Origin of the sequence: Caballeronia hypogeia (assembly GCF_001544875.2) — a bacterium.
GTDB classification, from domain to species: domain Bacteria; phylum Pseudomonadota; class Gammaproteobacteria; order Burkholderiales; family Burkholderiaceae; genus Caballeronia; species Caballeronia hypogeia.
In genome coordinates this window covers 1-57,671 of sequence record NZ_FCOA02000011.1, presented here as the reverse complement: position 1 = coordinate 57,671, position 57,671 = coordinate 1, and the positions used below count along the sequence as shown (strand labels likewise).

49 protein-coding genes are annotated in these 57,671 nt (G+C 63.3%); 34 read left to right on the top strand and 15 right to left on the bottom strand.

Annotation, left to right across the window (positions count from 1 at the left end; genetic code table 11):
* The first annotated feature begins 172 nt into the window (after positions 1-172).
* On the top strand, positions 173-937 hold the full coding sequence (locus AWB79_RS17790; protein ID WP_157695800.1) for a glycosyltransferase family 2 protein: 765 nt from the start codon (positions 173-175) through the stop codon (positions 935-937).
* 21 nt (positions 938-958) lie between these two features.
* Here AWB79_RS17790 and AWB79_RS17785 read toward each other — a convergent pair whose 3' ends face one another.
* Complete coding sequence (locus AWB79_RS17785) at positions 959-2,074, bottom strand: AGE family epimerase/isomerase (protein ID WP_061168751.1); 1,116 nt, start codon at positions 2,072-2,074, stop codon at positions 959-961.
* Positions 2,075-2,210: 136 nt separating this feature from the next.
* Between AWB79_RS17785 and AWB79_RS17780 the strand changes: the two genes are divergently transcribed.
* The 7 genes from AWB79_RS17780 to AWB79_RS17755 all read left to right on the top strand — a co-directional run bounded on the left by AWB79_RS17780 (position 2,211) and on the right by AWB79_RS17755 (position 9,100).
* The gene (locus AWB79_RS17780) at positions 2,211-2,894 is read left to right on the top strand and encodes an MgtC/SapB family protein (protein ID WP_061168750.1); all 684 of its coding nucleotides are present in this window, start codon (positions 2,211-2,213) and stop codon (positions 2,892-2,894) included.
* A gap of 321 nt (positions 2,895-3,215) precedes the next feature.
* Entirely contained in the window at positions 3,216-4,118 is a 903-nt protein-coding gene (locus tag AWB79_RS17775; protein WP_232470924.1) for a hypothetical protein, read from the top strand.
* Between the two features lie 254 nt (positions 4,119-4,372).
* Complete coding sequence (locus AWB79_RS40100) at positions 4,373-4,525, top strand: hypothetical protein (protein ID WP_198399048.1); 153 nt, start codon at positions 4,373-4,375, stop codon at positions 4,523-4,525.
* 457 nt (positions 4,526-4,982) lie between these two features.
* Entirely contained in the window at positions 4,983-6,161 is a 1,179-nt protein-coding gene (locus AWB79_RS17770) for a quaternary amine ABC transporter ATP-binding protein (RefSeq protein WP_061168749.1), read from the top strand.
* Positions 6,154-7,056, top strand: coding sequence for a choline ABC transporter permease subunit (gene choW / locus AWB79_RS17765; protein WP_061168748.1), 903 nt, complete (start codon positions 6,154-6,156; stop codon positions 7,054-7,056). Before AWB79_RS17770 ends, choW begins: the two co-directional genes overlap by 8 nt.
* Before the next feature lie 15 nt (positions 7,057-7,071).
* Entirely contained in the window at positions 7,072-8,064 is a 993-nt protein-coding gene (locus tag AWB79_RS17760; RefSeq protein ID WP_061168747.1) for a GlxA family transcriptional regulator, read from the top strand.
* Positions 8,065-8,155: 91 nt separating this feature from the next.
* Positions 8,156-9,100 (top strand): choline ABC transporter substrate-binding protein, encoded by a 945-nt coding sequence (locus AWB79_RS17755; RefSeq protein WP_061168746.1) that lies wholly within the window; start codon positions 8,156-8,158, stop codon positions 9,098-9,100.
* A 27-nt stretch (positions 9,101-9,127) separates the two neighbouring features.
* Here AWB79_RS17755 and AWB79_RS17750 read toward each other — a convergent pair whose 3' ends face one another.
* From AWB79_RS17750 to AWB79_RS17740, 3 genes are all read right to left on the bottom strand, one after another.
* The gene (locus AWB79_RS17750; RefSeq protein ID WP_061168745.1) at positions 9,128-9,892 is read right to left on the bottom strand and encodes a class II aldolase/adducin family protein; all 765 of its coding nucleotides are present in this window, start codon (positions 9,890-9,892) and stop codon (positions 9,128-9,130) included.
* 52 nt (positions 9,893-9,944) lie between these two features.
* The gene (locus AWB79_RS17745) at positions 9,945-11,033 is read right to left on the bottom strand and encodes a GlxA family transcriptional regulator (protein WP_061168744.1); all 1,089 of its coding nucleotides are present in this window, start codon (positions 11,031-11,033) and stop codon (positions 9,945-9,947) included.
* Between the two features lie 136 nt (positions 11,034-11,169).
* Entirely contained in the window at positions 11,170-11,484 is a 315-nt protein-coding gene (locus AWB79_RS17740) for a hypothetical protein (protein WP_061168743.1), read from the bottom strand.
* A 394-nt stretch (positions 11,485-11,878) separates the two neighbouring features.
* On the opposite strand from AWB79_RS17740, the gene AWB79_RS17735 reads away from it, so the two are divergent.
* Genes AWB79_RS17735 through AWB79_RS17705 form a run of 7 tightly spaced genes read left to right on the top strand, consistent with a single transcriptional unit; the run spans position 11,879 to position 19,218 of the window.
* Positions 11,879-13,273, top strand: coding sequence for an L-serine ammonia-lyase (locus AWB79_RS17735; RefSeq protein ID WP_061168742.1), 1,395 nt, complete (start codon positions 11,879-11,881; stop codon positions 13,271-13,273).
* Positions 13,274-13,313: 40 nt separating this feature from the next.
* Positions 13,314-14,558 carry a sarcosine oxidase subunit beta family protein gene (locus tag AWB79_RS17730; protein ID WP_061168741.1) on the top strand — a complete coding sequence of 415 codons (1,245 nt, stop codon included), beginning with the start codon at positions 13,314-13,316 and terminating at the stop codon, positions 14,556-14,558.
* A gap of 24 nt (positions 14,559-14,582) precedes the next feature.
* Entirely contained in the window at positions 14,583-14,882 is a 300-nt protein-coding gene (locus tag AWB79_RS17725; protein ID WP_061168740.1) for a sarcosine oxidase subunit delta, read from the top strand.
* Complete coding sequence (locus tag AWB79_RS17720; protein ID WP_061168739.1) at positions 14,879-17,881, top strand: sarcosine oxidase subunit alpha family protein; 3,003 nt, start codon at positions 14,879-14,881, stop codon at positions 17,879-17,881. Before AWB79_RS17725 ends, AWB79_RS17720 begins: the two co-directional genes overlap by 4 nt.
* On the top strand, positions 17,871-18,524 hold the full coding sequence (locus AWB79_RS17715) for a sarcosine oxidase subunit gamma (RefSeq protein WP_061168738.1): 654 nt from the start codon (positions 17,871-17,873) through the stop codon (positions 18,522-18,524). Before AWB79_RS17720 ends, AWB79_RS17715 begins: the two co-directional genes overlap by 11 nt.
* Positions 18,521-18,958 carry a dihydroneopterin aldolase gene (locus AWB79_RS17710; protein ID WP_061168737.1) on the top strand — a complete coding sequence of 146 codons (438 nt, stop codon included), beginning with the start codon at positions 18,521-18,523 and terminating at the stop codon, positions 18,956-18,958. The genes AWB79_RS17715 and AWB79_RS17710 overlap by 4 nt, the downstream gene beginning before the upstream one ends.
* Complete coding sequence (locus tag AWB79_RS17705) at positions 18,955-19,218, top strand: hypothetical protein (RefSeq protein WP_061168736.1); 264 nt, start codon at positions 18,955-18,957, stop codon at positions 19,216-19,218. Before AWB79_RS17710 ends, AWB79_RS17705 begins: the two co-directional genes overlap by 4 nt.
* A 76-nt stretch (positions 19,219-19,294) precedes the next feature.
* Here the strand turns inward: AWB79_RS17705 and betA are convergent, their stop codons facing one another.
* From betA to betI, 3 genes are read right to left on the bottom strand one after another with little or no spacing between them, the layout of a single operon-like run.
* Positions 19,295-21,019 (bottom strand): choline dehydrogenase, encoded by a 1,725-nt coding sequence (betA, locus tag AWB79_RS17700; RefSeq protein ID WP_061168735.1) that lies wholly within the window; start codon positions 21,017-21,019, stop codon positions 19,295-19,297.
* Positions 21,020-21,029: 10 nt separating this feature from the next.
* Positions 21,030-22,499 (bottom strand): betaine-aldehyde dehydrogenase, encoded by a 1,470-nt coding sequence (gene betB, locus AWB79_RS17695; RefSeq protein WP_061168734.1) that lies wholly within the window; start codon positions 22,497-22,499, stop codon positions 21,030-21,032.
* A 25-nt stretch (positions 22,500-22,524) separates the two neighbouring features.
* Positions 22,525-23,112, bottom strand: coding sequence for a transcriptional regulator BetI (gene betI / locus AWB79_RS17690; protein WP_061168733.1), 588 nt, complete (start codon positions 23,110-23,112; stop codon positions 22,525-22,527).
* A 228-nt stretch (positions 23,113-23,340) separates the two neighbouring features.
* Here betI and fdhA point away from each other — a divergent pair, with 228 nt between their 5' ends.
* Positions 23,341-24,537, top strand: coding sequence for a formaldehyde dehydrogenase, glutathione-independent (gene fdhA, locus AWB79_RS17685; RefSeq protein ID WP_061168732.1), 1,197 nt, complete (start codon positions 23,341-23,343; stop codon positions 24,535-24,537).
* Positions 24,538-24,576: 39 nt separating this feature from the next.
* On the top strand, positions 24,577-25,107 hold the full coding sequence (locus AWB79_RS17680) for a GNAT family N-acetyltransferase (RefSeq protein ID WP_061168731.1): 531 nt from the start codon (positions 24,577-24,579) through the stop codon (positions 25,105-25,107).
* A 21-nt stretch (positions 25,108-25,128) separates the two neighbouring features.
* On the opposite strand, the gene AWB79_RS17675 is transcribed toward AWB79_RS17680, so the two are convergent.
* Positions 25,129-26,124, bottom strand: a complete 996-nt coding sequence (locus AWB79_RS17675; RefSeq protein ID WP_061168730.1) for a GlxA family transcriptional regulator — start codon at positions 26,122-26,124, stop codon at positions 25,129-25,131.
* Between the two features lie 435 nt (positions 26,125-26,559).
* Here AWB79_RS17675 and AWB79_RS17670 point away from each other — a divergent pair, with 435 nt between their 5' ends.
* The 10 genes from AWB79_RS17670 to AWB79_RS17625 all read left to right on the top strand — a co-directional run bounded on the left by AWB79_RS17670 (position 26,560) and on the right by AWB79_RS17625 (position 39,036).
* On the top strand, positions 26,560-27,834 hold the full coding sequence (locus tag AWB79_RS17670; RefSeq protein ID WP_061168729.1) for a serine hydroxymethyltransferase: 1,275 nt from the start codon (positions 26,560-26,562) through the stop codon (positions 27,832-27,834).
* A gap of 17 nt (positions 27,835-27,851) precedes the next feature.
* Positions 27,852-28,823 (top strand): dipeptidase, encoded by a 972-nt coding sequence (locus tag AWB79_RS17665; protein WP_061168728.1) that lies wholly within the window; start codon positions 27,852-27,854, stop codon positions 28,821-28,823.
* A gap of 47 nt (positions 28,824-28,870) precedes the next feature.
* The gene (locus AWB79_RS17660; protein ID WP_061168727.1) at positions 28,871-29,404 is read left to right on the top strand and encodes a DUF5943 domain-containing protein; all 534 of its coding nucleotides are present in this window, start codon (positions 28,871-28,873) and stop codon (positions 29,402-29,404) included.
* A 65-nt stretch (positions 29,405-29,469) separates the two neighbouring features.
* The gene (locus tag AWB79_RS17655) at positions 29,470-31,533 is read left to right on the top strand and encodes an NADH:flavin oxidoreductase (protein ID WP_061168726.1); all 2,064 of its coding nucleotides are present in this window, start codon (positions 29,470-29,472) and stop codon (positions 31,531-31,533) included.
* Between the two features lie 14 nt (positions 31,534-31,547).
* On the top strand, positions 31,548-33,458 hold the full coding sequence (locus tag AWB79_RS17650) for a (Fe-S)-binding protein (RefSeq protein ID WP_061168725.1): 1,911 nt from the start codon (positions 31,548-31,550) through the stop codon (positions 33,456-33,458).
* Positions 33,459-33,462: 4 nt separating this feature from the next.
* Positions 33,463-34,623, top strand: coding sequence for an electron transfer flavoprotein subunit alpha/FixB family protein (locus AWB79_RS17645; RefSeq protein ID WP_061168724.1), 1,161 nt, complete (start codon positions 33,463-33,465; stop codon positions 34,621-34,623).
* Entirely contained in the window at positions 34,620-35,378 is a 759-nt protein-coding gene (locus tag AWB79_RS17640) for a drug:proton antiporter (protein WP_061168723.1), read from the top strand. Before AWB79_RS17645 ends, AWB79_RS17640 begins: the two co-directional genes overlap by 4 nt.
* Positions 35,379-35,474: 96 nt before the next feature.
* Entirely contained in the window at positions 35,475-36,773 is a 1,299-nt protein-coding gene (locus AWB79_RS17635; protein WP_061168722.1) for an aromatic ring-hydroxylating oxygenase subunit alpha, read from the top strand.
* Positions 36,774-36,799: 26 nt separating this feature from the next.
* Positions 36,800-38,050, top strand: coding sequence for an FAD-binding oxidoreductase (locus AWB79_RS17630; RefSeq protein WP_074169392.1), 1,251 nt, complete (start codon positions 36,800-36,802; stop codon positions 38,048-38,050).
* A gap of 131 nt (positions 38,051-38,181) precedes the next feature.
* Entirely contained in the window at positions 38,182-39,036 is an 855-nt protein-coding gene (locus AWB79_RS17625) for a glycine betaine ABC transporter substrate-binding protein (RefSeq protein WP_061168721.1), read from the top strand.
* A gap of 97 nt (positions 39,037-39,133) precedes the next feature.
* Here the strand turns inward: AWB79_RS17625 and purU are convergent, their stop codons facing one another.
* Positions 39,134-40,009, bottom strand: coding sequence for a formyltetrahydrofolate deformylase (gene purU / locus AWB79_RS17620; RefSeq protein WP_061168720.1), 876 nt, complete (start codon positions 40,007-40,009; stop codon positions 39,134-39,136).
* A gap of 119 nt (positions 40,010-40,128) precedes the next feature.
* The gene (locus tag AWB79_RS17615) at positions 40,129-41,040 is read right to left on the bottom strand and encodes a choline sulfate utilization transcriptional regulator (protein ID WP_061168719.1); all 912 of its coding nucleotides are present in this window, start codon (positions 41,038-41,040) and stop codon (positions 40,129-40,131) included.
* 107 nt (positions 41,041-41,147) lie between these two features.
* On the opposite strand from AWB79_RS17615, the gene betC reads away from it, so the two are divergent.
* Both betC and AWB79_RS17605 read left to right on the top strand, forming a co-directional pair.
* Positions 41,148-42,683 (top strand): choline-sulfatase, encoded by a 1,536-nt coding sequence (betC, locus tag AWB79_RS17610; protein WP_061168718.1) that lies wholly within the window; start codon positions 41,148-41,150, stop codon positions 42,681-42,683.
* A gap of 42 nt (positions 42,684-42,725) precedes the next feature.
* Complete coding sequence (locus AWB79_RS17605; RefSeq protein ID WP_061168717.1) at positions 42,726-43,673, top strand: choline ABC transporter substrate-binding protein; 948 nt, start codon at positions 42,726-42,728, stop codon at positions 43,671-43,673.
* 27 nt (positions 43,674-43,700) lie between these two features.
* On the opposite strand, the gene AWB79_RS17600 is transcribed toward AWB79_RS17605, so the two are convergent.
* Positions 43,701-45,017 (bottom strand): glycosyltransferase family protein, encoded by a 1,317-nt coding sequence (locus AWB79_RS17600; RefSeq protein ID WP_061168716.1) that lies wholly within the window; start codon positions 45,015-45,017, stop codon positions 43,701-43,703.
* A gap of 382 nt (positions 45,018-45,399) precedes the next feature.
* Between AWB79_RS17600 and AWB79_RS17595 the strand changes: the two genes are divergently transcribed.
* Positions 45,400-46,560, top strand: coding sequence for a porin (locus AWB79_RS17595; protein WP_061168715.1), 1,161 nt, complete (start codon positions 45,400-45,402; stop codon positions 46,558-46,560).
* A gap of 11 nt (positions 46,561-46,571) precedes the next feature.
* Here AWB79_RS17595 and AWB79_RS17590 read toward each other — a convergent pair whose 3' ends face one another.
* From AWB79_RS17590 to AWB79_RS17580, 3 genes are all read right to left on the bottom strand, one after another.
* The gene (locus AWB79_RS17590) at positions 46,572-47,549 is read right to left on the bottom strand and encodes a GlxA family transcriptional regulator (RefSeq protein ID WP_061168714.1); all 978 of its coding nucleotides are present in this window, start codon (positions 47,547-47,549) and stop codon (positions 46,572-46,574) included.
* A 118-nt stretch (positions 47,550-47,667) separates the two neighbouring features.
* Positions 47,668-50,736 carry an acetoacetate--CoA ligase gene (locus tag AWB79_RS17585; RefSeq protein WP_061168713.1) on the bottom strand — a complete coding sequence of 1,023 codons (3,069 nt, stop codon included), beginning with the start codon at positions 50,734-50,736 and terminating at the stop codon, positions 47,668-47,670.
* 316 nt (positions 50,737-51,052) lie between these two features.
* Entirely contained in the window at positions 51,053-52,306 is a 1,254-nt protein-coding gene (locus AWB79_RS17580; RefSeq protein ID WP_061168712.1) for a flippase, read from the bottom strand.
* A 295-nt stretch (positions 52,307-52,601) separates the two neighbouring features.
* On the opposite strand from AWB79_RS17580, the gene AWB79_RS17575 reads away from it, so the two are divergent.
* The 4 genes from AWB79_RS17575 to AWB79_RS17560 all read left to right on the top strand — a co-directional run bounded on the left by AWB79_RS17575 (position 52,602) and on the right by AWB79_RS17560 (position 56,069).
* Positions 52,602-53,555 carry a choline ABC transporter substrate-binding protein gene (locus AWB79_RS17575; RefSeq protein ID WP_061168711.1) on the top strand — a complete coding sequence of 318 codons (954 nt, stop codon included), beginning with the start codon at positions 52,602-52,604 and terminating at the stop codon, positions 53,553-53,555.
* Between the two features lie 84 nt (positions 53,556-53,639).
* A complete protein-coding gene (cdhC, locus tag AWB79_RS17570) occupies positions 53,640-54,569 on the top strand; it encodes a 3-dehydrocarnitine:acetyl-CoA trimethylamine transferase CdhC (RefSeq protein WP_061168710.1) in 930 nt (309 codons plus the stop codon).
* A 46-nt stretch (positions 54,570-54,615) separates the two neighbouring features.
* A complete protein-coding gene (locus tag AWB79_RS17565) occupies positions 54,616-55,563 on the top strand; it encodes an L-carnitine dehydrogenase (protein WP_061168709.1) in 948 nt (315 codons plus the stop codon).
* A gap of 20 nt (positions 55,564-55,583) precedes the next feature.
* Positions 55,584-56,069, top strand: a complete 486-nt coding sequence (locus tag AWB79_RS17560; RefSeq protein WP_061168708.1) for a thioesterase family protein — start codon at positions 55,584-55,586, stop codon at positions 56,067-56,069.
* On the opposite strand, the gene AWB79_RS17555 is transcribed toward AWB79_RS17560, so the two are convergent.
* Positions 56,012-57,671: copper-translocating P-type ATPase (locus AWB79_RS17555; protein ID WP_061168707.1), on the bottom strand; the 1,660-nt coding region annotated here is incomplete at its 5' end. The two genes, AWB79_RS17560 and AWB79_RS17555, sit on opposite strands and share 58 nt — an antisense overlap.

The window sequence follows — 57,671 nt, the reverse complement described above, 5'->3', positions numbered from 1 at the left end:
AGCGCATACCCGAATTCGAACCCGAGTGCATCGGTCATGATTCCGTGTAGTTAGCAGCGATTAAGTCGTGACTGCTGGTTCCGAACTGGCGGTCACTTCATTGCCTCTATTATCAAATAGACGAAAAATCGGACGAATTTGATTTGACGGTTCACGGCAATCAGATTCTCGATTGAAGAAAACAGGTTGCGCTGAAATGCCAAATGTCTGCATTATCATTCCATGTTTTAACGCTGCGCGCACATTGTCCCGCGCGCTAAATAGTTGTCTGGCACAGGAAGCGGCGCAAGTTATCGTTGTGGACGACAATTCGCAGGATAGTTCAGCTGCGATCGTTCAATATTACGCGCTCAAGGACCGACGAGTCGAACTGCTGAAGATGTGTGAAAATTGCGGGCCTGCAAAAGCAAGAAACTATGGCGCAAATCACGCGAAATATCCGGTCCTCGCATTTTTAGACGCAGATGACGAATATCTGCCTGGCGCTCTCGCAACAGCTACGACCTATCTCTCGCAGAACCCGTTGCGGCCGGCTGTTCGACTCGACGTCGACTTTTCCACCTTTCCGAGTGAAATTATCGCTGGACCGAATTTCGAGCAGCTTGCCCATGTCATGAGCGACAGCGTGGCGAGCAGCTTGGTCATCAAGCGCTCGGTGTTTCTCGCGCTGGGCGGCTTTCCTTTCGACGAAGTCTTTCGCCGATATGGCGGAGAAGACTCCGCATTATCGAATGCGGTAAATGACATCTACGGCTGTTTTCGGATTGGAGGCCGAAAGTGGGTGCGCATGCACTATCACCAAAACAGCCATGCCGCTCGATTCTTCCGACGCGCAATGGGCGAGCCGATGCATCCGCGTGAACATAGCGAAATCGTGGAGGCCATCGACCGATTCGTGCAACGTGCGCGCCAGGCGATTTATCCCGAAGCAGGGTAATCACGGCGCGCCAGATCAACATCAGCGTGTAGGCAAAGCCGCGTACGACGTCGCAAGATGGTACGGCGTCGTCGACGGCATTTCGGCGCGGGTGATCTCGCCCTGCGCCGAACGGCATTCCACCCAGCCGCGTTCGTGCAGGAAGCGCGCGGCGAAGCGCTCGATCGGTTGCGCCACCTGATCGCCGCGCGTGGCCAGTGCACGCAGATATTCGGTCTGCGCCCAGATGCGCTGCGTGCCGTCTATCACACGGCCGGTTTCATCGAGCGCGGCGCAGACGCCGCCTGTTTCCCGATCCACGCCGTGCCGCTGCGCGAAATCGAACGCGCGAGCGAGACCCGCATTCAGTCCCGCCGCCTCGAACGCGGCGTGTCCGCTTCCCATCGCCAGGAAATACCACTCGAATTGATGGCCCGGCTCCAGCCGGTTGCCCGGCGCGCCCATCGGCAATTCGGCGATCGAGCCGCTCGGCTCGTGCACGAACGCATCAGCGACGGAGCGCGCGAGTAGGGCGAGCCGCTTGTCGTAGGCGAACTCTCCGGTGGCTTCGCGCGCGGCGAGCCATGCTTCGGCGAGATGCATCAGCGGGTTCTGCAGCGGCGTCTCGAGCGTCGCGCCGAAGTCCTCCGCGAGCACGGCGTTCAGCAAATCACCGCCGCTGGAAAAGCGCGCTTCGATCAGCCGCGATGTCTCGTCGAGCAGCGCGAGCGCGTGCGCCGAGCCGCTGCGCTTGGCGTATGCCGCGCACGCGAAGATCACGAACGCATGCGTGTACAGATCCTTGTGACGCTCCAGCGGCGCGCCGGACGCGTCCACGCTGTAGAACCATCCGCCGTTTCGCTTGTCCTGAAAATAGTGCCGCAGCGATTCGAACAGCGTCGCGGCGTGCGTCAGGTCGCCGGCTTCCGAAAATACGAAGAGCTGGCGCGCGCAGGCCATCGCCCGATAGCGTTTCGGCGGCTGCGGCGCGTGGTCGTCCGGGGCGACCGCTTCATATGCGAGGCCGAGCGTCGCGTTGAAGCCTGGACCGCGCCAGACGGGCAGCACGACGTTCGCGTAGTGCTCGCGCAGGCGCGCCGGGGAATCCGGGCGCAACGATTGCAAGGGCGACGAAGCGTTTGGTTGCTGATCCTGCATAGAAAGGCTCTGATGGTTCCGGGGAGGCGCGCGGACTCGCCCGGCGCGCACAGCAGGAAAGGATAGCAAAACCGGACCGGCGCGAACCGCTCGAGGCGGACCGCGTACGGGCCATCGACGTGCGGAGGGTCAAAACATGTTGGGAAATATGGAAATCGTGTCGCGGCTGGTCATGGCTGCGGCGCTTGGCAGCGTGATCGGTTTCGAACGCGAGCGGCTGTCGTGGGCAGCGGGGCTGCGCACGCACATGCTGGTGTGCGTCGGCTCGGCGCTCATCATGATCGTGTCCGCGTATGGCTTCGAGGATGCGCTGAAGGCCGATCACGTCGTGCTCGATCCGTCGCGGGTGGCGGCACAGGTCGTATCGGGCATCGGCTTTCTGGGCGCGGGGTCGATTCTTCTGCGCGGCGAGATCGTGCGCGGGCTCACCACCGCTGCGAGTCTCTGGTCGGTCGCGGCGATCGGGCTCGCGGTGGGCGGCGGGCTCTACACGGCGTCGATCGCGGCGACCGCCATCATCCTGCTCATTCTCGCGGGGATCAAGCCGCTGGAGCGCCGCTTCATCAGCGTGAAGCAGCGCCGGCAACTGACGATGCTGGTCGAGCGCGGCTCGCTCTCCTTCCACGCGCTGCACGAGGCGCTCGGCCCCGGCAGCGTGCGCGTAAAGCAGTTCGTCGTGCAGCAGAGCGACGACTCGCCCGATCTGGACGAGGTTCGCGTCGAGCTGTCGCGGGCATCGACGCTCGAATATCAGGCGATTTGCGAACGTTTGCGGCAACTCGACGTCGTGCGTGAGTTCCGCGAGGACGACGCGGCCTGAAAATGACCGTGATGGTGCAGGATTGCACGCGCGGCCATGCGACAATGCGGCCCTCTCGAAAATAATCGCCGATACGCGGTGTGCGTCGCGCGCCGGCCGCCGTCTTTCGAACCTATGCCAGATGCCGCTGTAAATAGAGAATCCGAAACGCTCCAGGACGAGCCCGCGGCACGATCCCGCCGTCGACGCGCAACGGCCCCAGACGACCCGCCACTCCTGCAGGACAACGCCGACACCGAAAAGAAACTGGCGCGCGCGGCGCGCTCCGCGGAGCGCCTCGCGCAACTGAGCGAAGGCGCGCGCGGCGGCGAAACGCTCGACTTGTTCGCTGAAGATGCCGAACGCGCGCATCAGCAGGCGCTCAACACGGATATCCGCCAAGGTACGTTCGAGGGATTCGAGCTGCCCGATGTGTTTCTGGCAGCGGTGCAATCCACTTGCGGTACAGCTACGCCGGAATTGGCTGCGTCGAAGCGGCCTGCGCGCGGAAGCACGGCGGCGCTGACGCCCGTGGCGCCAATGCAGGGCCTTTTTCAGGATGAATTCCTCGAAACCCCCGACGCGCCACCCGCAGAGCCTGTGCTGAGGGAAAAAGCCATCGCGGCGATGCCTGCGGCCACGGCACGCCTGGCGAGCATCAGCACCTCCGCGGCGCCGGAAAGTCCCGCGCGTGCTTCGTTTGGCGTCGCTTCCGCGCGAGTCGAACACGACCGCGATGGCATGGAAGACACAAGCGGCCCAAGTGTCTCCCAGCGGGCCAGCCGAAACGCGGCGCCCGAACTCGACCGCGCCCGCGCCACGGCGTTCGCGGACACCATCGACGCGCTCTACGCCGTGATCGCCGAACAGCGCACGTCGACCGCCGCCCACGCGCGCCGCCTGAAAACGATGCTGACGATCATCGTCTGCGTGATGCTCGGCACGGTGGCGACGGGAATCGCGCAAACCGTCGTGCTGATGCACATGAGCCGCGACGGCAAGCTGCAGCAGGACCGCATGGAGCAACTGATGCTCAGCCAGCAGGCGACCCTCGCCTCGCTCTTCGATACCGATTCGGCGACCGTGAGCATGCGCCAGTCTCCCGACAGGCCGCGCGAAGCCGATGACGCCTCGCCGGTCCAGCCCGTCAGCGCCGCCGGAGCCGCACGGGTCACCAACGCCGATTCCGCGCCGAAAAAGCACACGCGTCAGCCGCACCATCGCGCCGGTTCTTCGGCGCACTGATCCCATGCGTCGGATTCCCGCGACACCCCGCGCTGCGGCGGCGTGTCGCGGTTTTCGCTCGTCTCGGCGCCGAGCGCCCGCCGCGCGGCCTCCTGCGCCCCGTCCCCGTTTATTTCGCGCATTTCGATCGGTAACTTTGTAGAAAAACTACCAAATTTTTATCCATGAAATGTTGCATTGCACTAGAAATCGATCAGGGCAAACCCTATAATTCTCTCTAAGGGAAAACCCTCTGTAACTAACCGGAGTCAATCATGAGCTACCTCTTCGCCCTGCTGCAAAAGTTTGCTTCGCTGTTCGAATCGCCGCACCTGCCGATGGACAAGGATTACTCGTATCAAGCGCGTTTCCGTGAATCGGAGCGTCAACGCAAGTCGCGCGGCACGGCATTCGGCTTCCGTCTGTAATGCGCGGCTGAAGGCGGCGCGGGAAACACAATACGAGCAACACACGACGGCAAGCGCCGTACGACCCGCCCGCTAGTTCTTCCTCAGCATGTAGTTTTTCTAGCAGATTTCTTGTTGGTCCAGCGTCGTTTCGAGACGCATCCCTTCCTTGGCGCCGCTCGCGCGCGATCAAAACACCACCTTTCGCCCGGCTGACGGTCGCTTCGCAAGATGCCTGCATCGCAAAAGGCATCGGGACTTGTCCTTACGCGACATCCCAAAAAACTCCCGTTTCTTCGCCGCGCCCGCCGCAAACCCTTGTCCAGCAAGGCTTCGATTCACCGTCGTCGCATCGGCCCTTATTCCAGTGTCGTATTTCCACATGTGTTTGTCGCAAATAGTCGGCAGACGCGACTTTTTTCTGGCAACTATGTATGAACAGCGCGGACACGCGTCCGCACTCGCCAGGAGATATTCGATGAATTCCCCCAAGGTAGTAGTCGAAGGGCTGTGCAAGGTGTTTGGCAACAGCCCCAAACAGGCGTTAGACATGCTGGCCGGCGGCGCAACGAAGGAAGAAGTCTTCAAGCGCACCGGACAGATCGTCGGCGTCCACAACGTCTCCTTCGACGTCAAGGAAGGCGAGATCTTCGTGCTCATGGGCCTTTCAGGCTCGGGCAAATCCACGCTGATCCGGCTGATCAACCGGCTGGTCGAACCGACCGCCGGCAAGGTGCTGATCGACGGCCGCGATGTGGCCGCCGTGGCCCGCTCGGAACTTACGGCGCTGCGCCGCAAGGACATGAGCATGGTGTTCCAGTCCTTCGCGCTGATGCCGCAGCGCACCGTTCTTTCCAACGCCGCATTCGGCCTCGAGGTCGCGGGCGTCGGCAAGAAGGAGCGCGAAGCGCGGGCGATGACCGTGCTCGAGCAAGTCGGCCTCGCACCATTCGCACAGAAGCTGCCAGCGCAGCTGTCGGGCGGCATGCAGCAGCGCGTGGGTCTCGCGCGTGCGCTCGCGGTGAATCCTTCGCTAATGATCATGGACGAGGCGTTTTCCGCACTCGACCCGCTGAAGCGCAAGGAAATGCAGAACGTGCTGCTCGATCTGCAACGCGAGCAGCGCCGCACGATCCTGTTCGTCTCGCACGATCTTGAAGAGGCGATGCGCATCGGCACGCGTATTGCGATCATGGAAGGCGGCCGCGTGGTGCAGATCGGCACGCCGCAGGAAATCATCACGAATCCGGCGGACGATTACGTGGAGGCCTTCTTCGAAGGCATCGACACGAGCCGCTACCTGACGGCCGGCGACCTGATGCAGACCGACGACGTGCCGCTCATCAAGCACTCGCCGCAGATCGATGCATCGAGCGTCGCCGCGACGCTCAACGGCAGCGCGGACTACGCCTTCGTGCTCGACGCGCAACGGCGCATTCGCGGCTTCGTCGGGCGCGATGCGAGCGGCAACGCGACGCCGCAGATCAAACCCATCGAATGCATCGAGCGCCACATGACGCTGGATGATGTCGTGAACCGTGTGGTCGCGAGTCCCGCGCCGCTGCCCGTCGTCGAGGCGGACGGTTCGTACTGCGGTTCGATCAACAAGACCAATGTCCTGAAGGTCCTTACGCACCATCGAGGTTCCCATGTCTGAAATCATTCCGCTTGGCAGTTGGGTGGACCACGGCGTCCACTATCTCCTCGATCACGACGCGAAGACCTTCGATTCCATCGGCAAGGTCATCGAAACCTTCGCCGCGGCGGTCGAGCATAGCCTGCAGGCCATTCCGATGTGGGCGCTCATGGCGATCTTCGTCGGCATCGGACTGTGGCGCGTCGGCTGGCGCTTCGCGGTGTTCGTCCTCGCCTCGCTGTTGCTGATCTACGCGACGAACTTCTGGGATCAGATGGTCATCACGCTGGGCCTCACGTTGTCGTCCACGTTCATCAGCCTGCTGCTCGGCATTCCGCTCGGCATCTGGACCTCGAAGAGCAAGTACATCGAAATGGGCGTGCGCCCCGTGCTCGACCTGATGCAGACGATGCCCGCCTTCGTCTACCTGATTCCGGCCGCGATGCTGTTCGGCCTGGGTCGCGTGCCTGGCATTCTGGCCACCGTCATCTTCGCGATGCCGCCCGCCGTGCGTCTCACCGCGCTCGGTATCAAGCAGGTGAATCGCGAGATCGTGGAAGCGGGTCAGGCGTTCGGCTGCACGCCGTTCCAGCTGCTCTACAAGGTGCAGATTCCGAACGCGCTGCCTTCGATCATGACCGGCGTGAACCAGACGATCATGATGGCCTTGTCGATGGTGATCATCGCGTCGATGGTCGGCGCGGGCGGTCTCGGCAACGACGTGCTGGCTTCGATTCAGCGTCTGGATATCGGGCTCGGCTTCGAGAGCGGCTTGTCGGTGGTGTTGCTGGCGATCATTCTCGACCGCATCACCGAGAGCTTCGGACGTTCGCCCGGCATGGCGCGCGCTCCGCTGTTCGCCGGACTGAAGAGCGTGATGAAGGTGCGCCGCACGCCGGCGACGCAACAAGGCTAACAAGGCACACGAGCTATGAAGCGCGACGCGATCGTCCCAGCGGTAACCGATTCACCGTTGTCCAATCTCGCGCACTTCGGCTTTCTCACGCTGCCGAACTTCTCGATGATCGCGTTCACGAGCGCGGTCGAGGTGCTGCGCATGGCCAATTACGTCGGCCGTGCGCAGCACTACACGTGGTCGATCATCACGCCCGACGGCGAACCGGCGCGGGCGAGCAACGGCATCACCGTGAAGCCGACGGTCACGCTCGATGAAGCGGGCATGCCCGACGTGCTGATCGTGTGCGCGGGCTGGCATGTCGCAGAGTATGTCGACGACAAGGTCATCGGGCTTTTACAGCGCGCGCATGAAGCGGGCATTCCGCTGGGCGGCATCTGCACCGGGCCGTACGCGCTGCTCGCGGCGAAGCTGCTGGACGGATATCGCTGCACGCTGCACTGGGAAGACATGTCGCCGGTCAACAAGCGCTTCCCGCATGTGCGTTTCGCGGACGAACTCTTCGTGATCGATCGCGACCGAATGACCTGCACCGGAGGCACCGCGCCGCTGGACCTGATGCTCAATCTCGTCGGCATGCGGCTCGGGCAGGCGCACGCGACCCAGGTGTCGGAGCAGTTCATCGTCGAACGGATTCGCGGATCGACGGATTACCAGCATATTCCGGTCGATGCGCGCGTCGGCTTTTCGCGCGCCGAGCTGGTCGAAGTGGTGCGGCTGATGGAAGCGAATATCGAGGAGCCGCTCTCGCTCGAAGAGCTCGCACGGCTCGTGCATCTGTCGCAGCGGCACTTGCAGCGAATGTTCAAGATGTTCCTCAACGTGTCGCCGACGCATTACTACCTGACCTTGCGGCTGCGGCGCGCGCGCGAACTTTTGCGCAACACCGACGCATCGATCGCGCGCGTGACCAGCATCTGCGGTTTTCATTCGCCTTGTCACTTCAGCAAGGCGTATCGTGCGCAGTTCGGCCATGCGCCGAGCGTCGAGCGTCGATTATCGGCCTGACGTTTTTTTCCTGATTTCAATGATCCGCGCCGGCGTTCGCAACGCCGCGCGCGGGCCGTGTTGCGCCTTCAAAAGACCTGGGAGAGAAGAGATGAAACGCTTGTGGATCGCGCCGCTGGCTGCGGCGATGCTGTCGGGTGTGTGCGCCGCCAGCGCGGCTGAACCGGCCGCGTGCAGGAACGTGCGTTTCGCCGATGTCGGCTGGACCGATATCGCCGCAACCACGGGCCTTGCATCGACGGTTCTGCAAGGCCTGGGCTACAACCCGACGAAGACGATCGCTTCGGTGCCGATCACGTTCGCGGGCGTGAAGAGCAAGCAGATCGATGTATTCCTCGGCTACTGGTCGCCGACCATGGACCCGATGATCGATTCGTTCAAGAAGGCGAATCAGGTGAAGATCCTGCCGACGCCGAATCTGGTCGGCGCGAAATACACGCTGGCGGTGCCGGACTATGCGTATCAGGCGGGCATCAAGAACTTCAACGACATCGCGAACAACTACGACAAGCTCGACGGCAAGATCTACGGCATCGAGCCGGGCAACGACGGCAACGCGCTCATCAAGAAGATGATCGACAACAACATGTACGGGCTCGGCAAGTTCAAGCTGGTCGAGTCGAGCGAGGCCGGCATGCTGGTGGAGGTGAATCGCGCGATTCGCGAGAAGAAGCCGATCGTGTTCCTCGGCTGGGAACCGCATCCGATGAACGTGCAGATGAAGATCGACTATCTCGCCGGCGGCGACGACGTGTTCGGTCCGAACTACGGCGAGGCGAAAGTGCTGACGGTCACGCCGACCGATTACGACACGCGTTGCCCGAATGTCGCGAAGCTGGTGTCGAATCTGCAATTCACGACGGACATCGAGAATCACGTGATGCTGCCGATCATGAACAAGACCGATGCGAACAAGGCGGCGAAGGAATGGCTGAAGCAGAATCCGGCCGTGCTCGACAAGTGGCTCGCGGGCGTGAAGACGTTCGACGGGAAGGATGGGTTGCCGGCGGTGAAGGCGTACGTCGCCGGCAACTGAGTGCAGTGATGCGCGTGCGAGGGCGCGTCAGGTCCGATAGTCGACCTTCGCGCCTTCGATCATCCGCAACGCCGCCTCCCACTGCAGCGCCATGATCCCCTCGGACTCATCGCGCCGATATTGCGCCGCCGTCACCTCGCACACCTTCTGCGACGGCAGATTCAATTCCGCATTGCCCGCCAGCGCGCGAATCTGGATCTCGCACGCCCGCTCCAGAAAATACATTTCCTGAAACGCCTCTGGAATCGACTTTCCGCACGTGAGCAATCCGTGATTCTTCAAAATCATCGCGTTGTGCAGACCGAGATCGTTCACGAGCCGGTCGCGCTCCGCGAGATCGAGCGCAATGCCTTCGTAGTCGTGATAGGCAATATGGCCGTAGTACTTCAACGCATGCTGACTGATCGGCAATAGACCTTGTTTCTGCGCCGACACCGCCGCGCCCGCCGCCGTATGCGTATGCACGACGCAAAACACATCGGGCCGCGCCATGTGAATCGCCGAGTGAATCGTGAAGCCGGCCGGGTTCACGCGATAGCGCTCGGGATCGTTGCCCGCGCCCGCTTCGACCGGACGTCCCTCCTGATCGATGCGCACCAGATCCGACGCGCGCATCTCGTCGAACAGCACGCCATAGCGATTGATCAGAAAGTGATGATCCGCTCCCGGCACGCGCGCGCTGATGTGCGTGAAGATCATGTCGGTCCAGCGGAAATGCCCAATCACACGATACAGCGCCGCGAGATCGCAACGCACCTTCCATTCTTCCTGCGAGTATCCGTGAGTCTCCATGCCGTTCCTCCTTGGTTTGATGAGCCGCGGAAAACGTACTGCGAAAGACCTTCTAGATTGCCTGGGCGCGGCCCGGAAAAACTTCGTCGTAGTCCATTGCCTGATTCGCATCCGTCGCGTCCTGCGCGCCGCCCTGTTCGCGATACGCCATGGGCGGCACACCGAACTGCTTGCGGAATTCGCGGCCGAGATGCGATGCATCAGAGAAACCGCAGCTCGATGCGATATCGGCCACGGTCTTGTCCGAACTCGTAAGCAGCCACGCGGCCGTGCGCAGCCGCACCTGCTTCGCGTAAGCCTGCGGCGCCTTGCCGGTTTCCGCCTTGAAGAGCCGCTCCAGTTGCCGCGTCGACAGATCGAGCTTGTGCGCGAGCTCGTCCAGCGTGAGCGAGCGTCCGACATGCTGCTCCATCAGCAGGATCGCACGTTTCACCTTCGGATGCGTGGCGGGCGCGAGGCCCGGCGGATGCGGCTGCGGCGCATTGCCTTTCTGCATGTCGTCGACGAGCAGGATGCGCAGCGCCTTTTGCACCGTCGCCGTTTCGAAGTGACGCAGCAGGATCGCGGCGGCCACGTCGATAGAAGCGCGCCCGCCCGAGCACGTGATGCGCCTTCTGTCGATGACAAAGAGCCGGTCCGCAACGAGCGCCTGTTCGTCCGCATGAGGAAAACGTTCGACGAAATCCCAGTAGTGGAACCAGCTCACGCAGATGCGATGCCCTTCGAGCACGCCCGCGCGCATCAGCGAGAACACGCCCGTGCACATGCCGACGAGCGTCGCGTTCGATGCCGCGGCGCGGCGGATGAACTGCAGCGTCGCATCGCTCGTGGCGGGGCCCGAATGCAGCAGGCCGCCGACCACGACGACGTAATCGAACGGCTCGGCCCGATCGTAGGTTTCCCACGGCGTGATCTGGATGCCGCAACTCGCGCGCACCGGCGCGAGCGTTTCACCGATCACGCTCCACGAGCAGCGCACGGGGCGGCTGAAATCGCCTTCGTCGGCGGACAGGCGCAACAGATCGACGAAACCGGCGAACGCGGTTAGCGTGAAGTTCGGCAACAGGATGATGCCGAAGCGGATGCGTGACTTCGACTGACCGTCGACGGAAAGCGGCGGAAGGGGCTCTGCGGGGTTCATGCGGGTGACATGCGGCTGGATGTTATCCGGCGAGCATAACACCCGGCCGCACGCTCCGCGCGTGCTTCGGAAAGAACACGGCCGGCGTCGTGAGAGGCCGGCCGGGGGAAACCGCTGATGAAATGAGGCGTGGCTTTCAGCCGCCGAGCACCGCGATGCCCCACGCGAACACGCTCCCGATGAGCGCGCCGCTGGCACGGCCGAGCACGCTGGCGATGGCGTAATCGCCCCAGCGCTGTTCGATCTCCGCCTTCAATACGCCGAAGTAGCGAAGCAGCGGGTCGATCGAGCAGAGCAGCGTGAGCGCGGCCCAGACCGGCGCCTGACGCGTGAGGACGCGATCGATCGCGAGAACGTCGATCGACTGAAGCGTGCCGACGACACCGAGACCGATAAGGAACGCGAGAGTCCAGGATTTGAAGAACTGGTCGGGTAAGGCGTGAGTTTCCATCGAATGCAAACCGGAGAAGCGAGAAAGGGCAAAAAACGGAGGGTGATGCGGAGTGCGGCTCGGCTCACCTGAGGACCTAGGGAATATACCGATGCCCGCTCGCCGATTGCCTCGGACCAGTCTCAAAAAGCTGCGAAGTGCAACGAAGATGCGCAAAAACGCGCGAAACCGGAAAGGCTCTGCTACGCGCGCCGGCGCCTCCCGGACTTGCCTTCGCGCGTCAGAAAGCTTGGGAAAAGCGCCACTGAATTCAGGTGGAAACAGACACTGACGCCGCGATCCCATTTCGATGGCGTTTTTGTTCTATCGGGTCTTTTTAGGGTTTGGTGCAATGAGCGCCATACCGAAACCACGTTTGCGCACTACGCGCCGCGCCAAGCCAAGGGACTCGCCCATGAACGTCAGCGTCTTCGATCTTTTCAAGATCGGCATCGGACCGTCCAGCTCGCATACCGTCGGGCCGATGATCGCGGCGTGCCGTTTCGCGTCGCATATCGAGGACGCGAATCTGCTCGCCTTCGTCACCCGCGTGCGCACCGAGCTGTTCGGTTCGCTCGGCGCCACCGGCAAGGGCCACGGCACCGACAAGGCCGTGTTGCTCGGCCTCGAAGGCAACCTGCCCGATCTGATCGACCCGGACATCATCGCGCCGCGACTCGCGGAGATTCGCAAGAGCAAGCGCCTCAAGCTGCTCGGCAAGCACGAAGTCGTGTTCGAGGAGCGCGAGCACATCGGCTTCTATCGCAAGCTGATGCCGGGCGCGCCCGGTTCCAGCATCGTGCATCCGAATGGCATGCGCTTCCAGGCGTTCGACGACAACGGCCAGTTGCTCGTCGAAAAAGAGTATTACTCGGTCGGCGGCGGCTTCGTCGTGAATCGCGAAGGCGATCGCGTGAACGGCCTGCGCGCCGGCAACATGGTGCCGCATCCGTTTCGCACCGGCGACGACCTGATGCGCGTCTGCCAGGAGACAGGCCTGTCTATCGCCGAAGTGACGATGCAGAACGAATGCGCGAATCGCAGCGAGGCGGAAGTGCGCGAAGGCTTGCTCGCCGTGTGGCGCGTGATGGCCGCGTGCGTCGAGCGCGGCTGCAAGGAGCGCGGCGAGTTGCCCGGCCCGATGCACGTCAAGCGCCGCGCCGCCGATCTTTCCGCGTCGCTGCGCTCGCGCTCGGAAGAGTCGCTGCGCGATCCGCTGTCGATGCTCGACTGGGTCAATCTCTACGCGATGGCCGTCAACGAGGAAAACGCCGCGGGCGGCCGCGTGGTCACCGCGCCGACCAACGGCGCGGCCGGCGTGATTCCCGCCGTGCTGCACTACTACGTGAAGTTCATGCACGGCTCGAACGATGACGGCATCGTGCGCTTCCTTCTGACGGCCGCGGCCATCGGCATCATCTACAAGGAAACGGCTTCGATCTCGGGCGCGGAAGTGGGCTGCCAGGGCGAAGTGGGCGTCGCGTGCTCGATGGCCGCGGCCGCGCTCGCCGCCGTCATGGGCGGCACGCCTGCGCAAGTCGAGAACGCCGCCGAAATCGGCATGGAGCACAACCTCGGCATGACCTGCGATCCGGTCGGCGGCCTCGTGCAGATTCCGTGCATCGAACGCAATGCAATGGGCGCGATCAAGGCGATCAACGCGGCGCGCATGGCGATGAAGGGCGACGGCAAGCACTACGTGTCGCTCGATTCGGTCATCAAGACCATGCGCGAAACCGGCGCCGACATGAAGACGAAATACAAGGAGACGTCGCGCGGTGGCCTCGCCGTGAACGTCATCGAATGCTGAGAAGCCCAAACGCTAAAACCCTGCACCAAAGGAAACACCCATGAGCCGCTACTCGATATTCAGCCTGCTGCGCAACGGCATGTCGTATCACGAGAACTGGGAACGCCAGTGGCGAAGTCCCGAGCCGAAGCGCGAGTACGACGTGGTGATCGTCGGCGGCGGCGGCCATGGTCTCGCGACTGCTTACTATCTCGCGAAGGAGCACGGCATCACGAACGTCGCGATTCTCGAGAAGGGCTGGATCGGTGGCGGCAATACCGCGCGCAACACGACCATCGTGCGCTCGAACTATCTGTGGGATGAATCGGCCGCGCTGTACGAGAAAGCGATGAAGCTGTGGGAAGGGCTCTCGCAGGACCTCAACTACAACGTGATGTTCTCGCAGCGCGGCGTGATGAACCTCGCGCACAACCTGCAGGACGTGCGCGACACCGAGCGCCGCGTGAACGCGAACCGCCTCAACGGCGTCGATGCCGAGTTCCTCACCCCGCAGCAGATCAAGGAAATCGAGCCGACCATCAACCTGAACAGCCGTTATCCGGTGCTGGGCGCGTCGATTCAGCGTCGCGGCGGCGTGGCGCGTCACGATGCGGTGGCCTGGGGCTTCGCGCGCGGCGCCGACCGCGCGGGCGTGGACATCATCCAGAACTGCCAGGTCGTGGGCATTCGCCGCGACGGCAATCAGGTGACGGGCGTCGACACGACCAAGGGTTTCATCAAGGCGAAGAAGGTCGCGGTCGTCACGGCCGGCAGCACGACGACGCTCGCCGACATGGCCGGCGTGCGTCTGCCGATCGAGAGTCATCCGCTGCAGGCGCTCGTGTCCGAGCCGATCAAGCCGGTGGTGAACACGGTGATTATGTCGAACGCGGTGCACGCGTACATCAGCCAGTCCGACAAGGGCGATCTCGTGATCGGCGCGGGCGTCGACCAGTACGCGGGCTACGGCCAGCGCGGCAGCTTCCACATCATCGAAGGCACGCTCGAGGCGATCGTCGAGATGTTCCCGGTGTTTTCGCGCGTGCGCATGAACCGTCAGTGGGGCGGCATCGTCGATGTCTCGCCGGACGCGTGCCCGATCATCTCCAAGACCGACGTGAAGGGTCTGTACTTCAACTGCGGCTGGGGCACGGGCGGCTTCAAGGCGACGCCGGGTTCGGGCTTCGCCTACGCGCACACGATCGCGCGCGACGAACCGCATCCGTTGAACGCGCCGTTCTCGCTGGATCGCTTCTACACCGGTCATCTGATCGACGAACACGGCGCGGCTGCCGTGGCTCACTAAAGCTAACCGCACAAGGAAACAACCATGTTGCTGATCGAATGCCCCTGGTGCGGGCCGCGCGCCGAAACCGAATTCTCCTGCGGCGGCGAAGCGGATATCGCCCGCCCGCTGGAAACCGAAAAGCTCACTGACAAAGAGTGGGGCGATTACCTCTTCATGCGCAAGAACCCGCGCGGCGTGCATCGCGAGCAATGGATGCATACGCAAGGCTGCCGCCGCTGGTTCAAGGTGCAGCGCGATACGGTGAGTTACGAAATTCAAGGCTACGAGACGTTCGACCGTCCGCTGGCTGTGATGGACAACAACGGAGGCACGTCGAAATGAGCCAGAAAGACCGACTCGGCATGGGCGGGCGCATCAACCGCGCGATCCCCGTGACCTTCACGTTCAACGGCAAGACGTATCAGGGCTTCGAAGGCGACACGCTCGCCTCGGCGCTGCTGGCCAACGGCGAGCGCTTCGTCGCGCGTAGCTGGAAGTATCACCGTCCGCGCGGGATCATCACGGCGGGCGTGGAAGAACCGAATGCAGTCGTGCAGCTCGAAACCGGCACATACACCGTGCCGAATGCGCGCGCGACCGAAGTCGAGCTGTATCAGGGGCTCGTTGCGCAGAGCGTGAACGCGAAGCCGAGCATCGAAAAGGATCGCATGGCGGTCAACCAGAAGATCGCGCGCTTCATTCCCGCGGGCTTCTACTACAAGACCTTCATGTGGCCGCGCAAGTTCTGGCCGAAGTACGAAGAAGTGATCCGCGATGCAGCGGGCCTGGGCGAAGCACCGAAGCAACTCGACGCCGATCGCTACGACAAGTGCTTCGCGCATTGCGACGTGCTCGTGGTCGGCGGCGGTCCTTCGGGCCTCGCGGCGGCGCATGCGGCGGCCCTCTCGGGCGCACGCGTCATTCTCGTCGACGATCAGCGCGAACTCGGCGGCTCGCTGCTGTCGTGCCGTGCCGAAATCGATGGCAAGCCCGCGCTGCAATGGGTGCAGAAGATCGAAGCCGAACTGCGCAAGATGCCGGACGTGAAGATTCTTTCGCGCAGCACGGCGTTCGGTTATCAGGACCACAACCTCGTCACGATCACGCAGCGTCTGACGGAGCATCTGCCGGTGTCGCGCCGCAGCGGCACGCGCGAGCTGATGTGGAAAGTGCGCGCCAAGCGCGTGATTCTCGCGACCGGCGCGCACGAGCGTCCGATCGTGTTCGGCAACAACGATCTGCCGGGCATCATGCTGGCGTCGGCGGTGTCGACGTATCTGCATCGCTATGCGGTGCTGCCGGGCCGCAACGCGGTCGTCTTCATCAACAACGACGACGCGTATCAGTGCGCGCTCGACCTGAAGGCGGCAGGCGCCGAAGTGACCATCGTCGATCCGCGCCCGGCCGAATCGAAGGGCACGTTGCCGGCGCTCGCGCGCCGCCAGGGTCTGCGCGTGCTGAACAACGCGGTGATCACCGTGGCGCGCGGCAAGCTGCGTGTCGCATCGGTGGAAGTGTCGTCGTATGCGAATGGCCAGGTCGGACAAAAGCAGAGCGATCTGCCGTGCGATCTCGTCGCAATGTCGGGCGGCTGGAGCCCGGTGCTGCACCTGTTCGCGCAATCGGGCGGCAAGGCGCACTGGCACGACGAGAAAGCGTGCTTCGTGCCCGGCAAGGCGATGCAGGCGGAAAGCAGCGTCGGTGCATGCGCGGGCGAGTTCACGCTGGCGCGTGGCCTGCGTTCGGGCGTCGAAGCGGGCGCGGATGCGGCGCGCGCGGCGGGTCATATCGTCGCGAAGCCGCAGCCGGTGAAGGTCGCCGAAATCGTCGAGGCGCCGTTGATGCCGCTGTGGATCGTCGGCAACAAGGACATGGCGACGCGCGGCCCGAAGCAGTTCGTTGACTTCCAGAACGACGTGTCGGCGGCGGACATCTATCTCGCGGCGCGCGAAGGCTTCGAGTCCGTCGAGCACGTGAAGCGTTATACGGCGATGGGCTTCGGCACCGATCAGGGCAAGCTCGGCAACATCAACGGCATGGCGATTCTCGCGGGCGCGCTGGGCAAGACGATTCCCGAGACGGGCACGACGACGTTCCGTCCGAATTACACCCCTGTTACTTTCGGCACCTTCGCGGGTCGCGAGCTGGGCGAGTTTCTCGATCCGGTGCGCAAGACGGCGATTCACGAATGGCACGTCGAGAACGGCGCGCTGTTCGAGGACGTCGGCAACTGGAAGCGTCCCTGGTACTTCCCGAAGAACGGTGAAGACATGCACGCGGCGGTCGCGCGTGAATCGCTCGCGGTACGTCAGAGCGTCGGCATTCTCGATGCATCGACGCTCGGCAAGATCGACATTCAAGGCCCGGATTCGGCAAAGCTGCTCAACTGGATGTACACGAATCCGTGGAGCAAGCTCGAAGTCGGCAAGTGCCGTTACGGCCTCATGCTCGACGAAAACGGCATGATCTTCGACGACGGCGTCACGGTGCGTCTCGGCGAACAGCACTACATGATGACGACGACCACCGGCGGCGCGGCGCGCGTGCTGACGTGGCTCGAACGCTGGTTGCAGACGGAATGGCCCGACATGCGCGTGCGTCTCGCGTCGGTGACGGACCACTGGGCGACGTTCGCGGTCGTCGGCCCGAACAGCCGCAAGGTCTTGCAGAAGGTGTGTCACGACATCGACTTCGCGAATGGATCGTTCCCGTTCATGAGCTATCGCGATGGCACGGTGGCGGGCGCGGCGGCGCGCGTGATGCGCATCAGCTTCTCGGGCGAGCTCGCGTATGAAGTGAACGTGCCGGCGAACGTCGGGCGCGCGGTGTGGGAAGCCATCATGCTGGCGGGCGCGGAGTTCGACATCACGCCGTACGGCACGGAAACCATGCACGTGCTGCGCGCGGAGAAGGGCTACATCATCGTCGGCCAGGATACGGACGGCTCGATGACGCCTTACGACCTCGGCATGGGCGGCCTGGTCGCGAAGTCGAAGGACTTCATCGGCAAGCGCTCGCTCACGCGTTCCGATACGGCCAAGCAGGGCCGCAAGCAGTTCGTCGGCCTGCTCACCGATGATCCGCAATACGTGCTGCCGGAAGGCGCGCAGATCGTCGCGGGTCCGTTTCAGGGCGATACCGCGCCGATGCTCGGTCACGTCACATCGAGCTATTACAGCCCTATTTTGAAGCGTTCGATTGCGCTGGCCGTCGTGAAGGGCGGTCTCGAGAAGATCGGCGAATCGGTCATGATTCCGCTCGCGAACGGCAAGCGGATCAACGCGAAAATCACCAGTTCGGTGTTCTACGACAGCGAAGGAGCACGTCAGCATGTTGAATGAAATCAAGGCATCCGCGACGGTCGTCGACCGTGCCATCAGCGGACAAGGCGTGTGGCAGGAGTCCCCGCTCGTAGGCACCGATGCGTTGATGAAGACGCATCAGGGCGGCTCGCCGAAGGCTTTTCGTCTGACGGAGCGCCCGTTCCTCGAGCTCGTGAACGTGCGTGGAGATACGCGCGATCCCGCTTTCGCGAAGTCGATTCAAAGCGTGATCGGCTGCATGCCGCCCGAGAAGCCGAACACCGTCGCGCGCGGCAACGGCTACACGATGCTGTGGCTCGGCCCGGACGAATGGCTCGTGCAATCCGAGGCGTCGCACGACGCATCGCGTCCCGCGCCGCTGGAGGCAAAGCTGCGCGAGGCGTTCGTCGGGCAGTTCTCGGCGGCGGTGGATATCGGCAGCGGCTACACGGTGCTCGATATCGACGGTCCCAAGACGCGCGAAGTGCTGTCGCGCGGTTGTCCGCTCGATCTGCATCCGAAGCTTTTCGGTGAAGGTCAGTGCGCGCAGAGCCACTACTTCAAGGCATCGATGACGATCGTGCCGCTGGGCGGCGATCGTTACGAGCTCGTGATTCGACGCAGCTTCGCCGATTATTTCGTGAAGATGATGCTCGACGCGGCCGCGCCGCTGCTCGCATGAAGCCGTTCGAGCCGCTGGCGGCGGGCGGGCAGGGCTGGCGCGTGGTCGTCGATGAACTGATGGTGAAGACACGCGTCGGCCTGTACGAGCATGAGCATGAAGGGCCGCAGCCCGTGTGCATCGACGCGAGCCTGCGTTATCGCGGCATGCCGCATGAATCGAACGATGGTTTGATCGACTACGAAGCGTGGTGCAATCGCGTGAGCGCGTTTCTCGAAGAGAAGCCGCATACCCGCTTGCTGGAGACGCTCGCGGTGGAGATCGCCGCGCTTTCGTTCGATGAATGGCCCGCGCTCGATGCGCTCACGCTCACGTTGCACAAACCCAAGATTCGCGAGGGCACGCGCCGTCTCGCGCTCGAACTCGACTGGCGACGCGCCGATTTCGACGCCTGGCGGATGCAAGCTGCCGCCGGCCACGCGTCGGTGCGATGAGCGCGTCGCGCGATGCGGTCACGCAGCTTTCCGAGCGCGCATGGAAGGAGCGCGATGCGGAAGCAGCGCTGGCATTGCTCGATCGCAGCATCGCGTTGAAGCATAGGCGCATCGCGTTGATTCGGTATCTGCACGCGCAGTATCTGGATGCGCCGCTCGAAGGACGGCATCACGATTATGTGAAGACGATTGCGGCGCGCTTGAGCGTGGATGCGTTGATGCGGATTGCGGCGACCGCACGGGCGCGGTTTGATGGTTGATTCTTTCTAGGTTTGCAGTTGGGAGAAGGTAGGGCGATTTGGAGGCCGCGCTTGCGCGGCCTTTTTTTTCGTTGCCTTATTGATGGATCACCTTCTCCGAAGCACCGTTACGCGCTCGGCCGTCGAATACCTCACTACCGCGCGCACGCCGCCCTTTTGCCACGAAATAAGGCGTCTCCACCCTCTCCAGCACCTCCCTGCCTCTCACCCGATCCGCGATCTTCTCCGCCAGCATGATCGTCGGCGCATTCAGATTCCCGGTGGTGATCTGCGGCATGATCGACGCATCGACCACGCGCAAGCCTTCCATTCCATGCACGCGTCCTTCGCCATCCACGACGGCCATATCGTCATATCCCATCTTGCATGAACACGATGGATGAAAGGCCGTCTCCGCCTTCGCCTTCACGAACGCATCGAGTTCCGCATCGCTCTTCAGGTCATCGGACGGATGCAGCTCCCGCCCGCGATATCGCTCCAGCGCAGGCTGTCGCATGATCTCCCGGGTAATGCGGATGGCGTCGCGAAACTCTCTCCAGTCCAGCGGGTCGGCCATGTAGTTGAAAAGAATGCTCGGATGCGCGTTCGGATCGCGCGACGTGAGTTTCACGCGTCCACGGCTCGGCGAACGCATCGATCCGACATGCGCCTGAAACCCATGCATTTTGATCGGATTGGACCCGTTGTAATTGATCGCGACCGGCAGGAAGTGATACTGAATGTTCGGCCACAAGTCGTCATCGCGCGTGCGGATGAATCCGCCCGCTTCGAACTGATTGCTCGCGCCAACACCCGTCCCGTGCAGCAGCCATTCGAGTCCGATAGCCGGCTGATTCCACCACTGCAACGCGGGATACAACGACACCGGCTCCTTGCATTCGTACTGCATGTACATCTCGAGGTGATCCTGCAAATTCTCACCTACGCCCGGCAGGTCATGCACGACCGGAATCTCCAGCTCCTTCAGCCATTCCGGCCGCCCCACGCCCGAGCGTTGCAGCAGTTGAGGCGATGCAATCGCGCCGCTGCACACGAGCACCTCGCGCCGCACGTGCGCGGTCACGCGTTGCCCGCCATGCAGATACGCGACACCGATCGCGCGCTTGCCCGAAAACAATACGCGGTCAGTCGTGGCATGCGTCACGATCGTCAGATTTGCACGATGCTTCGCGCGATCCAGGTAGCCGCGCGCCGTGCTCGCGCGCCGTCCCTGCGCGGTGACGGTGCGATCCATCGGGCCGAAGCCTTCTTGCTGATAACCGTTGAGATCTTCGGTGCGCGGATAACCCGCCTGCACGCCGGCTTCGACCATCGCCGCGAACAGCGGATTGTTGCCGGGCTTGCTCGTCGTCACATGCACGGGACCATCGCCGCCGTGATACGCATTCGGTCCGATATCGCGCGTCTCCGCCTTGCGGAAATAAGGCAGGCAGTCGAGATAGCTCCAGTTATCGAGACCGGACATCGAGGCCCAGTTGTCGTAGTCGAGCGCATTGCCGCGGATATAGCACATGCCGTTGATCAGCGATGAGCCGCCCAGTCCCTTGCCGCGCCCGCATTCCATGCGCCGGTTGTTCATGTGCGGCTCGGGCTCGGTTTCATACGCCCAGTTGTAGCGTTTCCCTTGCAGCGGATACGCGAGCGCCGCAGGCATCTGCGTGCGAAAGTCGAAGCGATAGTCCGGCCCGCCCGCTTCGAGCAGCAGCACGGTCACGTCCGCGTCCTCGGTGAGACGCGAGGCGAGCACGTTGCCCGCCGATCCCGCGCCGACGATGATGTAGTCGTATTCGTTCGCGCTCATCGAAAACTCCTTAGAAAACGGGCTGATAGGGACCGAGCTCGACCTGCACGGACTTGATGCGCGTATAGGCATTCAACGTGACGATGCCGTTCTCGCGCCCGACGCCCGATTGCTTGTATCCGCCCACCGGCATTTCAGCAGCCGATTCGCCCCACGTATTGATCCAGCAAATGCCCGCCTCCAGCCGATGAATCACGCGATGCGCACGCGACAGGCTCTCCGTCACGACGCCCGCCGCGAGGCCGTAGTCGGTATCGTTGGCGCGCGCGATGACTTCGTCCTCGTCGTCGAACGCGAGAATGCTCATCACCGGGCCGAAGATCTCTTCGCGCACGATACGCATGTCGTCGCGGCAATCGGCGAACACGGTCGGCTCGACATACTGGCCGCTGGCGAACGCGCCATCGGTCAGGCGCGCGCCGCCCGCGACGAGCCGCGCGCCTTCCTTCTTGCCGCTTTCGATAAAACCGAGCACCTTGTGCAATTGCGCGGCGCTTACGAGCGGCCCGAAATTCGTGTTCGGATCGTCAGGCGCGCCGATGCGAACGCGCTTCACACGCGCCAGTACGAGCGCCTCGAACTTCCCGATGACACCGCGCTCCACGAACACGCGCGTGCCGTTCGTGCATACCTGTCCCGAGCTGAAGAAGTTCGCGCTCATCGCGATATCGGCGGCGCGTTCGAGATTGGCGTCGTCGAATACGATGAGCGGTGACTTGCCGCCCAGTTCCATCGTCACTTCCTTGAGCGTCGATCCGCCCGCGCGCGCCATCACTTTCTTTCCCGTTTCCACTCCGCCCGTGAACGAAATCTTTTCGATGCCCGCATGCTCGGCGAGCATCGCCCCGACGCGCCCGTCGCCTTGCACGACGTTGAACACGCCCGCAGGCACGCCCGCTTCGGTATAGATTTCCGCGAGCTTGAGCGCGGTCAACGGTGTGATCTCGCTCGGCTTGAAGATCATGGCGTTGCCGGCCGCGAGCGCGGGTGCGGACTTCCAGCACGCGATCTGAATCGGGTAATTCCATGCGCCGATGCCCGCGCACACGCCGATCGGCTCGCGCCGCGTATAAACGAACGACGATTCGCGCAGCGGAATCTGCTCGCCTTCGATAGCCGTCGCAAGTCCCGCGTAGTACTCGATCACGTCCGCGCCCGTGACGATATCGACGGCGCGCGTCTCCGCGATCGGCTTGCCGGTGTCGCGCGTCTCCATGGCGGCGAGTTCGTCGTTCCGCGCGCGCAGCAAATCCACGGCACGGCGCAGGATGCGCGAGCGCTGCATCGCGGTCATCGCGGCCCATTCGCGCTGCCCTTCGTGCGCCGATCGCACCGCGCGGTCGATATCCGCCTGCGACGCCTGCTGCACGCGTGCGAGCGTTTCGCCCGTGGCGGGGTCGAGCGTGTCGAAGGTTTCGCCGCTGGTCGCATCGACGTATTCGCCGCCGATATATAAACGTTGCTCTCCAAAGACGGACATGTCGCGCTCCTTCAAAAGTGTGGGATCAATCGCGCGCCTGCAGCACGAGGTCGATGTATTCGTAGGCGAGCCGCAGCGCGCCCTTGGTGTCGAACGGCTCGCCGGCCAGCGCGCCGCGCAGCCACAGGCCGTCGATCAGCGCGGCGAGTCCGCTGGCCGCGCGCCGTGCCGCCGGTTTGCTCAATGATCTGGAGAAATCGGCGCACAGGTTCGAATGAAGGCGCCGCGTGTTTACGTGCTGCAAGCGCCGCAATTCCGGCTTGTGCATGCTCTCCGACCAGAACGCGAGCCACGTTTTCATGACGGGCCCGTTCACCTGTTCGACATCGAAATTCGCCGCGACCACCGCGCGCAGCTTCGAACGCGGATCGGGTTTCGCGGCCTTGCGGCGGCGCGACGTGCCCTGCCACAGCGAGCGCAGCACGTGGCGCATCGTGGCTTCGAGCAGGCCGTCTTTGTCGCCGAAGTAATGACTGACGATGCCCGTCGAGATGCTCGCCCGCTGCGCCACCGAGGCGAGCGTGGCGCCCGCGAGCCCCGCTTGGTCGATGGTGTGCAGCGTGGCGTCGATGAGTTGCGCGCGGCGGATTTCGCGCATTCCGAGCTTGGGCATGGCGGCGTGGATACGAGGAACAAGCGCCGATACTAGGTTTTTTATATTGAACGGTCAATCAATAAAAACCGTGCCGAAGTGGCGATGTCGGTTTCAGTCAAGCGCGCGTCGCATTCAGTGCCAGTCGCGGGTGCACGGCGGCGCTACCCTCGCTTTACGGGCGTGATGAGCCGGATCGGTGCGGCTGAAAACATCGCGCATGCCGTCCACGAAACATGGAGACGATCAATGAGCAGCAATCGCGGCGTCGTTTATCTGGGGCAAGGCAAGGTCGAAGTGCAATCCATTGACTATCCGAAAATGGTCGATCCACGCGGCCGCGCTATCGGCCACGGCGTCATTCTGAAAGTGGTCACGACCAACATCTGCGGCTCCGACCAGCACATGGTGCGCGGCCGCACGACCGCCGAAGTCGGCCTCGTGCTCGGTCACGAAATCACGGGCGAAGTCATCGAAGTGGGGCGCGATGTCGAGACGCTGTCCATCGGCGATCTCGTGTCGGTGCCGTTCAACGTCGCGTGCGGGCGCTGTCCGACCTGCAAGGCGCAACACACGGGCGTGTGCCTGAACGTGAATCCGTCGCGCGCGGGTGGCGCGTATGGTTATGTGGACATGGGCGGCTGGATCGGCGGCCAGGCAGAATACGTGATGGTTCCGTATGCCGACTTCAATCTGCTGAAGTTTCCCGACAAGGCGCAGGCCATGTCGAAGATTCGCGATCTCACCTGCCTCTCCGACATTCTTCCGACCGGCTACCACGGTGCGGTGATGGCAGGCGTGAAGCCGGGCGCGACGGTGTATATCGCGGGCGCGGGTCCGGTCGGCATGGCGGCGGCGGCATCGGCGCGTCTTCTCGGCGCGGCCGTGACGATCGTCGGCGACATGAACGAGGAACGACTCGCGCATGCCCGCGCGATGGGCTTCGAGACGATCAACCTGTCGAACGACGCGACGCTCGGCGAGCAGATCGAGCAGATTCTCGGCAAGCCGGAAGTGGATTGCGCAGTGGATTGCGTGGGTTTCGAAGCGCATGGCCACGGCAGCGATAGCGGCCACGAAGCGCCTGCCACCGTCCTGAACTCGCTGATGGAAATCACCACGGCTGCGGGCGCGATCGGCATTCCGGGTCTTTACGTGACGGACGACCCGGGTGCGGTCGATGCCGCCGCGAAGAAGGGCAGTCTCAGCATCCGCTTCGGTCTCGGCTGGGCGAAGTCGCATTCGTTCCATACCGGCCAGACGCCCGTGATGAAGTACAACCGCAATCTGATGCAGGCGATCCTGTGGGACCGTTTGCCGATCGCGGATATCGTCAATGTGTCGGTGGTGACGCTCGACGAAGCGCCGGAAGGCTACCGTAAGTTCGATGGCGGCGCGCCGCGCAAATTCGTCATCGATCCGCATGGTCTGCTGAAGGCCGCCTGAGTTCGCCCTTTCGAATGAAATCGGCGGCATACTCGATGTATGACCGCCGATTATCTCCGCACCGCGCTTTCCGTTCGCCTGGCACGCGCCGACGATGCCGCGGAAATCGCGCGCATCCACGTCAAGGCCTGGCAGGCCGCCTATCGCTCCATCTTTCCCGCTGGTTTTCTCGACTCGCTTTCCATTCCGAAGCGTCGCGCGCTTTGGTCTGAACTGATCACGCGCGGCAATCCGCGCGTGATGGTGGCGCAGCGCAACGACTTCGTGCTGGGCTGGATTGCATGGGGCGCTTCACGAGATCACGACAAGGGACGCACGGACGCGGAAGTCGAAGCCATTTACATCGATCCGCCGCATTGGCGTCAGGGCGCGGGCAGGGTGTTGATCGAGGAAGCGATCAACGCCGCCGCGAGCGAAGGCTATCGGGAGATGACGCTCTGGGCGCTGGAAGAAAACGCGTGCGGCTTGCGCTTTTATAAGGCGCTCGGTTTTGCGCTGGACGGCGTGTTCCGCACGGAGAGAGTCGGCGGATGCGAAGTCTGCGAGACGCGGCTTCACATGACCATCTGAACGATCAACTCACGCCACGAATCAGGCCACCATCGCGGGAACGGACGACAACGGCGGAACCTGCTTGCGCCGCTCGCGCGTGGGCGCGGTGCCGAATGCGTCGCGATAACTCTTCGAGAAATGACAAGCCGACTGAAAGCCGCACGCCATCGTGATGTGCATGATGGACATGTCGGTTTGCAGCAGGAGCTCGCGGGCGCGTCGCAGGCGCAGCGTGAGGTAGTAATGCGTCGGCGTCATGCCGAGATGCTCGCGGAACAGCCGCTGCAACTGCCGTTGCGACATGCCCGCCAGCCGCGCGAGTTCTTCGCGCGAAAGCGGCTCTTCGATATTGTTCTCCATCAGCGAGATCACTTCGAAGAGCGACTTGTTAGCCGATCCGAGGCGCGCCACGAGAGGCATGCGCTGCTGCGCGCTGGTATCGCGTACATGTTCGACGATGAACTGTTCGGCGATCTGCGTGACCCGCGCCGTGCCCACGCGCGCGGCGATCAGGTTGAGCATCATGTCGAGCGGCGCGACGCCGCCGGTACATGTCACGCGATCGCGGTCGACCACGAACAGCTCTTTCAGAAAACGCGTGTCGGGAAACTCTTCCTTGAGCGCCGACATGTTCTCCCAGTGGATCGCGCATGCGTAGCCGGCGAGCAGACCCGCGCGCGCCAAGGCATATGTGCCGGTGCACAGCGAGCCGAGCACGCTGCCTGTGCGCGCGAAACGGCGCAACGCGGAAAGATGTTCGGGCGTGGTGGAACGCTGCACGTCGATGCCACCGACCACGAACACGATGTCCGGCGTGCCCACGCAATCCACCGGTCCGGTATCGACTGAAAGCCCGTTGCTCGCCGTCACCGGACCGCCGTCGGGACTGACGATCGACCACCGGTACAACGGCTGTCCCGTCAGATAGTTCGCCATGCGCAGGACTTCGATCGCATTGGTGAACGCGATCATCGTGAAGTTCGGAAGCGGCATGAACGCGAAGTGCGACAGCGACGCCGTGCGATCGGGGGACATGTGAGGACTGATTCCTTCGAATCTATTTGATGAGCGCCGTCACTGCGGCGCTTGGTCACTTTTCCAATTTTGGTTGCGAGTGCAACTACCATGCCATCAGGCTAAACCCTGAGCAATATGAGGCATTGCAAATGCTTTGCTGCACCGGCGCACCAGGCGCACGCCAATTGCGCCAAGGGCCGCACCGTCCGGGCGCACGATCGTTCCGGTGCAGTGCAGCAGACGATGCAAAAAAATGCGCTACACCGAATCCGAATTAGCCACTTGTCGAAAACAGACGCGCATGTCGGAAAAGGCCAAGAACACGTCTAAATTCGTAAATTGACCGGCAGGGCGAAAGTCAAGAATAGACGCAACGACGAAGGCATCGGGAACGCGCTGGAAACCCCGTGAGACCTGAGTCGCACGACCGTCACTCTGACTTACGGACCTTCCATGTCGAACACGAATCCCTTCTTCGCCGAGCCGCTCGGGAGCCGCGACGCCTCGGTGCGCGGCGCGATCCTGAAAGAGCTGGAACGCCAGCAATCGCAGATCGAACTGATCGCGTCGGAAAACATCGTCTCGCGCGCGGTGCTCGAAGCGCAAGGCTCTGTGTTCACGAACAAGTACGCGGAAGGTTATCCGGGCAAGCGCTATTACGGCGGCTGCGAGTTCGCCGATGAAGTCGAGCAGCTCGCCATCGACCGTATCAAGCAACTGTTCAGCGCGAAGTTCGCCAACGTGCAGCCGCACTCGGGCGCACAGGCCAACGGCGCGGTGATGCTGGCGCTGACCAAGCCAGGCGACACCGTGCTCGGCATGTCGCTCGATGCGGGCGGCCACCTCACGCACGGCGCGAAGCCGGCGCTGTCGGGCAAGTGGTTCAACGCGGTGCAGTACGGCGTGAGCCGCGACACGATGCTGATCGACTACGAGCAGATCGAGGAACTCGCGCAACAGCACAAGCCGACGCTCATCATCGCGGGCTTTTCCGCTTATCCGCGCGAACTCGACTTCGCGCGCCTGCGCAAGATCGCCGACAACGCCGGCGCGAAGCTGATGGTCGATATGGCGCACATCGCGGGCATCATCGCGGCGGGGCGTCATCAGAATCCGGTCGAGCATGCGCACGTGGTCACGTCGACGACGCACAAGACACTGCGCGGCCCGCGCGGTGGCTTCATCCTCACCAACGACGAAGAGATCGCCAAGAAGATCAACTCCGCCGTGTTCCCCGGCCTCCAAGGCGGCCCGCTCATGCACGTGATCGCGGGCAAGGCCGTCGCGTTCGGCGAGGCGCTGGAGCCGGGATTCAAGGCGTATATCGACAACGTGCTCGCGAACGCGAAAGCGCTGGGCGAAGTGCTGAAGGCCGGCGGCGTCGATCTTGTCACGGGCGGCACCGACAACCATCTGCTGCTCGTCGATCTGCGTCCGAAGGGCCTCAAGGGCAATCAGGTCGAACAAGCGCTGGAACGCGCGGGCATCACCTGCAACAAGAACGGCATTCCGTTCGATACAGAAAAGCCGACGATCACCTCGGGCATTCGCCTGGGCACGCCGGCAGGCACGACGCGCGGCTTCGGCGTTGCCGAGTTTCGCGAAGTCGGCCGCCTCATTCTCGAAGTATTCGAATCGCTGCGCGCGCATCCGGAAGGCGACGCGCAAGCAGAACTACGCGTGCGCCGCGAGATTTTCGCGCTGTGCGAACGCTTCCCCATCTACTGAGCACACGGAGCATCACGATGAGCACCCTCCACAACGACAGCATCATCATCGACGGCCTGAACATCTCGAAGTTCGAGCGCTCCGTGTTCGAAGACATGAGGAAGGGCGGCGTCACCGCCGTCAACTGCACGGTCTCCGTGTGGGAAGACTTCCAGAAGACCATCGACAACATCGCGGAAATGAAGCAGCAGATCCGCGAATACAGCGAGATTCTCACGCTCGTGCGCACGACCGACGACATCCGCCGCGCGAAGCAGGAGAACAAGACCGGCATCATCTTCGGCTTCCAGAACTCGTATGCGTTCGAGGACAACCTCGGCTATATCGAGGTGTTCAAGGAACTCGGCGTGAACGTGGTGCAGCTTTGCTACAACACGCAGAACCTCGTCGGCACGGGTTGCTATGAAGCGGACGGCGGCCTGTCGGGTTATGGCCGCGAAGTGATTCAGGAGATGAACCGCGTCGGCATCGTGGTGGATCTGTCGCACGTCGGCGGCAAGACTTCTTCGGATGCGATCGCGTGCTCGAAGAAGCCGGTCACGTACTCGCACTGCTGCCCGTCGGGTCTGAAGGATCATCCGCGCAACAAGTCGGACGAACAACTGCGCGAGATCGCCGATGCCAACGGCTTCGTCGGCGTGACGATGTTCTCGCCGTTCCTCAAGAAGGGCCCGGACGCGACGGTCGACGATTACCTCGAAGCGATCGAATACGTGATCGATGTGATCGGCGAAGACAAGGTCGGTATCGGCACGGACTTCACGCAAGGCTACAGCACCGAATTCTTCGACTGGATCACGCACGACAAGGGCCGTTATCGCCGTCTGACGAACTTCGGCAAGGTCGTGAATCCGGAAGGCATTCGCACGATCGGCGAATTCCCGAACCTCACCGCCGCGATGGAACGCTCGGGCTGGAGCGAGTCGCGCATCAAGAAGGTGATGGGCGAGAACTGGATGCGCTTCTTTGATCAGGTCTGGAACGTCTGACGCACAACGATCACGCACATAGCACACGCAAATAAAGGAACCCCGCGATGCAACCGCAACTGCCTATCGATGTCGATCCGCAAACCGGCGTCTGGACCACCGACGCGCTGCCGATGCTTTACGTGCCGCGTCACTTCTTCACCAACAATCACGTCGCCGTGGAAGAGGCGCTCGGTCTCGAAGCGTATGCCGAGATTCTCTACAAGGCCGGCTATAAGTCCGCTTATCACTGGTGCGACAAGGAAGCGGAAAAGCACGGCATCAGCGGCATGGCCGTGTTCGAGCATTACCTGAAGCGCCTGTCGCAACGCGGCTGGGGTCTGTTCGACATCGTCGAAGCCGATCCTTCGGCTTCGCATGCGCGCATTCATCTGCGCAACTCGTCGTTCGTGCTTCAGCAGCCGGGCAAGCAGGGCAAGCTCTGCTACATGTTCGCGGGCTGGTTCGCCGGCGCGATGGACTGGGTCAACGACACCGCGCCCGACAGCGCGAAGAAAGGTCCGCGCTCGAAGTCCGTCGAGACGCAATGCGCGGCCGAAGGATACGATCACTGCGTGTTCGAAGTTTCGCCGCTTGCCTGACACGCGCCGGAGACAGCGCGGCAGCAAGGTATTACGGATAAAACCATCCCCCGAGGTCGATCGCAATGCGTTACCCGAACCTTTTCAAGCCTCTTCAGCTCAACAAGCTGACCCTGCGCAATCGTATCGTCAGCACCGCGCATGCTGAGGTCTATGCCGAACCGGGCGGCCTGCCCGGTGACCGCTATATCCGTTACTACGAGGAAAAGGCGAAGGGCGGCGTCGGCCTCGCCGTGTGCGGCGGTTCGAGTCCCGTGTCGATCGACAGCCCGCAAGGCTGGTGGAAGTCGGTGAACCTCGCGACCGACAAGGTCATCGACCCGCTCGCGCGTCTCGCCGAAGCGATGCATCGTCATGGCGCGTTCATCATGATCCAGGCCACCCACATGGGCCGCCGTTCCGCATGGCACGGCGAGCACTGGCCGCATCTGATGTCGCCTTCCGGCGTGCGCGAGCCGGTGCACCGCGGCAACGCGAAGATCATCGAAGTCGAAGAGATCAAGCGCATCATTCAGGACTTCGCGGCGGCCGCCAAGCGCGTGAAGGATGCCGGCATGGACGGCATCGAGATTTCGGCGGCGCACCAGCATCTGATCGATCAGTTCTGGAGCCCGCGCACCAACTTCCGCACGGACGAATGGGGCGGCTCGCTCGAGAATCGTCTGCGCTTCGGCGTGGAGGTGCTTCAGGCGGTTCGTGAAGCGGTGGGCCCGGATTTCTGCGTCGGCCTGCGCATGTGCGGCGACGAGTTCCATGAAGACGGCCTCTCGCACGAGAACCTGAAGGAGATCGCGCAGGCGATGTCGGAAACGGGTCTCATCGATTACATCGGCGTGATCGGTTCCGGCGCGGACACGCACAACACGCTCGCCAACTGCATGCCGCCGATGGCGCTGCCGCCCGAGCCCTTCGTGCATCTCGCAGCGGGCATCAAGACGGTCACGAAGCTGCCGATCATGCACGCGCAGAGCATTCGCGATGCGGGCCAGGCCGAGCGGCTGCTCGCCAACGGCATGGTCGATCTCGTCGGCATGACGCGCGCGCAGATTGCCGATCCGCATATGGTCATCAAGATCCGCGATGGCCGCGAAGACGAGATCAAGCAGTGCGTCGGCGCGAACTACTGCATCGACCGTCAATACAACGGGCTGGATGTGTTGTGCGTGCAGAACGCGGCGACCTCGCGTGAAGAGACGATGCCGCATGTCATCGAGAAATCGCGTGGTCCGAAGCGCAAGGTCGTTGTCGTGGGCGCCGGTCCCGCGGGACTCGAAGCGGCGCGCGTCGCGCGTTCGCGCGGTCACGACGTCGTGCTGTTCGAAAAGAACGATTATGTCGGCGGCCAGATCATGCTCGCGGCCAAAGCGCCGCAGCGCGAACAGATGGCGGGCATCGTGCGCTGGTTCGACATGGAGACGAAGCGTCTGGGCGTCGATCGCCGTCTCGGTGTCGCGGCCGACGAGAAGATGATCATGGCGGAGAAGCCGGACATCGTCGTGCTCGCGACGGGCGGTTCGTCGTTCACGGATCAGGTGCCCGCATGGGGCGTCGAACAAGGTCTCGCGGTCAGCTCGTGGGACATTCTGTCGGGCAAGGTCGAGCCGGGCAAGAACGTGCTCGTCTATGACGGCGTGTCCACGCATGCTGGCGCGGGCGTCGCGGACTTCATCGCGTCGAAGGGCAATAACGTCGAGATCGTCACGCCCGATGTGAAAGTCGCCGACGATACCGGCGGCACCACGTTCCCGATCTTTTATCGCCGGCTCTACGCGCTCGGCGTGGTCCATACGCCGAACTACTGGCTCGACAAGGTGTACGAGGAAGACGGCAAGAAGATCGCCGTGATCCGCAACGAGTACACGGAAGAGCAGGAAGAACGCGCGGTGGATCAGGTGGTGATCGAGAACGGCATCACACCGAACGACGCGCTCTACTGGAAGCTCAAGCCCGAGTCGGTCAATCGCGGGCAGCTCGACATGCACAAGCTGTTCGCCGCCGAAGCGCAACCGTGCCTGAGCGAAGAGCTCGGCAATGGCCGCTTCGCACTGTTCCGCGTCGGCGACTGCATCTCGATGCACAACATCCATAGCGCGATCTACGATTCGCTGCGCCTCTGCAAAGACTTCTGACGAGGTACTGGAAGATGAACCCCGTGTTTGTCATCACCGCGTTGCTGTGGCTCTCGATGGCGGGCCTCGCGTTCGCCCTGCTGAAGCGCGCAGCCTACTGGCGCGAAGGCCGGGCCACCACGGCCGGCGCATATGGCTGGGCGAATCTGCTCACCATCCCGAAGCGCTATTTCGTCGATCTGCACCATGTCGTGGCGCGTGACCCGTATATCGCGAAGACGCACGTCGCGACCGCGGGCGGTGCGATCCTCGCGATGGCGCTGGTCTTCATCAACTACGGTCTCGCGATCTACTCGCCGTGGCTCGACCGCGCGATCTTCATCGCGGCGATCATCATGTTCGTGGGCGCCGTGTTCGTGTACAAGCGCCGTCGCGCGAAGGACGTGCCCGCGCGTCTGTCGCACGGACCGTGGGACAGCCTGCCCTTGCTGCTCGGCTCGTTCGCGCTCGGTCTCGCGCTGTTCATGCTGCTGCCCGCATCGTGGATGTCCGGCGCGCTCGCGATCATCGTCGCGTTGCTGATCGCGGCGGGCGCCTACACGATGACCTTCGGCGCGGCGCAAGGCGGCCCGATGAAGCACGCGATGGCGGGTCTCCTGCATCTCGCGTTTCATCCGCGCCAGGAGCGCTTCCACGCGAAGACCGAGCAGGAAGTCGTGCCGCCGACGGCTTTGAAAATGCCGGTTCTCGATGCGAAGGAATACGGCGTCGGCAAGCCGGTCGAGTTTCGCTGGAATCAGCTGCTGAGCTTCGACGCCTGCGTGCAATGCGGCAAGTGCGAAGCCGCGTGCCCCGCGTTCGCATCGGGTCAGCCGTTGAATCCGAAGAAGCTGATTCAGGATCTGGTCGTCGGCATGGTCGGCGGATCGGACTCGCAATATGCGGGCAGCCCGACGCCCGGCATTCCGGTCGGCAAGCATTCCGGCGGTCCGGCCAAGCCGCTGATCTCGCAGATGATCGAAGCGGACACGATCTGGTCCTGCACCACTTGCCGCGCCTGCGTGCAGGAGTGCCCGATGCTGATCGAGCACGTCGATGCGATCGTCGACATGCGGCGCAACCAGACGCTCGTCGAAGGCAATGTGCCGGGCAAGGGTCCGATCACGCTCGCGAACCTGCGAGAGACGGGCAGCCAGAACGGTTACGACATCGGCGCGCGTTACGACTGGTCGGTGGATCTGCAAGTGCAGGTCGCACAGCCGGGACGTCCGGTGGATGTCCTGCTGATCGCCGGAGAGGGCGCGTTCGACATGCGTTATCAGCGCACGCTGCGCGCACTCGCCAAGGTGATGAACAAGGCCGGCGTGGATTACGCCGTGCTCGGCGGCGCGGAAACGGACACGGGCGACACAGCGCGTCGTCTCGGCGATGAAGCCACGTTCCAGCAATGCGCGTCGAAGCTGATGAACACGCTGTCGCAGTATCAGTTCCGCCGCATCGTCACGGCCGATCCGCACGTGCTGCACAGCCTGCGCAACGAGTACCGCGCGCTCGGCGGCTATTACGAAGTGCAGCATCACACGGCGTTCATGGCGGAGCTCGTCGCGAACGGCAAGCTCACGCCGAAAGCCGCCGCCGTGTTCAACGACAAGAAGATCACGTACCACGATCCGTGCTATCTCGGCCGCTATAACGGCGAGACGGAAGCGCCGCGCAAGCTGTTGAAGACCATCGGCATCAAGGTCGTCGAGATGGAGCGTCACGGCATGCGCGCACGTTGCTGCGGCGGTGGCGGCGGCGCGCCGCTGACGGATATTCCCGGCAAGCAGCGCATTCCCGATATCCGCATCAACGACGCGAAGTCGGTCGGCGCGGAAGTGGTCGCCGTCGGTTGCCCGCAATGCACCGCGATGCTGGAAGGCGTGGTCGGAGAACGTCCCGAAGTGCTCGACGTGGCGGAGTTGGTCGCCGCAGCGCTGGAGTAAAGTCATGAACGATATCAAACGAATCGATCCGCGCCGGCCTTTCATCGTCACGGCGGCAGGGCTCAAGCGCATCACGCTGGGTGAAATCGGCAATGGCGTCGTGCTCGAATTCACGCACGGCGGGCACAAGCAGGCGACAAAGCCGCTGCGCACGACGAAGCCCGCGACCCGCGCGCTGCTGGTCGCGGCGCACACGGATCGCGGTGCGCTCGACGACCACGCGCGTCAGGCGCTCGCCGCCGCCGCGCTGCTCGCGAATGATGAAACCGAAGTCGTGCTGATCGCGTTCGGCGAGTTCAAGGACGATGCCGCCGCGCTGGGCGCGGATCGTTACATCGAACTGCCAGAATTCGATCGCCGCAATTTCGCGCCCGACGAAGAAGTGCGCGCGCTGACGGCCTGCGTCGCGGCCTTCGCGCCGGTGCATCTGTTCATGCCCGACAACGCAACCGGCGACGGCGATCTCGGCCGACGCTATGCCGCACGCGCCGATGCATCCATCGCGACGCAGGTCGTCGAGCTCGACGCATCGCATGTTGCTTCCTATGTGCATGCGGGCCGTGCCATCGCATCGCGCGCCTTGCCCGATGTCGTGCTGCTCGCCCCCAACGCCGTCGATGCGAAGCTGCCGTTCGTCGGTGCGGGCGAAGCGGTGAGCGCGGAAGACATCGTGCCGGCATCGAAAGTGAGTGCTTACGTCGATCTCGGCATCGAGGAAATGGATGCCGCGCAAGTGGCGCTGGAAGAGGCGGATTTCATCGTGTCCGCCGGCAACGGCGTGTCCGATATCGCGTCCTTCGAAACGCTCGCGGGAACGCTGGGCGCGGCGATCGGCGCGAGCCGGGTCGCCGTCGACGACGGCAAGTTCACGCGCGACAAGCAGATCGGCGCGACCGGCAAGACGGTGGAGGCGAGCGTGTATATCGCGTTCGGCATTTCGGGCGCCGTGCAGCATTTGCAGGGCATCAAGGATTGCCGTCATGTGATCGCCGTGAATCTCGACGCCAGCGCGCCGATTGCGAAGCGCGCCAATCTCACGATCGTCGCCGACGCACAGGAGACGATCAAGGCCTTGACCGATGCGGCCGCCGCCGCGCGCGCCGCGCGTGCCAGCGGCGCGCCGATCGTGCAAAGCGCGGCTGTTGCCGAAGGAGTTGCAGCATGAAGATCGCCGTTCTCGTATCCACCGGACGTCATCCGGTCAGCGGCACCGCGCGCTATAGCCGCAACGACGCCGCCGCGCTGACGATCGCCATCGGCATCGCCACGAAGCACGGCGCGCAGCTCGACGTGCTGCACGCGGGCGATCCGGCGAATCCGGCGCTCGCTGAATATCTCGCGCTGGGCGCGCCGAAAGTCGAAGTGCTCAACACGGACGGCGATGCCTGCGCGGTTCTGGCACACCGCCTCGCGGGTTATAGCCTCGTGTTCACCGGCACGCGCGCAGAAGGCGCTTACGACAGCGGCACGCTGCCGTACAAGCTGGCCGATGCGTTGAATCTTCCGCTCGTCGGCGCGGCCGTCGATGTCAGCGTGACGAAGGAAGGCGTGGAAGTGCGCCAGTTCATGCCGAAGGGCCTGCGCCGCCGCGTGCGCGCGCCGCTGCCCGCGTTGGTGGCGGTGCATCCGCTCGCCAATGCTGCGCCGCGGTATGCCTATGCGCGCATGCGCGAAGGACGCGTGGCGCCCGTCGCCGCGAGCGCTTCCGCCGACCGCGAACGCGCGGCGTGGAGCGTCGGCCCGGTCACGGCCAAGCCGAAGAAACTCGCTGCCCCCGAGAAGCGTTCGGGCCACTCGCGCATGCTCTCCGCGACGACAACGGAAAGCCGCGGCGGCAGCGTCGTAATTGAAGGAAGTTCTGTCGAAAAAGCACAAGTGATACTGGCGTATTTGCGCGAGCATCAACTCGTCGATTACTGATTCTTCAAGCAGTTTCGAAACCCACATACGAAAGCAGCAGCCCGCGTTCAAAGGTGTTTGGCGGGGCACCAGACGTGACGCAAAACGGAGCACACGATGAAAGTTTCGGCAGACGTTCGCGCGATGATCGAACGCCGCAAAAAGGGCCATACGCTCGAGGCGCCGTTCTATACGAGCCCGGAGATCCACGCGCTCGACCTCGATGCGATTTTCCGCACGACCTGGATCCAGGTCGCCATCGAACCGGATATTCCCGAGCCGGGCGATTACACGACGGTCGAGATCGGCAACGATTCGATCCTGATCGTGCGCGACGACGACATGGAGATCCGCGCGTTCTACAACGTGTGCCGCCATCGCGGCGCGCGTCTGTGCAACGACGAAAAGGGGTCGCTCGGCAATATCGTGTGCCCGTATCACAGCTGGACGTACAACCTCTCCGGCGACCTGATGTTCGCCGAGCACATGGGCGACCAGTTCGACCGCTGCAAGCACAGTCTCAAGAAGGTGCATGTGCAGAATCTCGCGGGCCTGATCTTCATCTGTCTCGCCGACGAGCCGCCCGCCGACTTCGCCGTGATGCGCGAAGCGATGGAGCCGTATCTCGCGCCGCACGGCCTGAAAGACTGCAAGATCGCGGCGAGCATCGATATCGTCGAGAAAGGCAACTGGAAGCTCACGATGGAAAACAATCGCGAGTGCTATCACTGCGTCGCGAACCATCCGGAGCTGACCATTTCGCTCTATGAATACGGCTTCGGCTATCAGCGCTCGCCCGCCAACGAAGAAGGCATGGCGGCGTTCGAGAAGACGGTCGAAGAGCGCACGAAGCAGTGGGAAGCCATGTGCCTGCCGTCCGCCGAAATCGAGCGGCTCGCCGATCTCGTGACGGGTTTCCGCACGCAACGCCTGCCGCTCGACCGCGACGGCGAATCGCAGACGCTCGACGCCAAGGTCGCATCGAAGAAGCTGCTGGGCGGCTTCGAGCGCGCGGACCTGGGTGGTCTGTCGTTCTGGACGCAGCCAAACTCGTGGCATCACTTCATGAGCGATCACATCGTCACGTTCTGCGTGATTCCGCTCGCCTCGGGTGAAACGCTCGTGCGCACGAAGTGGCTCGTGCACAAGGATGCGCGCGAGGGCATCGACTACAACGTCGATAACCTCACCGCCGTGTGGCGCGCGACCAATGATCAGGACCGCACGCTGGTCGAGTATTCGCAACTCGGCGTGGCGAGCAGCGCATACGAGCCGGGTCCGTATTCGCCTTTCACGGAAGGGCTCGTCGAGAAGTTCTGCGAGTGGTACATCGGACGTCTTGCCGACTACGCGAACGCGCCGGAGCATGGCGTCGATGCGTCGCTCGGCGAGAAAGTCGTTTCCTTCATGCGCTAAAGCCGTTGCTGCAGGAGCATTACATGATGCGCGATCAGGCTACGTTCGAGCCAACCGACAACCGCGTGACCCAGCCGAAGTTCTGGGGAGCGCTGCCCGTGCGCTGGGACTGTGACACGGACGAGACGCTCGTCTGCTGTCACGTCCGGCAGGAAACGCACGACGTCAAGAGCTTTTTCTTCAAGGCGCCCGGCGAACGCACGTTCGTGTTCGAACCGGGGCAGTTCATCACGCTGGAGCTCGATATCGGCGGCGAGCAGATCAATCGCTGCTACACGATCTCGTCGTCGCCGACGCGTCCGCACACCATCTCCATCACGGTGAAGCGCGTGCCGGGCGGGCCGGTGTCGAACTGGCTGCACGACAACATGGTCGCGGGCGCGACCGTGCGCGTGCTCGGGCCGTCGGGCGAGTTCACCTGCGCGCGTCATCCGGCGCGCAAGTATCTCTTTCTCTCGGCGGGCTCGGGCATCACGCCGCTCATGTCGATGAGCCGCGCGCATCACGAGCTGGGCGAGGACGCGGACATCGTGTTCGTGCACAGCGCGCGCACGCCCGATGACATCATCTTCGCGCGCGAGCTCGATCTGATCGCATCGAATCACAGGAATTTCCGCACGTCGTTCGTGTGCGAGCGCTTGGGTGCGCGCACCAGCTGGCCGGGCGTGACGGGCTTTCTGAGCCTGCCGCTCCTGAAGCTGATCGCGCCGGACTTTCTGGAGCGTGAGGTGTTCACGTGCGGCCCCGCGCCGTATATGAAGGCCGTGCGTAATCTGCTCGACGAGGGCGGCTTCGATCGCAAGCAATACCACGAGGAGAGCTTCTCGTTCGGCGTGGTCGAGGAAGTCGCGGCGGACCTGACGACGGCGCATGTCGCCGATGCGCTTGCTACGCAGAAGGATTTCGTCGAAGCGCGTGAGGAAGCGGTTGGCTTCGCGCCGGCGCCGACGGAGCCGATCGCGGAACCCGAGGTGCAGCCAATTGCGGAGCCGGTCGTCGAGCCTTTGATCGACACGAAGTTCAAGGTGAACTTCGCGAAGAGCCGCCGCGATATCGAATGCGGCAGCAACGAACATGTGCTCGATGCCGCGAAGAAGGCGGGCGTGCGTCTGCCTTCTTCGTGCACGCAGGGCATGTGCGGCACCTGCAAGGTGAAGCTCGTGTCCGGCCAGGTGAACATGAAGCATGCGGGCGGCATCCGCCAGCGCGAGATCGATCAGGGCATGGTGCTGCTGTGCTGCAGCAAGCCTTTGAGCGATCTCGTCGTCGACAAGTAAAGTCCTCGGGCGGGCCCGGATCGGGGTGCGTCGTTTCTTGACAATTGAGTGTCGGAAATGCGCGTTACGGGCCAATTCTGGCTGGTGATTCTGTTCGCTACACGGCTTGGGGCCGCTAAGGGGGAAACCAAATGAAATCGATGAGAAGAGTGTTCGTGCTCGGGGCGATGACCGCCGCCCTTGCCGCGAGCTTTGGAGTCAACGCCGCTGACAAGCCGACCATCAAGATTGGTTACGTCGAAGGCTGGGACGACAGCGTGGCGACGTCGAACGTGGCGGCGCGCGTGATCGAGAAGAAGCTGGGCTATCCGGTGCAGCTCGTGCCGGTGGCGGCGGGCGTGATGTGGCAGGGCGTGGCGCGCGGCGATCTGGATGCGACGCTGTCGGCGTGGCTGCCGGTCACGCACGGCGCGTACTGGAACAACTTCAAGTCGAAGGTCGTGAATCTCGGCCCGAACTTTCAGGATGCGAAGATCGGTCTGATCGTGCCCGCGAATGTCGATGTGAACAGCTTGTCCGACCTCGAAGCCAAGAAGGCTGAATTCGATTCCCGCATCGTCGGCATCGATGCGGGCGCGGGCGTGATGCAGAAGACGAGCGAGGCAATCAAGGCCTATAACCTCGACTACAAGCTGCTGCCGAGTTCGGGTTCGGCGATGACGGCGGAACTGGCGCGCTCGGAAGCGGCCAACAAGCCGATCATCGTGACGGGCTGGAAGCCGCACTGGATGTTCGCGAAGTACAAGCTGAAATTCCTCGAAGATCCCAAGAAGGTCTTCGGTGAAGCGGAGCACGTGGACAACGTGATCAACCCGGAACTGGAGAAGAAGGCGCCGGACGTCGTCGCGTTTCTCAAGAAGTTCCAGTGGAAACCGGGTGAGATCGATGGCGTGATGCTCGCTACGCAAAACGGCGAAAAGCCTCAGGCTGCGGCAGATGCCTGGATCGGCGCCCATCAGGATCGCGTGGATTCGTGGACTAAGTAATCGGTTTTGCGTTTGGGCGAACGCTGAGCGCCGCGGGTTGTTGCCCGCGGCGCTTTTTTTGCTCTTCTCGATCTCTCGTGATCCAGTGACAAACCGCTTAGCGCAGGACCACGGTTCGTTCTCCGTTGATAAACACCCGCCGCTCGATAAACGCCTTGACCGCCCGCGCGAGCGTAATACATTCGACATCCCGCCCGGTCGTAAGCAACCGCTCCGGACTATAGGAATGGTCGACCCGCTCGACCTCCTGCTCGATGATCGGGCCTTCATCGAGATCGTCGGTGACAAAATGCGCGGTGGCGCCAATCAGCTTCACCCCACGCGTGTGCGCCTGATGATAAGGCTTCGCGCCTTTGAATCCCGGCAGGAACGAATGATGAATGTTGATCGCGCGCCCTGCGAGCTTGCGGCTCGTTTCGCCCGAAAGGATCTGCATATACCGCGCGAGCACCATCAATTCGGCGCCGGAACTGTCGAACAGATCGAGCAGACGCGCCTCCTGTTGAGCCTTCGTGTCGGCGGTAATCGGCAGATGATGGAACGGCAATTTATGCTGCTCCGCCAGATGCGCGAGATCCGTATGGTTGGACCCGATTCCCACGATGTCCATCTTGAGTTCGCCCATGCGCCAGCGGAACAGCAGGTCCGCCAGGCAATGCTCCAGCTTCGACACCATGAGCAACACCTTGGGCCGCACCGCGAGATCGTGCATCGCCCAGGTCATCGAGAAGCTTTCCGCGATCGGCCCGAACTCGCGCTTGAGCATCTCCAGGTCGAGCGGATCATCGGCACGCGCGCCGTGAAAGACGCAGCGCACGAAAAAGCGCCCGGAGAGATCGTCGTCGAAGACGGTGAGTTCGTCGATATAACCGTGATGCCGTTCCAGAAAGCCGACGATGGCGGCGACCTGCCCCGCCGCGCTCGGGCACGAAACGGTAAGCACCAGTTGATCAAAGCGGGAATCGGCTGCCATGCGTGCTCCACATTCGGATGGTTGCAGCGCCGCGAAATGCAGCGAGCGTATCCGGTAGTAGAGCGTACGCATGCGATTCCAAGATAGAAGCGAACCGCCGCAGATGTAGTACGAAAGCGTCAGCCGGCCACGTCGCATTCGTCCAGCAGCCACGCGCTGAACGCGCGTACCGCGGCCACCGGCTCGCGCGGCGTCACCAGCACGTAGCCGCGATCGGTCACGAGCGGTGCATCGCACAATGCGATCAACTGCCCCGTCGCGATCAGCTCGTCGATGAGTGGCGTCCAGCCCAGCGCGACACCCTGGCCCATCACCGCCGCATGCGTGACGAGCGCGTAGCTGTTGAACGTGAAGCCGCCCTGTGTCGGCGGCGCGGCGAGCCCGTGCGCCTCGAACCACGCGCTCCACGAAAGCCAGCGCTCCGGATGCGTCGGCTCCAGATGCAGCAGCGGCAGCGTGAGCAGACCGTCCGGCGCGAGCGGGACATTCCGGTTCGCGATCAGCGCCGGACTGCACACCGGAATCACGCGCTCGGGAAAGAGTTTTACCGCGCTCTTTGCGCCCCAGTCGGCGTGTGTGTCGCCAAACACGATGACCACATCCGCATGATCGCCCGATGCGCTCGGCAAGCTCTGCGACGTGATGATCTTCACATCGACATCGGGCATCAGGGCCTTGAATTGCGGCAGGCGCGGCATCAGCCAGTAAGTGGCGAAGCCGAAGTCCGTCGAAATCGTAAGCGTGCGCAGCGCATGGCGCGAGCGGATATCGGCGGTGGCCGCGCGAATCACGTCGAGTCCGCAACGCACGGCTTCGAAAAGGCGCGCGCCGTCCTCGGTGAGCGTGACGCCGCGATGCCCGCGCTCGAACAGCGCCGCGCCGAGCGATTCTTCCAGCTGCACCACGCGCTGGCTCACGGCCGGCTGCGTCGAGCCGAGCTCGCGCGCCGCGGCCGTGAAGCTGGCGAGTCGCGCAGCGGATTCGAACATCAACAGCGCCTGCATGGGTGGCAGGCGTTCTTGCCGCGACATAAGTGCCCCTTATATGCGCATAACGAAATGCCGTCTTCACAGCCGCCATTTGAACGGCAATAGTGACGTGAACGCTCAACCAACGATTCTATGCGAGGCCCGTGTTCATGCTGGAGACGAAACAAAATATCCTGGTGCTGATGGCCGATCAGCTCACACCCTTCGCGCTGTCCGCCTACGGAAACCGCGTGACGAAGACGCCGTGTATCGATGCGCTCGCACGCGAAGGCGTGGTCTTCGAGTCTGCATACTGCGCAAGCCCGTTGTGCGCGCCGTCGCGCTTCTCGCTGCTCGCGGGCAAGCTGCCTTCGAATATTGGCGCTTACGATAACGCCGCCGAATTTCCGTCCGAAACGCTCACCTTTGCGCACTATCTGCGCGCCGAAGGCTATCGCACGATTCTCTCGGGCAAGATGCATTTCTGCGGCGCGGATCAGCTGCACGGCTTCGAGGAACGCCTCACGACCGATATCTATCCGGCGGACTTCGGCTGGACGCCCGACTGGCAAAACCCCGAAGCACGCCCCACGTGGTATCACAACATGAGTTCCGTGATCGACGCGGGCCCGTGCGTGCGCACCAATCAGCTCGACTTCGACGACGAAGTGACCTTCACGACGCGTCAGAAGCTCTTCGATATCGCCCGCGAGCGCAACGCGGGCCGCGACGCGCGTCCGTTCATGATGGTCGCATCGCTGACGCATCCGCACGACCCGTATGCGATTCCGCGCAAGTACTGGGACCTGTATCGCGATGAAGACGTCGACATGCCTTCGTATCGCGATGCGCTCGACGCCTGCGATCCGCATTCGAAGCGCCTGCGTCACGTCTATGAAGCGGATCGCACGCCGCCCACCGAGCGCCAGATTCGCAACGCGCGGCGCGCATACTACGGCGCGGTGTCGTATGTGGATGACCAGTTCGCATCGATTCTCGAAGCGCTCGAACAGGCCGGTCTCGCGGACGATACGATCATCGTCGTCACGTCGGACCATGGCGAGATGCTGGGCGAGCGCGGCCTCTGGTACAAGATGACGTTCTTCGAAGGCGGCTGCCGCGTGCCGCTGATCGTGCATGCGCCGAAGCAATTTCGCGCGCGACGCGTGGCGGATTCGGTCTCGCATCTCGATGTGCTGCCGACGCTCGTCGAACTCGCGCGCGGCGAGTCCGCGCAATCGTGGCCCGACAGCGTCGATGGCCGGAGTCTCGTGCCGCATCTGCGCGAGAGCGGCGGCCATGACGAGGCGATCGGCGAATATCTCGCGGAAGGCGCGATCGCGCCCATCGTGATGATCCGGCGCGGACGCTTCAAGTTCATTCACACGAGCGTCGACCCCGATCAGCTCTATGACGTGCAGGCCGATTCGTTCGAACGCGAGAACCTCGCAGGCGATGAACGCCACGCCGGACTCGTCGCCGAATTCCGCGCGGAAGTCGCCAGGCGCTGGAACCTCGATGCAGTGCACGAAGACGTGCTGAAGAGCCAGCGCCGCCGCCATTTCCACTTCGCGGCCACGACGCAGGGCACGATCCAGTCATGGGACTGGCAGCCGCACGTCGATGCGAGTCAGCGCTACATGCGCAATCACATCGACCTCGACGATCTCGAAGCGATGGCGCGCTTTCCCGCTGTCGAGCACTGAGCACGTTATCCCCACCATTACCCCACACGACAGGAACGCACCATGAAAAAGGGCTTCATCCATGCGCTCTTCGCCGCCGCGCTCGCGTGCGTGGCGTCTCACGCGTTTGCCGCCGAGCCGCAGTCGTGCACGCAAGTGCGCATGGCCGGACCCGGCTGGACCGACATCGACGCCACCAACGCGATGAGCGGCATCGTGCTCAAGGCGCTCGGCTACAAGCAGAATGTGGCCAACCTGTCGGTGCCGATTACATATCAGGGCTTGAAGAAAGGCCAGATCGACGTCTTCCTCGGCAACTGGATGCCCGCGCAGGCGCCGCTCGTGAAGCCGTTCTTCGAGGAGAAGTCGATCGACGTGGTGCGCCCGAATCTGTCAAATGCGAAGTTCACGCTGGCCGTGCCGGACTATGTCGCGGCGGCGGGTGTGCATTCGTTCGCCGACCTCGCGAAGAACGCCGACAAGTTCGACAACCGCATCTACGGCATCGAGCCGGGCGCGCCCGCGAATCAGAACATCAAGAAGATGGTCGACGACAAGGCCTTCGGTCTGGGCGACTGGAAGATCGTCGAATCGAGCGAGACCGCGATGCTCACGCAAGTGGAGCGTGCGGTGCGCGACAAGAAGTGGATCGTGTTCCTCGCGTGGGAGCCGCATCTGATGAACACGAAGTTCAAGCTGACCTATCTCGACGGAGGCGACAAGTACTTCGGTCCGAACTACGGCGGCGCGACGGTGAACACGGTGTCGCGCAGCGGCTATGAACAGCAGTGTCCGAACGTAGGCCGGCTGTTCAAGCAGATGGCGTTCAACGTCGATCTGGAAAACGGCGTGATCACCGACGTGCTGGAGAAGAAGACCAATGTCGACGCCGCCGCGACGGATGCGCTCAAGCATCATCCGGAACTGCTGAAATCGTGGCTTGACGGCGTGACCACGGCGAGCGGCGGCAACGGCCTGGAAGCCGTTCAGACCGCGCTCGGCGTGAAGTGACGGAAGGAGGAAGGAAAGGAAACGCGTTCAGCCGAGTTGCAGGCTGGCGCGTTCCTGCGCGGCCATGACCACGGCGCGCAACGGCGACTGGATGGCGACGAAGTGCACCATCAGGCTATCCGCCTGCTGGAAGTACCACGGCGTGTTGATGCTCATGCAGTCGACGCCGTGCTCCACTTTCCAGCCGAGACGTTCCGACAGCAGATTCGCGATGATCGTCTGGTCGCCGCCGTTCGCGTAGGTGCTCGACTTGTCCGGTGCGGCGCTCACGTTTTCGTAAATCTCCTCGACGAAGGCGCTCACTGCGGGCTTGCGGCGGAAGCCGAGCACGCCGGCATTGATGACCCACGGACCGATGTCGTGAGCCGCAAAAATGTCGCGACCCGTGAGCAAAGGCTCGAGCGGCTTGCGCTGATCGTGGAAGAGGATGTCCGCATCGACCCAGATCACCCAGGTGTGATCGGGCAGATGCTTGCGCAGGAACCACGGCTTGAGCCACGTGCCCGATGTGCCCGGTCCCACTTCCGCCGGGGTCTGACGATAGACGTACAGCGTATAGCCGTGGCGCTCGCAGTAGCGGCGCATGTTCAGTTCGGCGATCGCGCCGTACGCGCGCACGTTGGGCGTGTAATACGTGACGAGCGCGATCGGCTGGCCGGGGTTGTAGACGCTGTGCTCCTCGTTCGGAGCCTGGGACTCGGCGGGGAAGTGAAAGAGCAGTGAACCCTTTTGCTGGAAGTCGTTGATGTGCTCGGCGAGCGCTTCGCGGAAGTTCGCGTGGATGCCGCCATACGTGTCCACCTCACCGAGTGCGATGGTCCAGAGGTTGGTTTGCCGCGACCAGGTCGGATCGAAGCGCGGACCGCAATGCATCGTGCACATGACGCCGCCGCGTTCGCCGAACGGTTCGATGTAGTCCAGCGAGGAGAGCATTTCCGTTTCGTTTCGTGGCGTGCCGCCGAGCTTGCATTGCTCGACACACGAGACGATGAAGCTGCGGATCTCCGGCGTATTGCGCCATATCTGCACGTCGGTCTGGTGTCCTTCGTCGCGTCCGGACACGGACATCAGCGCATGCTGCCGACCATCGGCGATGGGCTCGACCGGGTGCATGTTCAGCACGATGCAGTCTTGCGTCATGCAAACGAGCAAGGCCATGTCGGGCATGTTGCGCAGGTGATGCAGGATCACTTCGTATTTGAGCAGCAGGCGCTGGGCGCTGCCCGGCATGGCTGTCGTCGAGACGGACGCGTGCTGGTAGCCCATCTGGGACGCGTAGTGCTTGTGATTGGTGAGAACGTGAGGTGCATCGGTGCTGAAGATGCTCAGGCAGCGGGTGGTCATGTCTAACTCGAATTGCTGAAGCGGAACTAACGGGATTCGGGGATGCGGCTTTTTTACAGATTCCGAAGTATGCGCAGCGAGTCCCGGTCCGAGAATCGGGCATGTCTGAATTCGGATTAGTTCGAGCGAAGGGAAATACGCTGTTGCAGTGGTCGCAACTGGACAGATTTGCGTCGCAATGGGTCGAGCCGCGACATATATGGAGCCTTATTTTTCAAGACACCGGCAGGCATGATGCGTCACCGCGCCGCATCGCAGGCAGAACACAGTCTTCAGCAGTTCCCCGCAGGTCAGCATGCGACATGCCCTCGCGCCGTGGGCGCGGGGCAGGGCATCGCTTTTTCCAACCACGTACCGATCCGCACGAGCAGAGGACCAGCAAATGAGAAAAGGACATGCCGCACACGTTGCATCGAAGTTCGCAGGCCTCGCCATCGCCGCCGGCGCGGCGAGCGCGCCCATGCATGCGCACGCGCAAAGCAGCGTGACGCTCTACGGCATTCTCGATGCGGGCATCACGTGGGTGAGCAACACCGGCGGCTCGCACGTCGTTAAGTTCGATGACGGCATTTCCTACGGCAACCGCATCGGCTTTCGCGGCGTCGAAGATCTGGGCGGCGGGCTGCAGGCCGTGTTCGTGCTGGAGTCGGGCTTCCATCTCGGCAACGGCCAATTGGGATTCGGCGGCGCGGAATTCGGCCGCCAGGCGTATGTGGGCCTGAAGAACCAGTGGGGCACGGTGTCGCTCGGCAATCAGCTCGACATGACCGAGGAGTTCGTCTATCTCTACAACATCTCGGCGTGGGCCAGCGGCTATGCGATCCACCAGGGCGACTTCGACCGCATGAACGGCGACCGCCTGCCGAATTCGATCAAGTTCCTGTCGAACGACTTCGGCGGCTTCACGTTTGGCGGCATGTATTCGTTCGGCAATCAGGCCGGCGACTTCCATCGCAACAGCGCGTGGAGCGTCGGCGGGCACTATGCGGCGGGCTCGTTCAACATGGGCGCGGCGTACACGCAGTTGAACAATCCCAACGGCATCTACGCATTCGATCCCTACGCGATGATCGGCGCGCGCACGTTCCTCGGCCAGCCGACCGTCTCCGTCGATCCGGCCACGGGCGCCGTCACCGACCTTTACAGCTCGACCGCGTTTCCGGTGGACAAGCAGGGCGCGTTCGCGGTGGGCGCCGCGTGGACCATCGGCAAGCTGATGTTGTCGGGCAACTTCACCTACACGACGATCAAGGGCCTCGGCCAGACTTCGCACATGCAGGTGTACGAAGGCGGCGCGTCATACAGCTTCATGCCCGACCTGAACCTCTACGGCGGTTATCAGCACACGCGCTTCGAAGGCAATCACTGGAATCAGGGCTCGCTCGGCCTGCACTATCTGCTCTCGAAGCGCACGGACGTCTATGTTTCCGGCGACTATCTGCGCGCGTCCGGTCCGATCGATGCCGTGATCGGCTACAGCTTCACGCCGTCGTCGTCGAATACGCAGGCCGACGTGCGTGTCGGCATGCGCCATTCGTTCTGAGCGCGGCCCGCTCAGGCCGCGGCGCGTCGCGCGGGGCCGGTGGCGCGCAAGGCGCTGCGGTCCTGTCGCGGGCTGGTATCGAAACGTGCGCGATACGTGCGCGAAAAATGCGAAGGCGATTCGAAGCCGCACGCCACGCATACCGCGAGTATCGACATCTCGGTCTGCTGCAGCAGCTCGCGCGCCCGCGTGAGACGCAGGCCGAGATAGAAGTGCGTGGGCGTGTCGTTGAGCGCCGCGCAGAAGAGCCGTTCGAGCTGCCTGCGCGTGACGCCGATGGATTGCGCGAGCTCATCGGGCGACAGCGGCTCTTCCATGTGCTCCTGCATCAGTTCGATCACCTGGATCAGCTTGCGGTTGTGCAGGCCGTAGCGCGCCGCGATCTGCAGCCGCTGATGATCGGATGGCTGGCGGATGCGTCCCAGCACGAACTGCTCGGAAACCTGCGCGGCGAGGTTCGCGCCGTGCTCGCGCGCGATCAGGTCGAGCATCATGTCGATCGATGCCGTGCCGCCCGCGCAGGTGATGCGCCGCGCATCGATCTCGAAGAGCTCCTGGCTCGTTTCGATGTCGGGATATCGCTCCGCGAACGCGGCGGCCGCTTCCCAGTGCAGCGTCGCGCGCTTGCCGGCGAGCAGGCCGCTTTCCGCGAGAATGATGCTGCCCGTGTCGATGCCGCCGAGCGTCGCGCCCGCGCGATCGAGGCGCCTGAGCCAGTCGGCGATCGCGCGTGAGTAGCGCGACAGCGGCTCGAAGCCCGACACGACGAACACGGTGTGGGCGTCGGTCACGCTGTCGAACGCGCCTTCCGCGTTGAGCGAGATGCCGTTGCTCGCGGCGACCGGGCCGCCATCGACGGAAAGGATATGCCAGCGGTACAGGTCGCCGGCGAAGCGGTTCGCGACTCTCAGCGGTTCGATCGCGGACATGAAGCCGATCGACGAGAATTCGGGCAGCAGCAGGAAATGGAAATCGTGTGGTTCGGGCATCGGATCGATCGATTGAGTCAGGTCGATGAGCGAGCCGGATACCCTAGCAATTGCAAAAAGCATGCGCAATCCGGCGCGCCCCGTAGGGCGCGCCGGAGCCAGCGATGCGCATGCGGTTTCAGGCGGTCCCGAGGGCGCTCGTGAGCGTCTGCGCGACGCGCGCGAGATGCGGCTCCACGACCAGGTCGGTGTGCTTGCCATCGACCTTCATGATGCGCAGGCCATGTGCCGCGACGCGCTGCCAGACCGGCAGCGGATCGGGGCGATGCGGGTCGAGCACCGTCGCGCGCACGTAGACGATCGGCCCGCCGTCGTATCGACGCGGATTGTAGGTCGTCATCGCGACGCGCATCGACTCGCGCACGCGCAGGAGCACGGGCGGCAGGCCCTGGGCGTCGGGCGCGGGCTGGTGCGCCTGTTTGCCCATTCGCATGCGCAAGCGATCGTTGAGCGCCTGTGCCTTGCCGCGCAGATAGTCCACGCGTTCGCCCGCATCGAGCGCACGGAACTCGCGCACGCGTTGCGCGAGTACGCCGGCCGCATAGCGCGACCAGTGCGCGAACGGCAGGCAGTGCTCGTGCACGTAGGTGTCGAGCAGGCAGAGCATCTCGATCTTCTCGCCCGCCGCGACCAGTTGCTGCGCGATCTCGAACGCGATCAGCCCGCCGAACGAATAGCCGACCAGCGCGTACGGGCCCTTGGGCTGCGCCTCGCGCATGCGCAGCACGTAGCCGCGCGCCATCTCTTCGACGCTGTGCTGGGGCGCTTCGTCGCCGTCGAGGCCGAGCGCCTGCAGGCCGTACACGGGACGCTCGTTCTGCAGCATGCCGGCGAGCGTGAGGCACTCCATCACCGAGCCGGTGATGCTGTGGATCATGAAGAGCGGCCGGCCGCTGCCCGCGCGCATCTGCACGAGCGTCGAGTTGCCGGCGCGCGTCTGCGGATCGGCGGCGAGAACGGCGGCGAGACGCGCGATGGTCGGCGCGACGATCATCGTGGAAAGCGGCAGCGTGCGGCCGGTGGTGCGCTGCACCTCGGTGAGCATGCGCGCGGCAAGCAGCGAATGGCCGCCCAGCTCGAAGAAGTTGTCATCGCGGCCGATCGGCGAGAAGCTGAAATGCTGCTCCCAGAGCGCGCACAGCCACGCTTCGAGCGATTCGATCGCCTCGCCGGGCGCGGGCAGTTCGCGTTTGGCGCGCGTCAGCGACGGATGCTCGCGGATCTGATCGAGACATTCCGGATTCGCGAGGGACGACACGTTGCGCGCGGGCAGGCCGTTGACCGCGTCGCGCGCGGCGGCTTCCGACGGCTTGCCGTTGTGCGTGGCGGGCAGGCCATCCACCTGCACGATGACATCCGGCACGAGCGCGGCCGAACCCTGGCGCGTGAGCTCGCGGCGCACGCGCGCGGCGAGCGCCGCATTCAGTTGCGCTTCCGGACGCAGCACCAGCAAGAGCACGATGCGCTGGCCGTCGTCGCCCGCGTTCGCGCCGGTTTGCGGCACGACCATCGCGTTACGGATCTCGCCGATCTCGCTCAGGATGCGGTAGATCTCGCCCGGACTCACGTTGATGCCGCGCACGTTGAGCACGCCGTCGCTGCGGCCGTGCAGGCGCGCGGAGCCTTCCGGCGAGAACTCGATGATGTCGCCGTGCGTCCACACGCCTTCGTTCGCCGCGAAGTACGCCTTGTGGAAGCGCGAACCGTCGTCGTCGCCGAAGAAGCCGAGCGGGCGCGACGGGAACGGATTCGTGCAGACCAGTTCGCCCGGCATGATCGTGCTTGCGCCCTGATCGAACGCCTGCACGTCGAGGCCGAGCGTCTTGCACTGGGCTTCGCCCGCGTACACGGGCAGGTTCGGATTGCCGAGCACGAAGCAGCCGATGATGTCCGTGCCGCCCGAGATCGATTGCAATTGCAACTGCTTCACGTGTTCGCTGACCCACTGGAACTGCGAGTCGAAGAGCACGGCGCCGGTGGACATCATCGCGCGCAGGGCGGAGAGGTCGAACTGCTCGGCGGGCTCCAGACCCGCGTCCTCGTTCATCTTCAGATAGGCCGGGCTCGTGCCGAAAACGGTCGCCCGTTCGTTCGCGACGATGCGCCAGAGCGTGTCGACGGCCGCCACCGGCCCGTCATACGTGACGATCTCCACACCCGAGGCGAGCACGGACAACTGCCAGTTCCACATCATCCACGAGCAGCTCGTGTGGAAAAAGAGCTTGTCGCCGGGACCGAAATCGCTATGCAGGCGATGCTCCTTCACGTGCTCGAGCAACGTGCCGCCCGCGCCGTGCACGATGCACTTCGGCTTGCCGGTCGTGCCCGACGAAAACATGATGAAGAGCGGATGGTTGAACGGGAAGCGCTTCCACGTGAAGCGCGTCGCGTCGCCGCGCACGATCAGCGAGCGCAGTTCGTGCTGACGCTGCGTCACCGTGCTCGGCAGATCGGTTTCGTCCAGACAAACGATGTCCGTCAGCGACGGCAGTTGCGCGGCCACCGCGGCGACGTGACCCGAGATGGAGCCGCCGGTGTCGAAGGGGCGCTGCATCGTGTGCGCGAACAGCATCTTCGGAGCGAGTGGCGCGAAGCGGTCGAGGATCGCCTGCACGCCGTTCTCCGGTGCCGCCGTCGAAAGCGTCGCGCCGAGCGCGGTCACGGCGAGCGCGGTCGTGATCGCGTCGCCGTCGTTGCGCATGATCGCGACTACGCGGTCGCCTTCTTTCAGCCCCATCTCGGACAGCGACTGCGCGAGCCGCATGACGCGCTCGCGCAATTCGCTGCGCGTATAGGTGATACGCCGGCCATCGGCATAGCGCGAGGTGAGCGCCGGAGCGTCATCGCAGGCAATGCGTTTGCCGAGCAGATTTTCTGCGTAATTCAGTTCGACGCTGGGAAAGAAGCGCGCTGTTTCGCATTGGTTTCCAATACAAACCGGTTCATTCGATCCGGACCATTCCAGCCCATGCGCCGATTCCAAAAAACATTTCCAGAAAAGGCGGTATTCGCGTGCGGTATAGGCGTGAAAATCGGCGTAACTGTCGAAGCGCTCGCCGGTTGCTTTCTCGAAGGCCAAGGTAAAGGCCGTCATCCTCGAGTTGGCAATTCGTTCTGTGGGGGGGTAAAAAAGAGGCTCGCGCGCATACAGGCGCGCACTCTCTCGGATGGCGTCGGGTCGGTCCATTATTGGCACCTGTTAGTCTGGTCTAGATAGTTATGTGCCCGACAACATCGCTGGAAACCTCTCCATTTCCCTTGCGCCGCGGTTGTCGGTGCGGGCATATCCCTCGGAAATCAGATTACCCCGTTCGAAAACCTTGCTATGTGCGACCAACCACAGAGGCTGTGGCGTTTCGGCAAACTTTGCTCTTGCGCAAAAAGCTGGGAATATGCTTTGGATAACGAATGGCGGAAATAGCTACTCGAATGTTCCTACGTATGCATACCAATACGCGTAAACACTATGGTGCGTTAGGCCAGAATGTGACACGACGCGGTCCTTATTGCAGTGCGGTTTTGCGAAGAATCGGCACGCCACGCATATAAAGCGTAATTGCCATGGCAGCGGCAATGGCAGCTTCGACGGCCAGTACGGTTGCCGCGGCGCCCTGTTCCCCGAACAGGTTCGCGAGAATCGCGAGCAGCAGGAAGTTGAGCACAGCCGAGCCGATCAGAATGCGCGTGAACTGCGACTTCATGCCGAGCGGCAGCATGGTCTGTACGCCGAAGAGGTCGGAGAGGCCCGCCATGAAAGGAACGAAGGACATCCAGCGCAGGACGTCGACGGTCGGCAGGAACTCCGGGCCGTACAGAAGGCGAACCGCGAGCGGCGCGCCGAAGAAGATCGTGAGCGAGGTCGCGAGCGTGATGCTGCCTTGCACGGCGAACATCACACGCAGGAAGGCGAAAGCGTCGCCGCGCGAATGGTGCATCAGAAAGCTGATGCGCGGATAAGCCGCGGTCTTGAGCGGGCTGAGTATATTGAGCGCCGCGCGGATCAGCTTGTCCGCCGCCGCGAAATAACCGGCCGCGACATTGCCGGCCATCAGTGCGAGCAGCACGATATTGCTCGACGAATAAATCTCGACAATCGCGGTCGCCATGAAGACCGTCCAGCCGTTTTTCAGCGCATTCACGATCGACCTGAACGGGATCCACACGAAATCAATTTCCTTACGTCGGAAGAGATAAACGAGCACGGCCACGCCGGTCACGACGTTCACCATCGAGTTGATGCCCATGGCCCAGAAAATATCGTTCTGTTCGCGCACGAGCAGAAATATGGCCGGAATGCTGAGCACGCGGCCGATGAAAACCAGCATGCTGATCACGCCCAGATCTTCCATGCCCTGAAAGTACCAGGTGGGAATCATCAGAGTGCCGATCACGAGTCCGAAGCCGAGCAGGAGAAGCGTGCGGTTTTCCGCCAGCGGAGCAAAGATGAAAGTGAGCGCGAGCAAGACCGCAAGCCCGGCCACCGTAATCAATATCTGGGCGGAAAATGTTTCCCAGAAAATACGTGAGCGCGTGGCGCGGTCATGTCTGTTTACCGAAATACGCGGCGTGGCGGTAAGCGAGAAGCTGAAGTTCGTCGATACGACGAAATAGCTGAGAAACGCGAGCCCGAAAGAGAGCTGGCCGTAACCGCTCGGAGACAACACGCGCGCGAGCCATGGCAAGGTCAGCAGCGGCACCAGATAGGTGGAGACCTGCATCGTCATCAAGATCGCGAAGTTTTTCCGGAACGACGCCATTTTTATTTTTCCTGGCTCATGTGACCGTCGCCGGTCCCCGTTGGTCTGTTGCGTCGGCGAAACTCACGGCCGCCCGTGCTGCTCATTAGAGCCAATCGGATAGCCGCATTCCGTCTGATCGGCCACGGAGACAGCGCCTGCGAACGAGCGTGCCTGGATGCCTTGCACCGGCAGGTCGCAAGCAGTCAAGTCGCGGTCGCAAGCGGGCGTTCGGGTACTTTTATGCGGCGTTACTTTGTATGCATGCCGGCGCCACCAACCGGCTCCATCCGCAACTCTCACTGAAAGGCACGACATGAGACATCGCTTCACTTCGAAACTGTTCGTCGCCGGAGCGTGCGCCGTGGGCGTCGCCCTCGCGCATGCCGCGGGCGTCGACGACGCGAGTTGCCGCACGGTGCGCTTCGTCGACATCGGCTGGACCGACATCACTTCGACTACCGCGCTGGCCTCGGTCGTGTTCGAGGGGCTTGGCTACGCGCCGAAGACGACGGTGGCTTCGGTGCCGATTTCGCTGGCGGGCCTGAAAAGCAAGCAGATCGACGTATCCCTGGGCTACTGGTGGCCGGTGCAGCAGAAGGCGGTCGAGCCGTTCCTCGAATCGAAGAGCATTCAGAAGCTCGAACCGCCGAACCTGTCGGGCGCGAAGGCGACGCTGGCGGTGCCGAGCTATGCGTACGACGCGGGCATCAAGACGTTCGCGGATATCGCGAAGCATCGCGACGAACTCGACGGCAAGATCTACGGCATCGAGCCGGGCAGCAGCGCGAACGCGAAGATCCAGAAGATGATCGATTCGAATCAGTTCGGGCTGGGCGGATTCAAGCTGGTCGAATCGAGCGAGGCGGGGATGCTGGTGACGGTCGAGCGCGCCGTTCGCGACAAGAAGCCGGTCGTGTTTCTCGGCTGGGAGCCGCATCCGATGAATATCCAGATGAAGATCAATTATCTGTCGGGCGGGGATGAGGTGTTCGGGCCGAACTACGGCGAAGCGCGGGTGTACACGTTGACCAATCCGGATTTTCTGACGCGGTGTCCGAATGCCGGAAAGCTGGTTTCGAATCTTCGCTTCACCACCGATCTGGAGAATCGGCTGATGCAGCCGGTGATGAACAAGGAGCGGCCTGCCGAGGCGGCGAAGGCTTATCTGAAGAAGAACCCGCAGGTTCTGGATGCATGGTTGGCAGGCGTCAAGACTGTCGACGGGAAAGATGGATTGCCGGCGGTTCGGAGTTATTTGGGGCTTTAAAGGTTTTCTGGTCTGCTTGCGTTTTCATGGAGACGCAAGCCTGAATCAAACATGCAGGAACCCTAACGAAATGGGAAGCAACTCATGAACCACGAAGTGATAGTAACGTGCGCAGTGACCGGCGCAGGCGACACGACCAGCCGTCATCCGGCCATCCCCGTCACGCCGAAACAGATCGCGGAAGCGGCAATCGAAGCGGCCCGCGCGGGCGCAACCGTCGCCCACTGCCACGTGCGCGATCCGCATACCGGACGAGGCAGCCGCGACCCCGCGCTATACCGTGAAGTGGTGGACCGCATCCGCTCATCCGACGTCGACGTCATCATCAACCTCACGGCGGGCATGGGCGGCGACCTGGAAATCGGTCCCGGCGAAGACCCGATGCGGTTCGGCAAGGGCACCGACCTCGTCGGCGGTCTGACGCGACTCGCGCATGTGGAAGAACTCCTGCCCGAAATCTGCACGCTCGACTGCGGCACGCTCAACTTCGGCGACGGCGACTACATCTACGTCTCGACGCCCGCCCAACTGCGCGCCGGCGCCAAACGCATCCAGGAGCTTGGCGTGAAGCCCGAACTGGAAATCTTCGACACCGGCCATCTGTGGTTCGCGAATCAGTTGCTCAAGGAAGGCCTGCTCGACGACCCGCCGCTCTTTCAACTGTGCATGGGCATTCCCTGGGGCGCGCCGCCCGACACCGGCACGATGAAAGCGATGGTCGACAACCTGCCGCCCGGCGCGCACTGGGCCGGCTTCGGCATCGGCCGCATGCAGATGCCGATGGTCGCGCAGGCGATGCTGCTAGGCGGCCACGTGCGCGTCGGGCTGGAAGACAACCTGTGGCTCGATCGCGGCGTCCACGCGACCAATGGGTCGCTCGTGCAGCGCGCGATCGAAATCATCGAACGGCTCGGCGCTCGCGCGCTCACGCCCGCCGAAGGACGCAGAAAGCTCGGCCTGCCGCCGCGCGGTGAACGCCCGCTGGAAAAGCGCGCGCTCGAACAAATCGCCTGAAGCAGAAGCACAAGCAGGCACATCAAGCACAAAGGAAATCGACGACATGCAAGTCAAGCAATTCGCCGCGCTCGGCGCGGGTGTGATCGGCAGCGGCTGGGTGGCGCGCGCGCTCGGAGCAGGACTCGACGTCACCGCGTGGGACCCCGCGCCAGGCGCCGAAGCGCAACTGCGCGCGAACGTCGCGAACGCGTGGCCGGCGCTTACGCGCGTCGGGCTGGCAGAAGGCGCATCGCAGGACAAGTTGCGCGTCGTCGCGACGGTCGAGGAATGCGTCGCCAATGCCGATTTCATCCAGGAAAGCGCGCCCGAGCGCGAGGAACTCAAGCTCGCGCTGCACGAGCGCGTGAGCCGCGCGGCGAAACCCGATGCGATCATCGCGTCGTCGACGTCAGGGCTTTTGCCGAGCGATTTCTACGCGCGCGCCGTCAACCCCGAACGCTGCGTCGTCGGGCATCCGTTCAATCCGGTGTATCTGCTGCCGCTCGTCGAAGTGCTAGGCGGCGAGAAGACCTCAGGCGAAGCGATCGACTCGGCCATGAGTTTCTACGCCTCCATCGGCATGCGGCCCTTGCGCGTGCGAAAAGAAGTGCCGGGCTTCATCGCCGACCGGCTGCTGGAAGCGCTGTGGCGCGAGGCGCTGCATCTGGTGAACGACGGCGTGGCCACTACCGGCGAAATCGATGACGCCATCCGCTACGGCGCGGGCATCCGCTGGTCTTTCATGGGCACGTTCCTCACCTATACGCTGGCGGGCGGCGAGGCGGGCATGCGACACTTCATGCAGCAATTCGGCCCCGCGCTCGAACTGCCGTGGACGAAACTCGTCGCGCCGAAACTGACCGATGAACTCATTGACCGCGTGGTCGACGGCACGTCGCATCAGACGAACGGACGCGGCATCAAGGAACTGGAGCGCTACCGCGACGACTGCATCGCGAGCGTGATCGAGGCGATCGCGCAGGCGAAGGCGCGCCACGGCATCGAAGACTGAAGATCAAAGGAGCAGCGCAGATGAGCACGATCTATCGCGACACCGTGAAGCCCGAATGGGTCGACTACAACGGCCATCTGCGCGATGCCTTCTACATGCTGATCTACAGCCTCGCGACCGATGCGTTCATGGACCGCATCGGCCTCGACGACGCCGGACGGAGCGCGCGCCAACGCACGCTCTACACGATGGAAGCGCACATCAACTATCTGCGCGAGATCAAGGAGGGCGCGGCGGTGCGCGTCGAATCGCGCGTGATCGCGCATGACAGAAAGCGCATCCATCTCTATCTGGAGATGTTCGAAGGCGACGGCGACGAGCCGGTTTCCGCGTGCGAGCAGATGATGATGCACATCGATTCGAGCGGCGCGCCGAAGTCCGCATCATTCGATGAAGACATCGCCGCGCGCATCGCATCCGAGCCGACGATCGCGCTCGAGGACGCGCGTTACGCGGGGCGCGTGATCGGCTTGCCGGTGCGCGCTTCGTCGGCCGCGCCCGCCTGAGCGCGCCACGTCCGCAGCAACAGCGCGTTGGTCACCACGCTCACGCTGGAAAACGCCATCGCCGCGCCCGCGAACATCGGATCGAGCATGCCGAAAGCCGCGAGCGGGATGCCGATCAGGTTGTAGACGAACGCCCAGAACAGGTTCTGCTGGATCTTGCGGTACGTGCGCCGCGAAATGTCGATGGCGTCCGCGACCAGCGCCGGATCGCCGCGCATCAGCGTCAGGCCGGCCGCCTCGATCGCGACATCGGTGCCGCTCGCCATTGCGATGCCGATATCGGCCGCCGCGAGCGCGGGCGCGTCGTTGATGCCGTCGCCGGCCATCGCCACGATCTTGCCCGATGCCTTCAGTTGCGTGACGACACGCGCCTTGTCGTCCGGCAGCGTCTGCGCGAACACAAACTCCGGGGCAATGCCGAGCGCGCGCGCGACGGCCTGCGCGCTTCCCGCGTTGTCCCCGGTGACGAGCGCGCTCTGCACGCCCATTTGCGCGAGCCGGTCGATAGCCGCGCGCGCGGTCGGCTTGACCGTATCGCCGAACGCCAAAAGCGCGAGCACGGCATCGTTCCCTTCGATCAGCCACGACACCGTGTTGCCCTGCGCTTCGAGTTCGCGCGCGCGCACATGGAGCGATGCGGGCGCTTCCGCGCCCCGTTCGGCGAGCAAGCGCCCGCTGCCGATCGCAATGCGCCGTTCTCCGACCTGCGCTTCCACGCCGCGCCCGGCGATCGCGCGCGCGGCGCTCGCGCCCACGCGCGGCGCGTCGTGCGCGGCGGCGATCACCGCCTTCGCCAGCGGATGCTCGCTCATGCGCTGCACGGCGGCGGCGAGGGCGAGCGCATCGGCGCGATCGACGCCCGGCGCGGCTTCGAACGCGACGAGACTGGGTTTGCCGACCGTCAGCGTGCCGGTCTTGTCGAACGCGACGATGCGGATCGCGTGCGCCTGTTCGAGCGCCTGCGCGTCCTTGATGAGAATGCCCTGGCGCGCCGCGACGCCGGTGCCGGCCATGATCGCGGTCGGCGTCGCTAAGCCGAGCGCGCACGGGCACGCGATCACCAGCACCGCGACGGCGTTCAGCAGCGCCGTTTCGCCGCCCGCGCCGTGCAACAGCCAGCCGGCGAGCGTGACGAGCGCGATCGCGAGAATCGCCGGCACGAACACGGCGGACACGCGATCGACCAGACGCTGGATCGGCGCCTTCTCCGCCTGCGCCGATTCCACCAGCCGGATGATGCGCGCGAGCGTCGTTTCCGCGCCGATGGCCGTGGTTTCGATCGCGATCACGCCTTCGCCGTTGATCGAGCCGCCGGTGGCGCGTGCGCCCGGCTCCTTCGCGACCGGCAGACTTTCGCCGGTGATCAGCGATTCGTCGATATGCGTGCGGCCCTCGCGCACGATGCCGTCGACCGGCACCCGCTCGCCCGGCCGCACGATGGCGATATCGCCGATCCGCACATCCGCCAGCGCGACCTCGCGTTCGCGCGACGGATCGTTACGATCGCGCACGCGCGCGCGCTCCGGGCGCAGCGCGTTGAGCGCGCGGATCGCATCGGTGGTCTGACGCTTGGCGCGCGCTTCGAGCCATTTGCCGAAGCGC

Bases quoted from the DNA above. Each gene is read 5' to 3' on its own strand.
- AWB79_RS17785 (WP_061168751.1), bottom strand. From the start codon at position 2,074: ATGCAGGATCAGCAACCAAACGCTTCGTCGCCCTTGCAATCGTTGCGC.
- AWB79_RS17780 (WP_061168750.1), top strand. From the start codon at position 2,211: ATGTTGGGAAATATGGAAATCGTGTCGCGGCTGGTCATGGCTGCGGCG.
- AWB79_RS40100 (WP_198399048.1), top strand. From the start codon at position 4,373: ATGAGCTACCTCTTCGCCCTGCTGCAAAAGTTTGCTTCGCTGTTCGAA.
- AWB79_RS17770 (WP_061168749.1), top strand. From the start codon at position 4,983: ATGAATTCCCCCAAGGTAGTAGTCGAAGGGCTGTGCAAGGTGTTTGGC.
- choW (WP_061168748.1), top strand. From the start codon at position 6,154: ATGTCTGAAATCATTCCGCTTGGCAGTTGGGTGGACCACGGCGTCCAC.
- AWB79_RS17760 (WP_061168747.1), top strand. From the start codon at position 7,072: ATGAAGCGCGACGCGATCGTCCCAGCGGTAACCGATTCACCGTTGTCC.
- AWB79_RS17755 (WP_061168746.1), top strand. From the start codon at position 8,156: ATGAAACGCTTGTGGATCGCGCCGCTGGCTGCGGCGATGCTGTCGGGT.
- AWB79_RS17750 (WP_061168745.1), bottom strand. From the start codon at position 9,892: ATGGAGACTCACGGATACTCGCAGGAAGAATGGAAGGTGCGTTGCGAT.
- AWB79_RS17745 (WP_061168744.1), bottom strand. From the start codon at position 11,033: ATGAACCCCGCAGAGCCCCTTCCGCCGCTTTCCGTCGACGGTCAGTCG.
- AWB79_RS17740 (WP_061168743.1), bottom strand. From the start codon at position 11,484: ATGGAAACTCACGCCTTACCCGACCAGTTCTTCAAATCCTGGACTCTC.
- AWB79_RS17735 (WP_061168742.1), top strand. From the start codon at position 11,879: ATGAACGTCAGCGTCTTCGATCTTTTCAAGATCGGCATCGGACCGTCC.
- AWB79_RS17730 (WP_061168741.1), top strand. From the start codon at position 13,314: ATGAGCCGCTACTCGATATTCAGCCTGCTGCGCAACGGCATGTCGTAT.
- AWB79_RS17725 (WP_061168740.1), top strand. From the start codon at position 14,583: ATGTTGCTGATCGAATGCCCCTGGTGCGGGCCGCGCGCCGAAACCGAA.
- AWB79_RS17720 (WP_061168739.1), top strand. From the start codon at position 14,879: ATGAGCCAGAAAGACCGACTCGGCATGGGCGGGCGCATCAACCGCGCG.
- AWB79_RS17715 (WP_061168738.1), top strand. From the start codon at position 17,871: ATGTTGAATGAAATCAAGGCATCCGCGACGGTCGTCGACCGTGCCATC.
- AWB79_RS17710 (WP_061168737.1), top strand. From the start codon at position 18,521: ATGAAGCCGTTCGAGCCGCTGGCGGCGGGCGGGCAGGGCTGGCGCGTG.
- AWB79_RS17705 (WP_061168736.1), top strand. From the start codon at position 18,955: ATGAGCGCGTCGCGCGATGCGGTCACGCAGCTTTCCGAGCGCGCATGG.
- betA (WP_061168735.1), bottom strand. From the start codon at position 21,019: ATGAGCGCGAACGAATACGACTACATCATCGTCGGCGCGGGATCGGCG.
- betB (WP_061168734.1), bottom strand. From the start codon at position 22,499: ATGTCCGTCTTTGGAGAGCAACGTTTATATATCGGCGGCGAATACGTC.
- betI (WP_061168733.1), bottom strand. From the start codon at position 23,112: ATGCCCAAGCTCGGAATGCGCGAAATCCGCCGCGCGCAACTCATCGAC.
- fdhA (WP_061168732.1), top strand. From the start codon at position 23,341: ATGAGCAGCAATCGCGGCGTCGTTTATCTGGGGCAAGGCAAGGTCGAA.
- AWB79_RS17680 (WP_061168731.1), top strand. From the start codon at position 24,577: ATGACCGCCGATTATCTCCGCACCGCGCTTTCCGTTCGCCTGGCACGC.
- AWB79_RS17675 (WP_061168730.1), bottom strand. From the start codon at position 26,124: ATGTCCCCCGATCGCACGGCGTCGCTGTCGCACTTCGCGTTCATGCCG.
- AWB79_RS17670 (WP_061168729.1), top strand. From the start codon at position 26,560: ATGTCGAACACGAATCCCTTCTTCGCCGAGCCGCTCGGGAGCCGCGAC.
- AWB79_RS17665 (WP_061168728.1), top strand. From the start codon at position 27,852: ATGAGCACCCTCCACAACGACAGCATCATCATCGACGGCCTGAACATC.
- AWB79_RS17660 (WP_061168727.1), top strand. From the start codon at position 28,871: ATGCAACCGCAACTGCCTATCGATGTCGATCCGCAAACCGGCGTCTGG.
- AWB79_RS17655 (WP_061168726.1), top strand. From the start codon at position 29,470: ATGCGTTACCCGAACCTTTTCAAGCCTCTTCAGCTCAACAAGCTGACC.
- AWB79_RS17650 (WP_061168725.1), top strand. From the start codon at position 31,548: ATGAACCCCGTGTTTGTCATCACCGCGTTGCTGTGGCTCTCGATGGCG.
- AWB79_RS17645 (WP_061168724.1), top strand. From the start codon at position 33,463: ATGAACGATATCAAACGAATCGATCCGCGCCGGCCTTTCATCGTCACG.
- AWB79_RS17640 (WP_061168723.1), top strand. From the start codon at position 34,620: ATGAAGATCGCCGTTCTCGTATCCACCGGACGTCATCCGGTCAGCGGC.
- AWB79_RS17635 (WP_061168722.1), top strand. From the start codon at position 35,475: ATGAAAGTTTCGGCAGACGTTCGCGCGATGATCGAACGCCGCAAAAAG.
- AWB79_RS17630 (WP_074169392.1), top strand. From the start codon at position 36,800: ATGCGCGATCAGGCTACGTTCGAGCCAACCGACAACCGCGTGACCCAG.
- AWB79_RS17625 (WP_061168721.1), top strand. From the start codon at position 38,182: ATGAAATCGATGAGAAGAGTGTTCGTGCTCGGGGCGATGACCGCCGCC.
- purU (WP_061168720.1), bottom strand. From the start codon at position 40,009: ATGGCAGCCGATTCCCGCTTTGATCAACTGGTGCTTACCGTTTCGTGC.
- AWB79_RS17615 (WP_061168719.1), bottom strand. From the start codon at position 41,040: ATGTCGCGGCAAGAACGCCTGCCACCCATGCAGGCGCTGTTGATGTTC.
- betC (WP_061168718.1), top strand. From the start codon at position 41,148: ATGCTGGAGACGAAACAAAATATCCTGGTGCTGATGGCCGATCAGCTC.
- AWB79_RS17605 (WP_061168717.1), top strand. From the start codon at position 42,726: ATGAAAAAGGGCTTCATCCATGCGCTCTTCGCCGCCGCGCTCGCGTGC.
- AWB79_RS17600 (WP_061168716.1), bottom strand. From the start codon at position 45,017: ATGACCACCCGCTGCCTGAGCATCTTCAGCACCGATGCACCTCACGTT.
- AWB79_RS17595 (WP_061168715.1), top strand. From the start codon at position 45,400: ATGAGAAAAGGACATGCCGCACACGTTGCATCGAAGTTCGCAGGCCTC.
- AWB79_RS17590 (WP_061168714.1), bottom strand. From the start codon at position 47,549: ATGCCCGAACCACACGATTTCCATTTCCTGCTGCTGCCCGAATTCTCG.
- AWB79_RS17585 (WP_061168713.1), bottom strand. From the start codon at position 50,736: ATGGACCGACCCGACGCCATCCGAGAGAGTGCGCGCCTGTATGCGCGC.
- AWB79_RS17580 (WP_061168712.1), bottom strand. From the start codon at position 52,306: ATGGCGTCGTTCCGGAAAAACTTCGCGATCTTGATGACGATGCAGGTC.
- AWB79_RS17575 (WP_061168711.1), top strand. From the start codon at position 52,602: ATGAGACATCGCTTCACTTCGAAACTGTTCGTCGCCGGAGCGTGCGCC.
- cdhC (WP_061168710.1), top strand. From the start codon at position 53,640: ATGAACCACGAAGTGATAGTAACGTGCGCAGTGACCGGCGCAGGCGAC.
- AWB79_RS17565 (WP_061168709.1), top strand. From the start codon at position 54,616: ATGCAAGTCAAGCAATTCGCCGCGCTCGGCGCGGGTGTGATCGGCAGC.
- AWB79_RS17560 (WP_061168708.1), top strand. From the start codon at position 55,584: ATGAGCACGATCTATCGCGACACCGTGAAGCCCGAATGGGTCGACTAC.